Origin of the sequence: Flavobacterium soyangense (assembly GCF_015277675.1) — a bacterium.
Classification (GTDB): Bacteria; Bacteroidota; Bacteroidia; order Flavobacteriales; family Flavobacteriaceae; genus Flavobacterium; species Flavobacterium soyangense.
Genome location: NZ_JADHEC010000011.1, coordinates 1 through 57,671, shown reverse-complemented (window position 1 = coordinate 57,671; position 57,671 = coordinate 1). Strand labels below are relative to the sequence as shown.

61 protein-coding genes and 2 pseudogenes (1 of these 63 running past the window's edge) are annotated in these 57,671 nt (G+C 34.0%); 40 read left to right on the top strand and 23 right to left on the bottom strand.

Annotated features, from left to right (window positions below; all coding sequences use genetic code 11):
- The 3 genes in view from IR213_RS06930 to tgt are tightly spaced (at most 58 nt apart) and all read right to left on the bottom strand, a layout consistent with a single transcriptional unit that may run on beyond the window.
- Positions 1 to 503, bottom strand: the 5' portion of a protein-coding gene (locus tag IR213_RS06930; protein ID WP_194311579.1) for a DMT family transporter. 382 nt of this gene lie to the left of the window's left edge; only the first 503 of its 885 coding nucleotides appear in the window; it begins with the start codon at positions 501 to 503; its stop codon lies beyond the left edge, outside the window.
- On the bottom strand, positions 490 to 1,575 hold the full coding sequence (locus tag IR213_RS06925) for an LptF/LptG family permease (protein ID WP_194311578.1): 1,086 nt from the start codon (positions 1,573 to 1,575) through the stop codon (positions 490 to 492). Before IR213_RS06925 ends, IR213_RS06930 begins: the two co-directional genes overlap by 14 nt.
- A 58-nt stretch (positions 1,576 to 1,633) precedes the next feature.
- A complete protein-coding gene (tgt, locus tag IR213_RS06920) occupies positions 1,634 to 2,764 on the bottom strand; it encodes a tRNA guanosine(34) transglycosylase Tgt (protein ID WP_194311577.1) in 1,131 nt (376 codons plus the stop codon).
- A 276-nt stretch (positions 2,765 to 3,040) separates the two neighbouring features.
- Between tgt and IR213_RS06915 the strand changes: the two genes are divergently transcribed.
- Complete coding sequence (locus IR213_RS06915; protein WP_194311576.1) at positions 3,041 to 3,838, top strand: hypothetical protein; 798 nt, start codon at positions 3,041 to 3,043, stop codon at positions 3,836 to 3,838.
- 126 nt (positions 3,839 to 3,964) lie between these two features.
- On the opposite strand, the gene IR213_RS06910 is transcribed toward IR213_RS06915, so the two are convergent.
- Genes IR213_RS06910 through IR213_RS06900 form a run of 3 tightly spaced genes read right to left on the bottom strand, consistent with a single transcriptional unit; the run spans position 3,965 to position 6,062 of the window.
- The gene (locus IR213_RS06910) at positions 3,965 to 5,533 is read right to left on the bottom strand and encodes an NAD(P)/FAD-dependent oxidoreductase (RefSeq protein WP_194311575.1); all 1,569 of its coding nucleotides are present in this window, start codon (positions 5,531 to 5,533) and stop codon (positions 3,965 to 3,967) included.
- 14 nt (positions 5,534 to 5,547) lie between these two features.
- Positions 5,548 to 5,814 (bottom strand): type II toxin-antitoxin system RelE family toxin, encoded by a 267-nt coding sequence (locus IR213_RS06905; RefSeq protein ID WP_194311574.1) that lies wholly within the window; start codon positions 5,812 to 5,814, stop codon positions 5,548 to 5,550.
- Positions 5,811 to 6,062, bottom strand: coding sequence for a hypothetical protein (locus IR213_RS06900; RefSeq protein ID WP_194311573.1), 252 nt, complete (start codon positions 6,060 to 6,062; stop codon positions 5,811 to 5,813). The genes IR213_RS06905 and IR213_RS06900 overlap by 4 nt, the downstream gene beginning before the upstream one ends.
- A 91-nt stretch (positions 6,063 to 6,153) precedes the next feature.
- On the opposite strand from IR213_RS06900, the gene IR213_RS06895 reads away from it, so the two are divergent.
- On the top strand, positions 6,154 to 6,393 hold the full coding sequence (locus IR213_RS06895; RefSeq protein ID WP_194311572.1) for a hypothetical protein: 240 nt from the start codon (positions 6,154 to 6,156) through the stop codon (positions 6,391 to 6,393).
- A 63-nt stretch (positions 6,394 to 6,456) separates the two neighbouring features.
- On the opposite strand, the gene IR213_RS06890 is transcribed toward IR213_RS06895, so the two are convergent.
- Positions 6,457 to 8,652 carry a RecQ family ATP-dependent DNA helicase gene (locus tag IR213_RS06890; RefSeq protein ID WP_194311571.1) on the bottom strand — a complete coding sequence of 732 codons (2,196 nt, stop codon included), beginning with the start codon at positions 8,650 to 8,652 and terminating at the stop codon, positions 6,457 to 6,459.
- Between the two features lie 87 nt (positions 8,653 to 8,739).
- Here IR213_RS06890 and IR213_RS06885 point away from each other — a divergent pair, with 87 nt between their 5' ends.
- From IR213_RS06885 to IR213_RS06865, 5 genes are all read left to right on the top strand, one after another.
- Positions 8,740 to 9,705, top strand: coding sequence for a KpsF/GutQ family sugar-phosphate isomerase (locus IR213_RS06885; protein WP_194311570.1), 966 nt, complete (start codon positions 8,740 to 8,742; stop codon positions 9,703 to 9,705).
- Positions 9,705 to 10,526 (top strand): twin-arginine translocase subunit TatC, encoded by an 822-nt coding sequence (gene tatC / locus IR213_RS06880; protein ID WP_194311569.1) that lies wholly within the window; start codon positions 9,705 to 9,707, stop codon positions 10,524 to 10,526. The genes IR213_RS06885 and tatC overlap by 1 nt, the downstream gene beginning before the upstream one ends.
- The gene (locus IR213_RS06875) at positions 10,510 to 10,869 is read left to right on the top strand and encodes a carboxymuconolactone decarboxylase family protein (protein ID WP_194311568.1); all 360 of its coding nucleotides are present in this window, start codon (positions 10,510 to 10,512) and stop codon (positions 10,867 to 10,869) included. The genes tatC and IR213_RS06875 overlap by 17 nt, the downstream gene beginning before the upstream one ends.
- A 3-nt stretch (positions 10,870 to 10,872) precedes the next feature.
- Positions 10,873 to 11,613 (top strand): LPS export ABC transporter ATP-binding protein, encoded by a 741-nt coding sequence (gene lptB / locus IR213_RS06870; protein WP_194311567.1) that lies wholly within the window; start codon positions 10,873 to 10,875, stop codon positions 11,611 to 11,613.
- Between the two features lie 117 nt (positions 11,614 to 11,730).
- Entirely contained in the window at positions 11,731 to 11,862 is a 132-nt protein-coding gene (locus IR213_RS06865; RefSeq protein ID WP_262892063.1) for a hypothetical protein, read from the top strand.
- On the opposite strand, the gene IR213_RS06860 is transcribed toward IR213_RS06865, so the two are convergent.
- Positions 11,863 to 12,726 (bottom strand): glycoside hydrolase family 25 protein, encoded by an 864-nt coding sequence (locus tag IR213_RS06860; protein ID WP_194311566.1) that lies wholly within the window; start codon positions 12,724 to 12,726, stop codon positions 11,863 to 11,865.
- An 8-nt stretch (positions 12,727 to 12,734) separates the two neighbouring features.
- Positions 12,735 to 13,445, bottom strand: coding sequence for a CDP-alcohol phosphatidyltransferase family protein (locus tag IR213_RS06855; protein ID WP_194311565.1), 711 nt, complete (start codon positions 13,443 to 13,445; stop codon positions 12,735 to 12,737).
- A 190-nt stretch (positions 13,446 to 13,635) separates the two neighbouring features.
- Here IR213_RS06855 and IR213_RS06850 point away from each other — a divergent pair, with 190 nt between their 5' ends.
- Together IR213_RS06850 and IR213_RS06845 are read left to right on the top strand one after the other, a co-directional pair.
- Entirely contained in the window at positions 13,636 to 14,709 is a 1,074-nt protein-coding gene (locus IR213_RS06850) for a putative type IX sorting system protein PorV2 (protein WP_449404260.1), read from the top strand.
- Positions 14,710 to 14,732: 23 nt separating this feature from the next.
- Entirely contained in the window at positions 14,733 to 15,869 is a 1,137-nt protein-coding gene (locus IR213_RS06845; protein WP_194311564.1) for a lipoprotein N-acyltransferase Lnb domain-containing protein, read from the top strand.
- Here IR213_RS06845 and IR213_RS06840 read toward each other — a convergent pair whose 3' ends face one another.
- The 3 genes from IR213_RS06840 to IR213_RS06830 all read right to left on the bottom strand — a co-directional run bounded on the left by IR213_RS06840 (position 15,870) and on the right by IR213_RS06830 (position 19,579).
- Positions 15,870 to 17,264, bottom strand: a complete 1,395-nt coding sequence (locus IR213_RS06840) for an exopolysaccharide biosynthesis polyprenyl glycosylphosphotransferase (RefSeq protein ID WP_194311563.1) — start codon at positions 17,262 to 17,264, stop codon at positions 15,870 to 15,872.
- A 126-nt stretch (positions 17,265 to 17,390) separates the two neighbouring features.
- Entirely contained in the window at positions 17,391 to 18,464 is a 1,074-nt protein-coding gene (locus IR213_RS06835; protein ID WP_194311562.1) for a glycosyltransferase, read from the bottom strand.
- Positions 18,461 to 19,579 (bottom strand): glycosyltransferase, encoded by a 1,119-nt coding sequence (locus tag IR213_RS06830; RefSeq protein WP_194311561.1) that lies wholly within the window; start codon positions 19,577 to 19,579, stop codon positions 18,461 to 18,463. Before IR213_RS06830 ends, IR213_RS06835 begins: the two co-directional genes overlap by 4 nt.
- Before the next feature lie 247 nt (positions 19,580 to 19,826).
- Between IR213_RS06830 and IR213_RS06825 the strand changes: the two genes are divergently transcribed.
- The 6 genes from IR213_RS06825 to IR213_RS06800 all read left to right on the top strand — a co-directional run bounded on the left by IR213_RS06825 (position 19,827) and on the right by IR213_RS06800 (position 25,081).
- Complete coding sequence (locus IR213_RS06825) at positions 19,827 to 20,594, top strand: ParA family protein (protein WP_194311560.1); 768 nt, start codon at positions 19,827 to 19,829, stop codon at positions 20,592 to 20,594.
- 4 nt (positions 20,595 to 20,598) lie between these two features.
- Complete coding sequence (locus IR213_RS06820) at positions 20,599 to 21,498, top strand: ParB/RepB/Spo0J family partition protein (protein WP_194311559.1); 900 nt, start codon at positions 20,599 to 20,601, stop codon at positions 21,496 to 21,498.
- Complete coding sequence (locus IR213_RS06815; RefSeq protein ID WP_194311558.1) at positions 21,498 to 22,055, top strand: DUF5683 domain-containing protein; 558 nt, start codon at positions 21,498 to 21,500, stop codon at positions 22,053 to 22,055. Before IR213_RS06820 ends, IR213_RS06815 begins: the two co-directional genes overlap by 1 nt.
- 10 nt (positions 22,056 to 22,065) lie before the next feature.
- Entirely contained in the window at positions 22,066 to 22,767 is a 702-nt protein-coding gene (dapB, locus tag IR213_RS06810; RefSeq protein WP_194311557.1) for a 4-hydroxy-tetrahydrodipicolinate reductase, read from the top strand.
- 68 nt (positions 22,768 to 22,835) lie between these two features.
- Positions 22,836 to 24,374, top strand: a complete 1,539-nt coding sequence (gene lepB, locus IR213_RS06805; protein ID WP_194311556.1) for a signal peptidase I — start codon at positions 22,836 to 22,838, stop codon at positions 24,372 to 24,374.
- 80 nt (positions 24,375 to 24,454) lie between these two features.
- Complete coding sequence (locus tag IR213_RS06800; RefSeq protein WP_194311555.1) at positions 24,455 to 25,081, top strand: WbqC family protein; 627 nt, start codon at positions 24,455 to 24,457, stop codon at positions 25,079 to 25,081.
- A gap of 9 nt (positions 25,082 to 25,090) precedes the next feature.
- Here the strand turns inward: IR213_RS06800 and IR213_RS06795 are convergent, their stop codons facing one another.
- The 6 genes from IR213_RS06795 to IR213_RS06770 all read right to left on the bottom strand — a co-directional run bounded on the left by IR213_RS06795 (position 25,091) and on the right by IR213_RS06770 (position 31,345).
- Complete coding sequence (locus tag IR213_RS06795; protein WP_194311554.1) at positions 25,091 to 26,137, bottom strand: endonuclease/exonuclease/phosphatase family protein; 1,047 nt, start codon at positions 26,135 to 26,137, stop codon at positions 25,091 to 25,093.
- Between the two features lie 56 nt (positions 26,138 to 26,193).
- The gene (locus tag IR213_RS06790) at positions 26,194 to 27,057 is read right to left on the bottom strand and encodes a rhomboid family intramembrane serine protease (protein WP_194311553.1); all 864 of its coding nucleotides are present in this window, start codon (positions 27,055 to 27,057) and stop codon (positions 26,194 to 26,196) included.
- Between the two features lie 53 nt (positions 27,058 to 27,110).
- Positions 27,111 to 27,923, bottom strand: coding sequence for a rhomboid family intramembrane serine protease (locus IR213_RS06785; RefSeq protein ID WP_194311552.1), 813 nt, complete (start codon positions 27,921 to 27,923; stop codon positions 27,111 to 27,113).
- Positions 27,920 to 29,770: a DNA mismatch repair endonuclease MutL gene (gene mutL / locus IR213_RS06780; protein WP_194311551.1), complete on the bottom strand. Its 1,851-nt coding sequence runs from the start codon at positions 29,768 to 29,770 to the stop codon at positions 27,920 to 27,922. The genes IR213_RS06785 and mutL overlap by 4 nt, the downstream gene beginning before the upstream one ends.
- 162 nt (positions 29,771 to 29,932) lie before the next feature.
- Positions 29,933 to 30,502: a 6,7-dimethyl-8-ribityllumazine synthase gene (gene ribH / locus IR213_RS06775; protein ID WP_194311550.1), complete on the bottom strand. Its 570-nt coding sequence runs from the start codon at positions 30,500 to 30,502 to the stop codon at positions 29,933 to 29,935.
- A 69-nt stretch (positions 30,503 to 30,571) separates the two neighbouring features.
- Positions 30,572 to 31,345, bottom strand: coding sequence for a tetratricopeptide repeat protein (locus IR213_RS06770; RefSeq protein WP_194311549.1), 774 nt, complete (start codon positions 31,343 to 31,345; stop codon positions 30,572 to 30,574).
- A 145-nt stretch (positions 31,346 to 31,490) separates the two neighbouring features.
- Here IR213_RS06770 and recF point away from each other — a divergent pair, with 145 nt between their 5' ends.
- The 12 genes from recF (at position 31,491) to IR213_RS06710 (ending at position 43,853) form a co-directional block, all read left to right on the top strand.
- A complete protein-coding gene (gene recF, locus IR213_RS06765; RefSeq protein WP_194311548.1) occupies positions 31,491 to 32,570 on the top strand; it encodes a DNA replication/repair protein RecF in 1,080 nt (359 codons plus the stop codon).
- 44 nt (positions 32,571 to 32,614) lie between these two features.
- Entirely contained in the window at positions 32,615 to 33,679 is a 1,065-nt protein-coding gene (locus IR213_RS06760) for a DUF3089 domain-containing protein (RefSeq protein WP_194311547.1), read from the top strand.
- Between the two features lie 87 nt (positions 33,680 to 33,766).
- Complete coding sequence (locus IR213_RS06755) at positions 33,767 to 34,465, top strand: thioredoxin domain-containing protein (RefSeq protein ID WP_194311546.1); 699 nt, start codon at positions 33,767 to 33,769, stop codon at positions 34,463 to 34,465.
- A gap of 10 nt (positions 34,466 to 34,475) precedes the next feature.
- Positions 34,476 to 35,150, top strand: coding sequence for a DUF2461 domain-containing protein (locus tag IR213_RS06750; RefSeq protein ID WP_194311545.1), 675 nt, complete (start codon positions 34,476 to 34,478; stop codon positions 35,148 to 35,150).
- A gap of 8 nt (positions 35,151 to 35,158) precedes the next feature.
- Positions 35,159 to 36,226: a glycosyltransferase gene (locus IR213_RS06745; RefSeq protein WP_194311544.1), complete on the top strand. Its 1,068-nt coding sequence runs from the start codon at positions 35,159 to 35,161 to the stop codon at positions 36,224 to 36,226.
- Between the two features lie 2 nt (positions 36,227 to 36,228).
- Positions 36,229 to 38,076, top strand: coding sequence for an asparagine synthase (glutamine-hydrolyzing) (gene asnB, locus IR213_RS06740; RefSeq protein ID WP_194311543.1), 1,848 nt, complete (start codon positions 36,229 to 36,231; stop codon positions 38,074 to 38,076).
- Positions 38,077 to 38,114: 38 nt separating this feature from the next.
- A complete protein-coding gene (gene murB / locus IR213_RS06735; protein ID WP_194311542.1) occupies positions 38,115 to 39,128 on the top strand; it encodes a UDP-N-acetylmuramate dehydrogenase in 1,014 nt (337 codons plus the stop codon).
- Between the two features lie 52 nt (positions 39,129 to 39,180).
- A complete protein-coding gene (locus IR213_RS06730; RefSeq protein ID WP_194311541.1) occupies positions 39,181 to 39,795 on the top strand; it encodes an FMN-binding negative transcriptional regulator in 615 nt (204 codons plus the stop codon).
- Between the two features lie 73 nt (positions 39,796 to 39,868).
- Positions 39,869 to 40,975: a glycosyltransferase gene (locus IR213_RS06725; protein ID WP_194311540.1), complete on the top strand. Its 1,107-nt coding sequence runs from the start codon at positions 39,869 to 39,871 to the stop codon at positions 40,973 to 40,975.
- Positions 40,966 to 41,517 carry an RNA polymerase sigma factor gene (locus IR213_RS06720; protein ID WP_194311539.1) on the top strand — a complete coding sequence of 184 codons (552 nt, stop codon included), beginning with the start codon at positions 40,966 to 40,968 and terminating at the stop codon, positions 41,515 to 41,517. The genes IR213_RS06725 and IR213_RS06720 overlap by 10 nt, the downstream gene beginning before the upstream one ends.
- 350 nt (positions 41,518 to 41,867) lie before the next feature.
- Positions 41,868 to 43,358: a M43 family zinc metalloprotease gene (locus tag IR213_RS06715; protein ID WP_194311538.1), complete on the top strand. Its 1,491-nt coding sequence runs from the start codon at positions 41,868 to 41,870 to the stop codon at positions 43,356 to 43,358.
- Between the two features lie 90 nt (positions 43,359 to 43,448).
- Positions 43,449 to 43,853, top strand: a complete 405-nt coding sequence (locus IR213_RS06710) for a hypothetical protein (RefSeq protein WP_194311537.1) — start codon at positions 43,449 to 43,451, stop codon at positions 43,851 to 43,853.
- 218 nt (positions 43,854 to 44,071) lie between these two features.
- Here the strand turns inward: IR213_RS06710 and IR213_RS16715 are convergent.
- Positions 44,072 to 44,298, bottom strand: a pseudogene (locus IR213_RS16715) (IS91 family transposase); the annotation flags it as partial.
- 170 nt (positions 44,299 to 44,468) lie between these two features.
- Here IR213_RS16715 and IR213_RS06705 point away from each other — a divergent pair.
- The 6 genes from IR213_RS06705 to IR213_RS06680 all read left to right on the top strand — a co-directional run bounded on the left by IR213_RS06705 (position 44,469) and on the right by IR213_RS06680 (position 51,215).
- Positions 44,469 to 45,068: an REP-associated tyrosine transposase gene (locus IR213_RS06705; RefSeq protein WP_194311536.1), complete on the top strand. Its 600-nt coding sequence runs from the start codon at positions 44,469 to 44,471 to the stop codon at positions 45,066 to 45,068.
- A 403-nt stretch (positions 45,069 to 45,471) separates the two neighbouring features.
- Positions 45,472 to 46,269 carry an energy transducer TonB gene (locus IR213_RS06700; RefSeq protein ID WP_194311535.1) on the top strand — a complete coding sequence of 266 codons (798 nt, stop codon included), beginning with the start codon at positions 45,472 to 45,474 and terminating at the stop codon, positions 46,267 to 46,269.
- Positions 46,270 to 46,467: 198 nt separating this feature from the next.
- Positions 46,468 to 47,106 (top strand): TetR/AcrR family transcriptional regulator, encoded by a 639-nt coding sequence (locus IR213_RS06695; protein ID WP_194311534.1) that lies wholly within the window; start codon positions 46,468 to 46,470, stop codon positions 47,104 to 47,106.
- 72 nt (positions 47,107 to 47,178) lie between these two features.
- Complete coding sequence (locus tag IR213_RS06690) at positions 47,179 to 48,498, top strand: TolC family protein (RefSeq protein ID WP_194311533.1); 1,320 nt, start codon at positions 47,179 to 47,181, stop codon at positions 48,496 to 48,498.
- 12 nt (positions 48,499 to 48,510) lie between these two features.
- The gene (locus IR213_RS06685; RefSeq protein ID WP_194311532.1) at positions 48,511 to 49,590 is read left to right on the top strand and encodes an HlyD family secretion protein; all 1,080 of its coding nucleotides are present in this window, start codon (positions 48,511 to 48,513) and stop codon (positions 49,588 to 49,590) included.
- A gap of 53 nt (positions 49,591 to 49,643) precedes the next feature.
- The gene (locus tag IR213_RS06680) at positions 49,644 to 51,215 is read left to right on the top strand and encodes a DHA2 family efflux MFS transporter permease subunit (protein ID WP_194311531.1); all 1,572 of its coding nucleotides are present in this window, start codon (positions 49,644 to 49,646) and stop codon (positions 51,213 to 51,215) included.
- Between the two features lie 72 nt (positions 51,216 to 51,287).
- Here IR213_RS06680 and IR213_RS06675 read toward each other — a convergent pair whose 3' ends face one another.
- Together IR213_RS06675 and yaaA are read right to left on the bottom strand one after the other, a co-directional pair.
- Positions 51,288 to 52,151: a M48 family metalloprotease gene (locus IR213_RS06675; protein ID WP_194311530.1), complete on the bottom strand. Its 864-nt coding sequence runs from the start codon at positions 52,149 to 52,151 to the stop codon at positions 51,288 to 51,290.
- A 62-nt stretch (positions 52,152 to 52,213) separates the two neighbouring features.
- Complete coding sequence (gene yaaA, locus IR213_RS06670) at positions 52,214 to 52,972, bottom strand: peroxide stress protein YaaA (protein ID WP_194311529.1); 759 nt, start codon at positions 52,970 to 52,972, stop codon at positions 52,214 to 52,216.
- Between the two features lie 122 nt (positions 52,973 to 53,094).
- Here yaaA and IR213_RS06665 point away from each other — a divergent pair, with 122 nt between their 5' ends.
- From IR213_RS06665 to IR213_RS16270, 4 genes are all read left to right on the top strand, one after another.
- Positions 53,095 to 53,619, top strand: a complete 525-nt coding sequence (locus tag IR213_RS06665; protein WP_194311528.1) for a GNAT family N-acetyltransferase — start codon at positions 53,095 to 53,097, stop codon at positions 53,617 to 53,619.
- 41 nt (positions 53,620 to 53,660) lie between these two features.
- A complete protein-coding gene (locus IR213_RS16280) occupies positions 53,661 to 53,939 on the top strand; it encodes a hypothetical protein (RefSeq protein ID WP_228479113.1) in 279 nt (92 codons plus the stop codon).
- Positions 53,940 to 54,079: 140 nt separating this feature from the next.
- Positions 54,080 to 54,223 (top strand): hypothetical protein, encoded by a 144-nt coding sequence (locus tag IR213_RS16275; protein WP_228479112.1) that lies wholly within the window; start codon positions 54,080 to 54,082, stop codon positions 54,221 to 54,223.
- 51 nt (positions 54,224 to 54,274) lie between these two features.
- Complete coding sequence (locus IR213_RS16270) at positions 54,275 to 54,568, top strand: hypothetical protein (protein ID WP_228479111.1); 294 nt, start codon at positions 54,275 to 54,277, stop codon at positions 54,566 to 54,568.
- A 176-nt stretch (positions 54,569 to 54,744) separates the two neighbouring features.
- Here IR213_RS16270 and IR213_RS06655 read toward each other — a convergent pair whose 3' ends face one another.
- On the bottom strand, positions 54,745 to 55,842 hold the full coding sequence (locus tag IR213_RS06655) for a 6-phosphofructokinase (RefSeq protein ID WP_194311527.1): 1,098 nt from the start codon (positions 55,840 to 55,842) through the stop codon (positions 54,745 to 54,747).
- A gap of 238 nt (positions 55,843 to 56,080) precedes the next feature.
- Here IR213_RS06655 and IR213_RS06650 point away from each other — a divergent pair, with 238 nt between their 5' ends.
- The 3 genes from IR213_RS06650 (at position 56,081) to IR213_RS06640 (ending at position 57,510) form a co-directional block, all read left to right on the top strand.
- On the top strand, positions 56,081 to 56,284 hold the full coding sequence (locus IR213_RS06650) for a GNAT family N-acetyltransferase (RefSeq protein WP_194311526.1): 204 nt from the start codon (positions 56,081 to 56,083) through the stop codon (positions 56,282 to 56,284).
- Positions 56,285 to 56,365: 81 nt separating this feature from the next.
- Entirely contained in the window at positions 56,366 to 56,971 is a 606-nt protein-coding gene (locus IR213_RS06645; protein ID WP_194311525.1) for a hypothetical protein, read from the top strand.
- Positions 56,972 to 57,012: 41 nt separating this feature from the next.
- On the top strand, positions 57,013 to 57,510 hold the full coding sequence (locus tag IR213_RS06640) for a hypothetical protein (protein ID WP_194311524.1): 498 nt from the start codon (positions 57,013 to 57,015) through the stop codon (positions 57,508 to 57,510).
- Positions 57,511 to 57,571: 61 nt separating this feature from the next.
- Here the strand turns inward: IR213_RS06640 and IR213_RS06635 are convergent.
- Positions 57,572 to 57,671: pseudogene (locus IR213_RS06635) on the bottom strand (IS982 family transposase); the annotation flags it as partial.

Genomic DNA, 57,671 nt, shown 5'->3' with positions numbered 1-57,671 from the left:
ATTAATTTCCCGTTCATCAATGTGAATAATACTCCAATTATTATCGAAACTAAGGCATACATCATTCCTTCAAAATAATTTATTTCGACCTGCAAAATCATAGCAAGTCCAACAATAATTATAAGTCCAAAGAAAACTTCGTACCAAAGCACTTTTCTTCCATAGAAAATAGGTTCCAGTATGGAGGTGAAAAATGCTCCCAAAGAAAAAACTGATAATGTGATGGATACATTGGAAACATGAATGGCCTTGAAAAAAAATATCCAATGGACAGCAATCAATAATCCAACAAAAATCAATTTAAAAAATTCCTTTATCGGGATTCGAAATGATTGCTTTTTGAAAAGAATAAACAGGAATAGAAATACACCTGCAAAAAGCATTCGGTACCAAACCAAGGCATCCGCCTGAATCGAAATTAATGCTCCTAAAATTGCCGTGAATCCCCAAATAAAAACAATTAAATGAAGATTTAAATAACTTTTTAATTTACCGTTTCGCATTTCGTAATAAAAAAATTGCCAGAATTCCGAAAACAATATTAGGAAACCAAACGGCCAATAAAGGTGGGAAACTTGATTTTTCGGCTAATGTCCCAAATATTTTATCAAAAAACACAAATGAAAAAGCCACTGCTATCCCAATTGCTAAACTCAATCCCATACCACCTCTTCGTTTCATTGATGAAACCGCCACGGCAATAATAGTAAGAATAAATGCCGAAACAGGAATGCTGTATTTTTTGTATAAAACAACCATATACACATTGATATTTGAAGAACCTCGCTTTTTTTCCTTCTCAATAAATTGGTTTAATTTTCCCAGATTTAATGTTTCGGCGATGTAAACCACAGGTGTTAAATCTTCTAAATCAAAATTGAATTTCGCATCCTTTTTGTCCGCTTTTTCAATTTTGTCGTCTAATTCACCTACTGTTCTTTTGACATAATCATACATCGTATAGTTCTTGGTTTTAGGATTCCATTGTATCCTTGAAGCTGTAATTTTATACTCTAGTTTATCTTTTTTGAACTTCTCATAACTAAAATTATAAGCCGTTTTTGACACTACATCAAAACTATTGACATAAATATATTCGTCATTGCTTACTTGTCTGTAAACGTCAGTATTATCGCCCCTCATCGCTTGCTTTCCGTCACCTCTAAGATAAGTATACCTAAAATTATTAAATCCCTCGCTAGCTTTTGGAACAACAAAAAAACCCATTAACAAAATAAAAACGGAAATGATGGAAGCTCCTATAATAAAAGGTCTTAAAAATCTGGTGAAAGAAATTCCAGAACTTAAAATGGCAATGATTTCAGTATCATTGGCTAATTTAGAGGTAAACCAAATTACCGATAGAAACAAGAATATTGGAAATAATAAGTTGGTGAAATAGATGGTGAAATTAAAATAGTAAATCAAAATATCCACAAGTGGAATTTTGTTTTCAATCATTTTATTGATTTTTTCCGAAACATCAATTACAATTCCTATAGGCGCAAATAACATCAACATCACCGCAAAAGTGGTCAGATATTTTCTTAGAATGTATTTGTCAATTATTTTCATTTTTTTGGTGTTGAGTGTCGGGTGTTGGTAAAATTATTACCTAAAACCCTGAACCTAGTTATAATCTCTGGCTCATATTTCGAACCATCATTTCTTTCCAAGTTCTAAAATCTCCGGCTAAGATATGTTTTCTAGCCTCACGAACCAACCACATATAAAAACCAAGGTTGTGTATCGTTGCAATTTGTTTTCCGAGGTATTCGTTGGCTGCAAATAAGTGGCGTAAATAAGCTTTTGTATATTCTGTATCTACAAAGGTATGTCCCATTTCGTCTACTGGTGAAAAATCATCTTCCCATTTTTTATTTTTGATGTTTATGGTTCCGTTTGCAGTAAACAACATTCCATTTCTGGCGTTTCGAGTGGGCATCACACAATCAAACATATCAATTCCCAAAGCAATATTCTCTAAAATATTTATTGGAGTTCCAACACCCATTAAGTATCGAGGCTTGTCTTCTGGAAGAATTTCGCAAACAATTTCGGTCATTGCATACATTTCTTCGGCTGGTTCACCCACTGAAAGTCCTCCAATGGCGTTTCCTTGCTGACCTGAATTCGCAATATATTCGGCCGATTGCTGGCGCAAATCCTTATACGTGCTTCCCTGAACTATTGGAAAGAAAGTTTGGTCATATCCATATTTTGTTGGTACTTTTTCCAAATGACTGATACAGCGATCTAGCCAGCGATGCGTCATTTTCATCGATTTTTGGGCATATCGATAGTCGCAAGGATATGGCGTACATTCGTCGAAAGCCATAATGATGTCAGCGCCAATGGTTCGTTGAATTTCCATCACGTTTTCGGGCGTAAAAAAATGATAAGAACCGTCGATATGTGACTTGAATTTTACTCCTTCTTCTTTAATTTTTCGATTTGCCGAAAGCGAATACACTTGATAACCACCAGAATCTGTCAAAATATTCCTATCCCAATTCATAAATTTATGCAAACCTCCGGCTTTTTCAAGAATTTCGGTTTGAGGACGCAAGTATAAATGGTAGGTATTTCCGAGAATAATATCTGGATTAATATCGTCTTTCAGTTCCCGCTGATGTACTCCTTTTACGGATGCAACCGTGCCAACAGGCATAAAAATTGGGGTTTCAATCACGCCATGATCAGTGGTAATACTTCCTGCTCTGGCTTTGGTATGTGGATCTTTTTGTAATAAATCAAATTGCATATAACTTTTTTCAGTGTGCAAAGATAATTTATTTAAGATTTAGGAATTGGAATTTAGGATTTTATTTAACATTAGTCTTTTAATAGATAATTATCTTTTTGTTTTTATAAAAAAGATTGTTTTTAGTAAGGGAATTCATTAAGTTTGTAAAAGAGATAAAAACAGTTCATTTATGATTCATAGCAACCCGATTATGATGTATAATAGTAGTTTTTTTGTCAGACCAATCTATAAGTTGTGAACAATTTCCAATACCGAAGTCATCAATTAAAACATATGAAAAAGATTATTCAGATTATAGGATTTTGCCTTCTATTATTTAACTTAACTGTTTTTAGCCAATCAGTTAAAATGAAAAAGGATTCACTTTGGACAATAGATGAAATTTCTAATATGTCTGTTTATCTATATCAAAAAGTCACAGATACAACAGGAATAGGTGGTACTGGAACAATAATTAATCACAATAAACGGTATTTTCTTTTGACTGCAAATCATGTTGCAAAAGAAATGAAAGTAAATTCACAAATTGTTTTTCGAATAGCAGGTGATAAACCTGCAATTTTAAATCTTTCCTTATTTACTCTTAATCATAAAATTGATTGGATTAATCACAATGAAGCAGATTTATCTATTATTGAACTTTTACCTTTTAATAATGATATTCAAAAACGATTTGAAGAATCATCATTTTCATCAAAGTTTATATACAAAGGACAAGATACTCTACCGAGAGATAATGATGTGACATTTTTTGGTTATCCATTACTTGATTTGGATCTTAAACATTTTTCATCGCTAAGTTTTACTGCATATCTTGCGAGTGGCTTAATTACCAATAAAAGATATGATACTAAATCAAAATGCACTTTTTATTATTTAGATCAACCGAGTATGCAAGGAGCAAGTGGTGGTGGCGTATTTTGTTCAGTAAAAAAGGCAATGTATATGGGTTCTGGTAGAACTTTATTAATTGGGGTTGTACACGGAACAGCCGGAGATAATACTGGTGGAAAATTAGCTGCAATTACCCCATCATTTTACATTTGGGATTTATTAAATAAATTAAATTAAACTGCACACAACATTTAGAACGGATTTGGACAATATGCTTAATGGGAAAATGGTTTTGTATTTGGAAGTTTTGACAAATCCAAAAATAAAACTAAATTTATTTCCAAACCAGCTGCAGTGTGGACATTATAAATTTTTCTTCAAAACCTCTCCAATCTTCAATGCACATTTTTCGCCATCAATGGCTGCGGAAATAATTCCTCCGGCATAACCTGCACCTTCTCCACAAGGATACAACCCTTTTATTTGAAGGTGTTCCAATGTTGCTGAATCTCTAGGAATGCGCACTGGTGAGGATGTTCTTGATTCTGGAGCGTGAAGAACCGCTTCGTTAGTCAAAAAACCACGCATTGATTTTCCGAATTCTATGAAACCTTCTCTTAATATTTGGGTAAGAAATCCAGGGAAAACTTGCCCCATTTCTATCGAAGTCGTTCCGGGAACATAGGAAGTTTTTGGGATATTAGAAGATACTTTATTTTGGGTAAAATCGACCATTTTTTGGGCGGGAACTTTTTGGGTTTCCCCTGCCAAATGCCACGCTTTTTGTTCAATACTTTTTTGGAATTCCATTCCAGCCAAAGCACCGAATTTGGCAAACGGTTTAAAATCTTCGAGTTTCAATTCAACCACAATTCCGGAATTGGCAGTAGCCTGATCTCGCTTTGAAGGCGACCAACCATTAGTTACAACTTCACCCTGACTTGTCGCACAAGGCGCAATCACGCCACCGGGACACATACAAAAAGAATACATTCCCCTACCTCCTACTTGCTTCACGATGGAATAAGGCGATGGGGGCAAATGCTCCCCACGATAATCGCAACTGTACTGAATGCTGTCGATTAATGATTGTGGATGTTCTGCCCGAACGCCCAAAGCGAAAGCTTTGGCTTCGATAAAAATTTGTTTTCTATCCAATAACTCAAAAATATCTCGGGCTGAATGTCCAGTGGCCAAGATTATTTTGTTGGCAAGAATGGTGTCTCCATTTTTAGTAACGATTCCTTGCACTTCACTATTTTTGATAAGAATATCTGTTAATCGGGTTTCGAAAAGAACTTTACCTCCCATTTCGATGATTTTCTCCCGCATATCCTGAATAATTTGCGGTAATTTATTAGTTCCAATATGCGGATGGGCATCAACCAAAATATCATGAGATGCTCCGAAAGCGACCAATAATTCCAAGATTCTGTTGACATCACCACGCTTTTTTGAACGCGTGTATAATTTCCCATCTGAATATGTTCCTGCTCCACCTTCGCCAAAACAATAATTAGAATCTTTATCGACAATGTGATCTCTGTTGATGGCTTTTAAATCTCTTCTTCTACCTCGAACATCTTTTCCACGTTCGATGAGTATTGGTTTCAAACCCAATTCTATCAGTTGCAAAGCGGCAAATAATCCTGCAGGTCCAGCACCTACAACGATAACTTCTTGAGCGTTTTCGACATTTTTATATTCTGGCAGTTCAATTTTAGCTTCTTGAATAGGTTCGCCTTGCAAATAGATCGTGACTTTTAAATTGAATTTTACGGCTTTTTGACGTGCATCAATCGAACGTTTTAGAATAGAAATGTGTTGGATTTCTTTGGTATTAACCTGAATTAATTTGGAAACATGTTGTTTGAGCAACAATTCGTTTGTAACTATTTCTGGTGATACTTGAAAGAGTAATTCTTGTGGCATTTTTTTGTGAAATTTTATGGAAATAATTTATAAATATCTTCCCGTTTGGCAAATCTGGCAAGTTCTATAACTTCTCCATCAAAATAAAATCCTAATCTATATTTTCTAATTCTGATTCTACAAGCGTTTTGATATCCTTTTAGCTTTTTGATATTGGAAAGTACATTTAATGTTTCAGCCTTTTTTAGAGCAATAATTGTATTGAACAAATCATCTTTCAAACTTTCATCTTTGACTTTTAGCAAATCTTTTGAAAATTGTTTTAAGTATTCGACTGTCATCTACCTAAAATTTTGAAGATTTCTTCTTCACTAACCTTGTCATTCCTATCAGCTTCCTGCATCAACATCATTAAACCAACATCCTCTTTTTCTTCATCGGATAAATTATTGAATTGACTTGTTTGCCTATTTTTCACATAAGTTTGTACTGCATTTTCAATCAATCCTTTCACACTTGTTTTTTCAAATATTGAAATTACTTTCAATTTGGTTAAAGTGTTTTCGTCAATATCTATTAATTTTCTCATTGGAAATATTTTTACACAAATATATACAATATATACTGTATATACAACATCAAAATAAACTTCGTAAATTTACCCTCTAAAAACATCCAAAATGTCCAGACAAATTAAACTAATATGGGATTTTCGTGGTCCAGCCTCTGGAAAAACGGCCGAGCATCACGAAATTCATTTGAAAGAATATATAGTAGCTGAAAATTTATCGCCAAATATTACCGGTTTTGAAGTCCTTAACGAAATGTATGCGATTGCTTACATGGTCGTTACAGATGAAACGATGATTCAAGTACGAGATGCTTTGAAACCGCATCGTGGGGAAGTTTTTGAAAGTTAAATAAAAATTCCAAATTCTAAACATATTGAATGGAATTTGGAATTTTTGAAATTATAATCAGAATTAGTTCGCTACTTCACTTATAAATTTAATTCGCATTAAACGCAATTCATCAATATCATAATCGCCATCAAATTCTTTGAGCGCTTCTTCGATATTATCCGAATGGGATTCCATAAAATAATCGTGAATTTCTTCCTGCTGATCATCATCCAGCATTTCATCAATCCAATACTTAATATTTAGCTTGGTTCCAGAGTTTACAATTTGTTCCATTTCGGCAATCAAAGCATCCATTGTCAAGCCTTTGGCAGAAGCAATATCATTGAGCGGTAATTTCCTGTCGATGTTTTGTATGATGTATAATTTATTTATCGAATTTGCTCCGGTTGATTTTACAACCAAATCATCCGGTCGAACAATATCATTTTCTTCGACATAATGGCTGATCAATTCAATAAATTCTTTGCCATATTTCTTTGCTTTTCCTTCTCCAACACCGTGAGTATTTATTAACTCATCAATAGTCATTGGGTATTTTAGGGCCATATCTTCGAGCGACGGATCCTGAAAAACCACAAAAGGAGGAACGCTTAATCTTTTTGCTGTTTTTTTACGCAGGTCACGCAACATGCCCATCAAAACCTCATCGGCAACACCGGTTGATTTTGCAGCAGTTACAATTGCTTCGTCTTCGGTTTCGTTGTACTCATGATCTTCTGACATCATAAAGGAAACTGGTTTTTTGATAAAATCCAGTCCTTTTTTGGTAATTTTTACGACTCCATATGTTTCAATATCTTTGGATAATAATCCAGCAACCAATACTTGTCGCAACAAAGCCATCCAATATTTTTCATCATGATCTGAACCAGTACCAAAAAAAGTTTGACTATCCGTTCTATGTGCTTTAATAACTGCATTTACTCGCCCAATCAGAGTAAAAACAACTTCTTTGGATTTATAGATATGTTTTGTATCACGAACCACTTCAAGTAATTTAACGACCTGATCCCTTGCTTCAATCTTAACTTTTGGATTGCGAACATTATCATCCATATCGCCGCCTTCACCAGTTTCGTTATCGAATTCTTCACCAAAATAATGCAAAAGAAATTTTCTTCTTGACATCGAAGTTTCAGCATAAGCCACGACTTCCTGCAATAATGCAAAACCTATTTCCTGCTCTGCAACGGGTTTTCCGGATAAGAATTTCTCGAGTTTTTCTACATCTTTATAAGAATAATAGGCTAAACAATGTCCTTCGCCTCCATCACGACCGGCACGGCCTGTTTCTTGGTAATAACTTTCCAATGATTTTGGAATATCGTGGTGAATTACAAAACGCACATCGGGTTTGTCAATTCCCATCCCGAAAGCAATTGTTGCAACGACCACATCTACATCTTCCATAAGAAACATATCCTGGTGTTTGGCTCGGGTTTTCGCATCTAAACCTGCATGATAAGGAACGGCACTAATTCCGTTTACCTGTAAAACTTCAGCTATTGCTTCTACTTTTTTGCGACTTAAACAATAAATAATTCCTGATTTACCTTTATGTAGTTTGATAAAACGAATAATATCAGACTCGATATTTTTAGTTTTAGTACGAACTTCATAATATAAATTAGGTCTGTTGAACGAAGCTTTATAAGTTGTTGCGTCAACCATATCAAGGTTTTTTAGGATATCTTCCTGCACTTTTGGCGTAGCTGTAGCCGTAAGACCTATAACTGGAACATCTCCTAATTGCTTGATAATATGTTTAAGATTTCTATATTCAGGTCTAAAATCGTGTCCCCATTCTGAGATGCAATGGGCTTCATCAATAGCAACAAATGAAATAGGCACCGTTTGCAGAAAAGTCACATATTCTTCCTTAGTTAAGGATTCGGGAGCTACATATAAAAGTTTGGTTAAACCTGAAGAAATATCTTTTTTAACTTGAGCAATCTCCGTTTTGGTAAGGGATGAGTTCAAAACATGAGCGACTCCATTTTCAGAAGACAGGCTTCTAATGGCATCGACTTGATTTTTCATTAAGGCAATTAAAGGGGAGACAACTATGGCTGTTCCCCTCTGAACTAAAGCGGGCAATTGATAACATAGTGACTTGCCTCCGCCTGTAGGCATAATCACAAAGGTATTTTCTTTATTAAGAATACTTTTTATAACTTGTTCCTGTAAACCTTTGAATTGGCTGAAGCCAAAATACTTCTTTAATTCTTTGTGGATATCAATTTCGTTTGAATTCATTCTTTATTAATGGTATTTTATCTAAATTTGCGACACATAAAGATACTAATTTCTTTTACACATACAAATATTTATAATAATTCTATTTTGGACACAAAAGAAAATATATTGATTTTGGCAAAAAAGACCATTCTTTCCGAGAGTGAGTCTATAGCGAAACTAATTGATTTTATTGACATTAACTTCGCAGAAGCCACCCAAATCCTATTTAATTCCAATGGAAGATTAATTGTTACGGGAATAGGAAAAAGTGCGATTATTGCTCAAAAAATGGTTGCCACATTCAATTCTACAGGGACTCCATCACATTTTTTGCATGCTTCTGAGGCCATTCATGGCGATTTAGGCATGGTTCAACCCGATGATGTCGTGATTTGTATTTCAAAAAGCGGTAACAGTCCCGAAATAAAAATTCTCATTCCTATATTGAAACGTTTTGGCAATAAACTAATTGCCATAACCGGAAATATTACTTCTTTTTTGGCTAAAGAATCCGATTTTATTTTAAATACCACAGTTGATGCGGAATCTTGCCCGAATAATTTAGCACCAACAAATAGCACAACTGCACAACTTGTTATGGGCGATGCGCTTGCTGTATGTTTAATGCAAATGAGAAATTTCACTCCGGAAGATTTTGCAAAATACCATCCTGGAGGTGCTCTGGGTAAAAAATTATTGTTGCGCGTAAGCAATATGCTTGATGAAACCCATAAACCTAAAGTTAAACCAAATTCAAGTATTAAAGAAGTGATTTTTGAGATTTCGGCAAAGCGTCTTGGTGTTACAGCCGTAATTGAAAACGAAAAAGTGATAGGAATTATAACTGATGGAGATATTCGAAGAATGCTAAACGAAAATGATACTTTTACCCATTTGACTGCCAAAGATATTATGACAAAAAACCCAAAAATGATACAATCAACCACTATGGTTGCCGAAGCATTAAATATTCTTGAAGATTTCTCCATCACACAATTAGTGGTTGTGGATAATGGAGAATACAAAGGGGTAATCCATTTACATGACATTTTAAAAGAAGGAATTGTATAATGGAGAAAAAGCAACTTAAAGAAATGTCCTTTTTAGATCATCTAGAGGAATTAAGATGGTTATTAGTTCGAAGTTCTGCAGCAGTAATAATAATGGCTTTCCTTACTTATTTTATAAGTGATTATTTATTTGACACCATAATATTTGGCCCAACGAGAGCTACTTTTTTTACTTATCGGTTTTTTTGTGATTTATCCCACCAACTAGGTTTTGCCGATAGTATTTGCATTACCGAACTACCCTTTATTATCCAGAACACAGAAATGGAAGGTCAGGTAAATATGTTTGTCTGGATGTGTATTTTAGCAGGTTTTATTTTGGCTTTTCCTTATATTTTATGGCAGATTTGGAGCTTTATCAGTCCCGCTTTGTATGAAAAAGAAAAGAAAAATGCCAAAATATTTATCTTTATTTCTTCCATTCTTTTCTTTTTTGGAGTTCTCTTTGGGTATTATATAGTCATCCCAATGTCTGTTAATTTTGTGGCAACATTTACTGTTAGTGATGTTGTGAAAAACCAATTTACTTTAGACTCCTATATTGGAATGTTTAAAACATCTGTATTAGCGAGTGGAATATTTTTTGAATTACCCATAATCATATATTTCCTGACAAAACTAGGATTAGTAACTCCTGAATTTTTACGAAAATATCGAAGATATGCCATTGTAATTGTGCTAATAGTTGCAGCAATAGTTACACCACCTGATGTGGTGAGCCAAACAATTGTTGCCATACCGATGCTGATTATTTTTGAATTAAGTGTAATTATCTCTTCCATCGTTTATAAAATAAAAATAAAAAATGAGCAACTTAGTTAAAGAATTTAATGATTATCGTTCTAAAATGAACGAAAAATTATTGGCCGACAATAATAAAATTGTAAAAAGAATTTTCAATCTTGACACCAATGCATATGCTGAGGGAGTGCTCGATGTGAAAACTAAAGAACTATTGGGATTAGTGGCTTCTGCGGTTTTGCGTTGTGACGATTGTGTAAAATACCATTTGGAAAATTGCCATAAAGAAGGAATTTCAAAAGAGGAAATGATGGAAGCCATGGGAATCGCAACCCTAGTGGGCGGTACTATTGTCGTTCCTCATTTGCGCAGAGCATATGAATTTTGGGAAGAATTGGAAACATTGAATTTGAATAACAATTAAGAAATGAAGCTAAGAGCCGAACATTTAGTTAAAACATATAAAGGACGAAGCGTTGTTAAAGGCATTTCTGTAGAGGTAAACCAAGGTGAAATTGTGGGACTTTTGGGGCCAAACGGTGCCGGAAAAACAACCTCTTTTTATATGATTGTAGGATTGGTAAAACCCAATATGGGCAATATTTATCTTGATGATTTGGATATCACTCATTTTCCAATGTACAAAAGAGCCCAACAAGGAATTGGCTATTTGGCTCAAGAAGCCTCAGTTTTTAGAAAATTAAGTGTCGAAGAAAATATTTTAAGTGTTTTGCAATTGACAAAACTATCAAAGGAAGAACAGGAAGCCAAAATGGAAAGTCTTATTGACGAGTTTGGCTTGGGACACATTCGCACCAACCGTGGCGATTTGCTTTCGGGTGGAGAACGTCGTCGTACTGAAATTGCGCGTTGTCTTGCCACTGATCCAAAATTTATTCTTCTTGATGAACCTTTCGCTGGTGTTGACCCCGTTGCCGTGGAGGATATTCAGCGCATTGTGGCACAACTAAAAAATAAAAACATCGGAATCCTAATTACAGACCACAACGTTCAGGAAACCTTGGCGATAACTGACAAGACCTATCTTATGTTTGAAGGCGGTATTTTGAAAGAAGGAAAACCAGAAGAACTGGTAGTAGATGAAATGGTGCGTCGAGTATATTTAGGACAGAATTTTGAATTGAGAAAGAAAAAATTAGAATTTTAAAATTTTAAGAATGGAAAATCAAGAAGAACCAAGTCAAGAAACAAAAGAAAAATGGCTGAATGACCCAAACAACTGGATTTGGGGAATTTTTACTATAACAAAGAGGACAAACGCTTGATGCCAACAAAAAGAATCCCTTTTATGGGTTGGACCGTAAATTTTGCCAATAGCAATTCAGTTTTCCTATTTGTTTTTATAATGCTGCTTCTAATACTATTTGTTGAATTTATGATTGGATTAAAAAAATAATCACTCAATCGTAATAAAGCGCAACTGCTCCACATCGCCATTGTAAATATTGACATCTACATTGCCTTTTATTCCTAAAACAGAAGCTTTTTCGGTAAATTGCCAAAAAAGCCAATCGTCGCCAATTTTCTCCCGATAAAAATTATAATTGGCAATCCAAAAAAGATAATTGCTGAAATCTTCCTTCAAGAAATCATCATAATATTTCTCGCTGGTATAAATAATGGGTTTCACTTTATAATGTGCTTCAACCGCTTTCAGCCAACGCTTCAACCCTACTCTCAAACTATCTAAAGATTGCTCTTTGGGGAGTTTTTCGATATCTAAAACAGGAGGCAAATCGCCTTTTTGAAGATGCACTGTTTTGATAAAAAGCTGGGCTTGTTCCAATGAATTTTCGTTGGGACGATAATAATGATAAGCCCCGCGAATCAATTTATTTTTTTTGGCACCAAGCCAATTGGTTGCAAATTGTTCGTCTTCTCTATCATTTCCGGCGGTGGCCCGAATAAAAACGAACTCTAACGGATAGTCATTTTCTATGTTTTCGACCAAAGTCCAGTCAATTTTTCCTTGAAATTCGGAAACATCCAAACCAATAGCTTTTCCTTGATGATTTTCCAAAACCTGATAATTTCGAACATCCGAAATGCGTTTAGCTTCTGCTTGTTCATATTTTAATTTATAGGATTTGAAACCAAGATAATACAAGAATCCATTTCGATAATGATAGCCAATTCCAAAAAACAGCAAAATAAAAAAAATAATTATCGAAAAACGCAACAACTTTCCGGAGAAAAAAGAACCTTTCTTTCTAGGTTTTCGTTTGATTGCGGCTTTGATTCTGACCGATTTCCGTTTCATTGGGCAAATTACTTTTTCAGAAATTTGTTATTCACAACTGAAAGTAAAACATAAGTGATTATAATCAAAGGAATTCCCAAATATTGAAAGAAACCCAACAACAAAATCGACAAAGTCAAAAAGATAATTTGAAGGGTGTTTTTCTTGAATGTAAAATCTTTTATTTTTAAAGAAAATAAAGGGATTTCGGCATTCATAATGTAAGCACTGAATAAAGTAATGATTAACAAAACCCATTGATTAGACAAAATTTCGAAAACAACTAACGAATCAGAATATTTTAATACCAAAGGCAAACTCAATATAAATAAGGCGTTGGCAGGCGTTGGCAAACCGATAAAAGAATCCGTTTGACGAGTGTCAATATTAAAATTAGCCAGTCGATAACAGGATCCCAAAGCTATGATGAAACCCAAATAAGGAATAATTACATCAGTAGAAGCAGGATTTTGGGACATTTTCAACAATGAATACATCACATATCCCGGAACGACACCGCTGGTAACCATATCTGCCAAAGAATCCAACTGTAATCCTAACGGACTGGAAACCTTAAATAATCGCGCAAAAAAACCATCGAAAAAGTCTAAAAAAATACCCAAACACACAAAAAAGAAAGCCATTTCAAAATCATCTTCGCTTACAAAAATTATGGCAATGCAACCACAAAAAAGATTTAGCAGTGTAATTATATTCGGTATGTGTTTTTTTATGTTCATTATTATTCTAATTAGATTATCAAAGTTCACAAATTTAATATAATAAGTAACGGAGAAGTGCGTTTTTAATAGAGTTTTTTAAACAGCGAGTTCATCAGTAGTTTTATTTATCCATAAGTAAGGAATTAGCTCAGTAAAAAATTATATTTTTGGGAAAAATTAAACAGGTCTTATATCTGCAAAATAATCAATGTTTAAAAAAAAAATATTCTTCTTTCTCCTTTTGCTTTGTGCCAGTTCGTATGCGCAAACTGTCAGAAAGTATTCGAACGAGTTTATGAATATTGGTGTCGATGCTGCTGCATTTGGAATGGCAAACGCAGTGACAGCAAGTACTAATGACGTAAATTCTGGCTATTGGAATCCCGCAGGATTGGTTCATCTTGAAGATCAACAATTGTCATTGATGCACGCCAATTATTTTGCTAATATTGCCCAATACGACTATATCGCTTACGCAAATCCCATTGATGATGATAGTGCTTGGGGCATTTCTTTAATCCGTTTTGGGGTTGATGACATTTTGAATACAACCGAATTAATCGACAGCCAAGGTAATATTGACTACAATCGCATCAGTCTTTTTTCTACTGCAGATTATGGCGTTACCTTTTCTTATGCTCGAAAACTGCAAGTCCCCGGATTTCAATATGGTGTAAATGCCAAAGTAATTCGAAGAATTATAGGAAAGTTTGCCAGTTCTTGGGGTTTTGGATTTGATGCCGGACTGCAATTCGAGAAAAATGACTGGCAATTTGGCTTGATGATTCGAGACATTACCACTACCTATAATGTTTGGAACATTGACGAAGCCGAATATAAAAAAATTGCCAATGCCATTCCAGGACAAAATCAGGAATTACCGGAAAGCACCGAGATTACTGCCCCAAAAGCACAATTGGGATTGTCCAAAAAGTTTATTATTCGTTATGATTACAGCATTTTGGCTGCAGCCAATATCAATTTGCAATTTGCCAAAACCAACGATATTTTTTCAACGAATTTTGTCAGTATTGATCCTGCACTCGGATTTGAATTTGGTTATACCGATTTGGTTTTCTTGCGTGCCGGTGTGGGGAATTTTCAAAAAATACAACAAATTGATGATTCGGTAAAAGTAGGCTTTCAGCCTAATATTGGGTTGGGATTCAAATACAAAGGTATCCAAATTGATTATGCGCTAACCAATTTAGGGAATCAAAGTGCAGCTTTATATTCGAATATTTTTTCGTTAAAAGTAGATTTGGGTTTTTTTAGAAATTAATTTATTTTTTTATATATCCATAAATGAATTCATCTTTATTAAAAAAAATATTCTGTTTGACATTGATGATTGTTTCAATGAGCAACTTTGCACAGAACAGTATATTATCAAAAAACGCTCGTGTTAGCATAATCACTTGCGATACCGGAAACGAATCTTATTCTCTTTTTGGACACACCGCAATACGGATTACCGACATAGAAAATAATCTGGATCTTGTATATAATTATGGTGCTTTTGATTTTTCCACGCCTAATTTTGTCGCAAAATTTGCCAAAGGGGATTTACAATATTTTGCAGTTGTCAATGTCTTCTCTGATTTTATGAACCAATATACCTATGAACACAGGAGTGTTTATGAACAGGAATTGATTGTTCCTCTGGTTTATAAACAAAAATTATTAGACAATTTGAGTACTACATTAGCCTCAAGCGAAAGTTATTATACTTATAAGTTTATAGACAAAAACTGTACTTCGATGGTGGTGGAAATCTTGAACAAAACATTGGGTGCCAAAACCATTGTCAAAAAAACCGACACGGATAAAACATATAGAAGTATTTTATATCCCTATTTTGACAATTCATTTTATGAAAAACTGGGCACGAGCATTATATTTGGGAAGAAGGTTGATGAATATGGCACAAAAATCTTTTTGCCATTAGAACTTCATAAAAGTTTAAAATTAATATCATTCGAAAATCATCCTCTTTGCAAGGAAAGCAAAACCTTATTGGAATTCAAAAAAGCAGCACCCAATTGTTGGTGGGACACTATTTATACTTTTGTGATCTTTCTTGGACTTATTCTTATTTTGAACAAAAAAAGTATCGATTTGTTTTATATTTTAACGATGGGATTATTGGGGATTTTCTTTGGTTTTATGGGATTTTATTCTTTCCATGAAGAGTTGGCTTATAACTACAATATGATGTTGTTTAATCCTGCACTACTTGTATTATTCTATTTTATACTCAGAAAAAACAGAAAATGGATTATCAATTTATGCGTTTTTAATGTTATTTCGATGGGAGTTTATCTAATTTTAATGTTTAATAAAGCACACTTATTGATTATGCTGCCACTTATTATAACCAGTTTAGCAGTATTGATAAAAATAGCTGTCAAAAACAGCAAACGCATTCCAATCGTTTTTTAATTATTGTCCTCTATAAAAAAGGACAGTGCTTATTGTTTTAATTGCAATATTCAAATCCAGAAAAATGCTTCGGTGTTTGATATAATACAAATCATATTGCAATTTTATCAAGCTGTCATCCATAGATTCTCCATAGGGATAATTCACTTGTGCCCAGCCTGTAAGTCCCGGTTTTATCACGTGACGGGTTTCATAAAAAGGCATTATTTCAGCAATTTCCTTAACAAAGAAAGGTCGCTCAGGTCGCGGCCCAATAACTGCCATTTCCCCTTTTAAGACATTGATAAATTGAGGGATTTCATCGATTCTGGTTTTACGTAAGAATTTTCCAAAAGGAGTAATACGACTATCATTTGGCCCCGAGAATACTGCACCTTTTATTTCAGCATTTTTAATCATAGTCCTTAATTTGAGTATCTGAAATACTTTGCCATTTTTTCCTACTCGTTCCTGAGTGTAAAATAATTTTCCGCGATTTCCAACAACATTTCCTAATGCAATAAATGGAAATAATAGTATCCCGAATGACAAACCGAAAATGCAAATTAGTGCTTCCATTATTTTAACATTCAATAAATAAAGTTGATTATTATTGCTTCTATTAAAAGGAAAAAATTTATAAAAATCCCTTGTAATATATTGCACAGGAATTCGTTGGGTTTTATCTTCGTAAACTTGGGTATATTCTCGAATGGTTGTTCCGGATTCTAACAAATGAAGTAATTCTTGGTATAATTCCACAGTAATATCTTCCGTATTTTGAGAGGCAACAACAATTTCGAATAGGTTATTTTCATTTACAAAGGAAACTAAGTCATTAACACCAATATGTTGTACAAAATGGTATTCAAAAAGGTCATTATTAGTCCTGTCAGAGTTTACATAAGCAACAATTCTATAATGTGGGTCAGAGTTTTCCAATACCAGAATTAATTCCTCTACCTGCTCCCGTTCACAGACCAAGATAACGTTTTGTACAAATCGATTAGAGGCCAAAAACTTGACGTAAAAAGTTCTCCATAGAACTAAGGCCAAAAGTAATGTAAAATAAAAAATCAAAATTTGAAACCTATTATTGGGCAACTCTGCTGAGAAAATTGGTGTCAACAAATAAAATAAAACAGTGGTTGATGCAGTAAGAATAGAACTTTTTAACACCTTATATTGATTACTGGCAACCTGCAGATTATACATTTCAAATACAGTTCCAATAATATTGAGGTAAAGTACTAGAGCAATCGCATAATGAAAATTACTTGTTGAGGCTTCGAGATATACCAAACCAAGTGATTTACCAGTAAAATATAATGCCATCAAGACAAAAAAAACATCAAAAGTTCTAAGCAATATTTTTCGCTCAGAGACTTCAAAATGTATTTTGTTATTCTTATTCATTGTTACAATTGCGAATTCTATTATAGAAAACAAATCTACATAAACATCCCATCAAACCAATAAAAAATCGACAACCAACAGTTCTTATCGGTTAACTGATTTATTAAAGTGCTTTTCTTATTAATTTTAAAAGTTATCTAACCAATCTAAATATTGCTTAATAACGGTTACTTCAGAATAGTTATTATTAATGGTTTTTTGAAGAGCTTTTCCAAAATCTGACCGTAAAGTTTTATTATCCAATAACTTCACAAGTAATTCATAGAATAATTGTGATTCAGTTGCATTAACAATAAAACCATTAATTCCATCTTGAATTAACAAAGGAACTTCGCCTACATTAGTTACTACAACAGCTTTTTTTTGCAAGCCATATTCAAGTAATGCAACTGGCAAGCCTTCTGATTGTGAAGTCAGGATACCTATAGTTGACTGATTGAGAGTGTTTTTTATATCCTGTCTGGAGCCGTAAATGAAAACATTATTTTCTAAATTATAATCCAAAATTAAAGTCTTTATTTTTTTGGAATAATCATCCTCAAAATCTTTTCCCACCAAATGAAATGTCCATTCAGGATGAGATATTTTAACTTTTCTAGCCACTTCCAACAATAAAAAATGGTTCTTCTGAACCCTTAAATTTGCCAAAGACACAATTCTTTTCCCTTTAATTCCTTGCAAAATAGTTTGTTCCGAAATAGCATTTTCTTCAGATGGAAAATTAGGCAAATAAATCACATTCTTTAAATGTATTTTTTGTTCAGCCCAAATTTTAAGTTGTTGGTTTACTGCAATAATTCCATTAAAAAAAGGAATAACCATTCTTAAACTCAACAAAGGTCTTTTTGATAAAAACTCACTATCTCCATAATGATCGTGCCAAATTAACTTTATGGATGGATAAATCAATTTCAACAAAAAAGCCGTAAAAAAAGAAGTACTGTGAGCATGAACAACTTCTACCTTATTATCTATTACAAATTTTCTTAATTTATAAATGGATTTTAAATCAATGGTGTGCGTTTTATTCAAATAAAGATAAGAAATATCTTTGTTAACCTGATTCAAAAGTGCCCCTTCTTTTCGAGTTACAACTAAGCCCGAAAACTCAATTTCTTTTGCAAGCGCATTCGCATAGTTTACCGCCATTCGTTCAGCACCGCCAGCCTCAAGAGAATCTATGATTTGAAGAACTCTCATAATTGCAATAATTTTTTAATCTCCCCTTCAAAAACATCCAAAGTATATTGTCTTGACCACTCACTAGCCTTTTGGCTTTTGTCTAAATAATCAACTTCGTTTTTCAAAAGAACTACCATTTGGTGAACATCTTTTTCTAAATCCATTTCTAACAGAACACCTCTGTTTCCAAAATCTAGCATAAACGGCACACAAGAAACCTTTGTTGATATGGGAACGCAGCCCCAAAACATCCCTTCAGCAATTGCTTTTGGCCAACCTTCACTTTCGGATGGCAATAGCACAAAATGATTGGCTTCGTAAGCTTTTTTTACCGATTCCTGAGTTTGATTCCCTTTTAATGAAATGATGTTCCCTAAATTATTTTGGCTAATATATTCTTCCAATTTTTTCCTCTCCACTCCTTCTCCATATAAAGCTAATACAACTTCATATCCCTTTTTATATAATGTTTCCACCAACTGAATGGCATACAACGGATTTTTGCCGTGTACCAAGGCTCCCCCAAAAATAAAACTAATTTGGCCTTGCAATTCTTTAGGAACAATAGGCAATTTATCCGTTTCATTATAAGTCGCCGTAAAAAAAGGTTTGATATTTTTAGAAATTCCTTCCCATTCGCCATAAACTAAAACATTCATATTTCGAGTCAGAAAGGTATTACTCAAAATCCATTTTTGTAAAAGATAGGTCCATGGTTGCTTTGATTTTGGATCCCAATTACCAGCATATTTAGCCGTTTTAGCTTTATTTGGAAATAAAATTTGAACCAAACTTCCTAATAAGCCAATATTTCCGGGACATCGCAAATGAATATGGTCTGCTTTTTGCATAGCAGAATAAATCCTCCAACAAATTTTGGGTGTTTTGAGAACTGTTTTAGAAATTGCCTTTAAACTCAATACATCAAAGCTTTCAATAGCTATGAATTCTATTTTATCATGCTCATAGTTTATGTCAATTGGTGTTTTTCCAGATTTGGATTCAGGAGCAACTATAATCAACTTATCTACCTGTTTTACCCAGATATTCATTTCTCTAACATATGGTGAATAAGCAAAATATTGATTTTGCTCAAGGATATGAGGCACATGAGTAATGATGGCAAAAGTCATTTTAGATTATTCGGTTGCGAATTAAAATTTCTTGTGTAAATGTATTGCTAAATCTAATCAATATCAACACAAGAATTTAAATATTATGGTTTACACTATTTAAGAAAATCCTCCTGAAAATTATTGAATCCTCAAAAACAGTTTGCCAAAAATCATCTGCTAATCAAACCTTAACAAATGTTAACAAAATAGATTTTCAGAAACCATAATTAATTGTATTTTTACCGTTCAAAATTTAGAAAAATAAATGGGCAAAATCATTGCGATTGCTAATCAAAAAGGTGGTGTTGGAAAGACTACAACGTCAGTAAATCTAGCAGCATCACTAGGTGTTTTAGAAAAGAAAGTGTTATTAATAGATGCTGATCCACAGGCAAATGCGAGTTCAGGATTGGGCATTGATGTTAATACTGTTGAAATTGGAACTTATCAAATTATAGAACATAGCAATACACCAAAAGAGGCTGTAATGAAATGTTCCGCTCCAAACTTAGACGTGATTCCATCGCATATTGATCTTGTTGCCATCGAAATCGAGTTGGTTGATAAAGTAGATAGAGAATATATGCTCAAAAAAGCTTTGGAAAGCATCAAAGACGAATACGATTATATCATTATAGATTGTGCGCCATCATTGGGCTTACTTACACTGAACGCTTTGACAGCAGCAGATTCTGTTATTATTCCAATTCAATGCGAATATTTTGCACTCGAAGGTTTGGGAAAACTATTGAATACGATAAAAAGCATTCAAAAAATTCACAATCCAGACTTAGACATTGAAGGATTGCTTTTGACAATGTTTGATTCCAGATTGCGTTTGTCAAATCAAGTAGTCGAAGAAGTTCAGAAACATTTTAACGATATGGTTTTTGAAACTATTATTCAAAGAAACGTAAAATTGAGTGAAGCTCCAAGTTTTGGCGAAAGCATTATAAACTATGACGCAACAAGCAAAGGAGCTAATAATTACCTACAATTAGCTCATGAAATTATAAAGAAAAACAGCAAATAGTTTTATGGCAAAAGCAATAAAAAAACAAGCGTTAGGAAGAGGATTATCTGCTTTATTGAAAGATCCGGAGAACGACATAAAATCTGTAAGCGATAAAAATGCCGATAAAGTAGTCGGGAATATTATTGAGCTTGAAATTGATTCAATCGAAATAAATCCGTTTCAGCCCAGAAGTAATTTCAATGAAGATTCATTGAGAGAATTGGCTTCTTCTATTAAGGAATTAGGCGTTATTCAACCCATTACTGTTCGGAAATTAGACTTCAATAAATACCAATTAATTTCAGGAGAAAGACGTTTACGTGCCTCAACATTGGTAGGATTGACCACTGTTCCTGCTTATATTCGGATTGCAAATGACAATGAATCCTTGATTATGGCTTTGGTTGAAAATATTCAACGCCACGATTTAGATCCAATAGAAATTGCGCTTTCGTATCAAAGATTGATTGATGAAATTCAATTGACACAAGAACAAATGAGCGAACGTGTAGGTAAAAAACGTTCCACAATTGCCAATTATTTGAGGCTTTTAAAATTAGATCCAATTATCCAAACCGGCATTCGTGACGGATTCATCAGTATGGGGCACGGTCGAGCGATAATCAATATTGAAGACCAAGATGTACAAACTGATATTTATCAAAAAATAGTGAGTCAAAACCTATCGGTTCGTGATACTGAATCTTTGGTGAAAAATTATCAGGAAAGTTTAAAACCAAAACCTGCAACAAAAGCCAAATCTTCCTCATTTGAAATTGCTGAAACTCAGAAAAATACTTTTAATACTTATTTTGGAACAAAAGTAGATGTGAAAATCGCTGGAAACGGTAAAGGAAAAATTACAATTCCATTTCATTCAGAAGAAGACTTCAACAGAATTATCAAACTAATAAAAGACTAGTGTATAAAATCCGTTTCATAGTTCTGTTCCTCTTTATCATAGGAAATACAGCTGTTTTTTCGCAAAAGAAAACTGATGTCCCGACAGCAAAAGACACTTTGAAATCGAATGACATAGACCCATTGACACCTGCAAAAGCTGCTTTTTATTCGGCTATTTTACCAGGATTGGGACAGGCTTACAACAAAAAATACTGGAAAATCCCTCTAGTTTATGGAGCAATTGGAGTCAGTCTTTATTATTATATTGACAGCAATAAAAGTTATCATCAATATAGAGACGCCTATAAACGCAGGTTAGAAGGCTATACAGACGATAAATTTTCCTATTTAGATCAAAGCAGATTGATTACAGCACAGAAATTTTATCAAAGAAATAGAGATTTATCCGCATTATTTGTGGTTGGTTTTTATGTATTAAATATCATTGACGCTAATGTTGACGCCGCATTGATACAATTTAATGTAAATGAAAATTTATCCGTAAGACCAGATTTGTATTTGAATGGTGTAACATCTAAGACAAATGTGGGTCTAACATTTAATTATAATTTTTAGAAACTAACAAATGAAAATCGCACTTTTAGGATACGGAAAAATGGGACAGACAATCGAAAGAATTGCGCTGGAAAGAGGCCACGAAATTGTTTTGAAAAAAGACGAATCTAATACCTATGATGGGATTTCGAATGCAGATGTTGCCATAGATTTTAGCATACCGGCAGTTGCTGTAGAAAATATTTCCAGTGGCTTTTATGCCAATGTTCCAGTGGTTTCAGGAACAACGGGTTGGCTAGACCGCTATGACGAAATGGTAGCGCTTTGCCAAGAAAAAAACGGAGCATTTATTTCTAGTTCCAACTTCAGTTTAGGAGTAAATCTTTTCTTTGGACTCAATGAATATTTGGCAAAAATGATGTCCAAATTCGATTCTTATAAAGTTGAAATGGAAGAAATTCATCACACTCAAAAACTGGATGCGCCAAGTGGAACCGCAATTTCATTGGCAAAAGGAGTCATCGAAAACAGTGATTACAAGAGTTGGACATTGGATGAAGCAAAAGAAAACCAAATCCATATTGAAGCCATAAGAACTGAAAACGTTCCTGGAACGCACACCGTAACTTATAACTCAACAGTGGATACAATTGAAATAAAACATACGGCTCACAATCGTGATGGTTTTGCTCTTGGTGCTGTTATTGCAGCCGAATGGATTGTGGGGAAACATGGAGTTTTCACTATGAAAGATGTATTAAATTTAAAATAAACTTTTTTAGGTTTAAGGAGAAGTTTCAATTGGAATAACCTTAAATTCAAACTTAAAACAAAATAATTATGACACTATATCAATGGTTTGTGTTTTTCTTGATTGTACAGGTAATTCACTTTTTAGGAACTTGGAAATTATATGAAGCTGCTGGCAGAAAACGCTGGGAAGCTGCAATTCCAGTATATAATTCCATCGTTTTGATGAAAATAATCGGTCGCCCAACTTGGTGGACATTGTTGCTTTTCATTCCTATAATCAACCTGATTATGTTTCCAGTTATTTGGGTAGAAACTTTGAGAAGTTTTGGAAAACGTTCAAGTTTAGACACTTTTTTAGGTATAGCAACCTTTGGTTTATACATTTATTTTATTAATTATACACAGCAATTAAATTACGTAAGTGACAGGAGTTTGAGTCCAGATAACAAAACTGCTGACACTATAAGTTCTTTGCTATTTGCAGTTGTTGTTGCTACAATTGTGCACACTTATTTCCTTCAACCCTACACCATTCCAACTTCATCATTGGAAAAATCATTATTGGTGGGCGACTTTTTATTCGTGAGTAAAATGAATTATGGCGCCAGAGTTCCAATGACAACGGTAGCGTTGCCAATGGTTCATGACACAATTCCATTGCTAAAAAGAAAATCCTATCTGAATTGGCCTCAATTGCCTTATTTTAGATTACCCGCTTTCCAAAAAATTAAAAATTGTGACATCGTAGTTTTTAACTGGCCTGTAGATACCGTTTATTTTTTTAGAGATCCATCGGGAAGGCACGTTGATAAACCAATCGACAAGAAATCAAATTATGTAAAACGTTGCGTTGGAGTTCCTGGTGATAGTATGCAAATAAAAGATGGAATTGTATATATCAATGGTAGAATATTGGCTTTGCCTGAAAGAGCTAAACCGCAATATTCGTACAAAATAGCATTGGACGGAAAAACACCCATAGATTTTGAATATTTATTCAAAGATCTGGACGTAACTGATGGAGCAGGTTTCACGAGTGATAAAAAAGACACACTATACGTAACTGCTTTACCCGCAACTAGTGTTGAGAGATTGAAAAATGTTCCCGGAATCACATCTGTAACAAGAATAATTTCTAAAGGTGTTGAAGATGGAATTTTTCCACACATCCATAAATGGAATCGTGATAACTTTGGACCAATATACATTCCGCAAGTAGGAAAAACGGTTGCATTAAACTTTATGACTTTGCCTTTTTATAGCCGAATAATTACCGAATACGAAAAGAACAAGTTGGAAGTTAAGGGCAGCGATATTTATATCAACGGCAGTAAAACAAACACCTATACCTTCAAACAAGATTATTACTGGATGATGGGAGACAATCGCCATAACTCTGAGGATAGTCGCTATTGGGGATATGTCCCCGAAGATCATATCGTAGGAAAACCAGTTTTTATCTGGATGAGTTGGGATACAAACGGCAAAGGTTTGGGTAAAATCCGCTGGGAAAGATTGTTTACCACCGTAGGCGGAGATGGTCAACCACAATCTTATTTTAAATTATTCCTATTTGCTTTAGCTGCCTTTTTTGTGGGTGAGTATTTTTGGAAAAAAAGAAAATAGAGAAAAAATATTTAGTCAAAAGTGTTTAAAGTATAAGGTTATAGCAACAAACTTAAACTTTAAACCTTAGCAAATAAAAGATGAAAACTCTAATCCATCCGACCTATTTCCCTTCGATTAGTCATTGTATTGCAATGGCTCAGGCAGAAAATCTTGTGCTTGAAATGGAGGATAATTTCCAAAAGCAAACCAATCGCAATCGAACTTATATATACAGTCCAAATGGAATTCAGTTGCTGAATATCCCCGTAAAGCATTCGCAACAAATACATCAAAAAACGAAAGACATCAAAATAGAAACCGATTTTGACTGGCAAAAACAGCATTTTAAATCATTGGAAGCGGGGTACAGAAGTTCTCCTTTTTTTGAATATTTCGAAGATGACATTCGTCCAATTTTCGAAAAAAAATACAATTTCTTGATGGATTTGAACTTTGAAACGATGAATTTTGTGTCTAAATGTCTTCGAATGAAATTCGAATATGATACTACAACCGAATATTTTCACAAGGTGGATTCAAATTCAATTTTGGATTTTAGAATTTTGGCAGACGGAAAAAAAGACAATTCCAAGTTCGAAACTTACACTCAGGTTTTTGATGATAAACACGGATTTTTGAATAATTTGAGCGTTTTGGATTTGATATTCAATGAGGGAAAATATGCTTTTGATTATTTGAAAAAGCAGGACTTAATTATCATATAAGCCATCAACTTATTCCATTGATAATTTTGCCATAATCGGGTAATGATCGGAGTTTTCGAAATCAGAAAAACTCTCAAATTTTTTGACAGTCATTTTATCATCTGCAAAAATATAATCGATTCGGGCAGGATAATATCTGAACTTATAAGTCGCTCCAAACCCTTTTCCGGATTCTTCAAAAGTGTCTTTTAATTTTCCTTTTATATTTCGATAAACATATGAAAACGCGCTGTTATTCATGTCGCCACAAATAATAATGGGATAAGTGCAGTTTTTTTTATGTTCTTTTATAATCTCGGCTTGCTGCTGCTGTTGCTTAAACGCTTTGCTTATTCTATTAAAAAGTTGTTGTGATTTGCCTTGGTCAAGGGCATCAATATTTTCATTTATTTCAGTAACATCGGGTGAAATTTTTATGGATTGAAGGTGCATATTGTAGACCCTGATAATATCTTTTCCTTTTTTGATGTCAGCAAAAACTACATTATTATTAGAGTTTGGAAACACAATATTTCCCTGATTTATAATGGGAAATTTAGAAAAAATTGCTTGTCCGGTTTTAATCAGATTTCCTTTCATCAAAATATATCTATGTGGATACACTTTCAAATCAATTTTGGCAGAATTAGAATATTCCTGAATACACAATATATCGGGGTTTTTGTCATTGATAAAAGTCAGGATATTTTCGGGAACATCGTCTCTGTCTAACCATTTGAAGACATTCAACAAACGAACATTATAACTCATTACCGTAAAATCTTTTTCGTTTTCCAGATATTCTTTAGCCGAAAATTTATAGAATTTATTGATAAAAGTAATCCCCATTAAAAGTACCAAGCCAGACAAAATCATTCGCTTCTTGAACTGAATTCCCCAATACAGGAAAAACAATCCGTTCAAAATAAAAAACAAAGGCATAAATAATGTAAGAACGGATAAAAGTGGGAAAAGTTTAGGTGCCAGAAAAGGCAAAACATAAGCAACAAATGTCGATACAGTTAGCACTATATTCAAAAAAAACATCACTTTATTAAACCAAGAAAGGTTTTTCATTTTTATGTTTGTTTGTTGTTAATTGAAAAACTGCCAACTGCTACTGAACACTAATTCTATTTCCCAGCTTTAAACAAAAATTCTTTTTCTTCTTTTGTCAAACAATCATATCCAGAACGACTTATTTTATCCAGAATTTCATCTATTTGCTGTTGCGTTTTGTCTTTGGTTACAATTTTTGAAGTAGGATTCGCAACAGGTTTTTTATAATTTTTATGAACCTTTTTAAATGGTGTGGATGGGGATTTCCGAAACAAATTAACAAAAAAATCTATTATGGTAGAAACAATTTTACTTAAATCAGTTCCGTTTTGCAATAATTTAATAAAAATAAAGCCAAAAAAGGCGCCTGCGAGGTGAGCAATATGTCCGCCAGTATTTTCAATGCGAATTTGCATCAGGTCAATAACCAGAATCACAAGTGTAATGTGCCATAACTTCACGTTTCCAATAAGCAACAACCTTACATTCATCAAGGGACTATAAGTGGTTGTAGCGACTAAAACCGCCATAATTGCTGCCGAAGCCCCAACAATTGAAGCACTAAAATTCAAGAAATAATAGCCTGAAACAAAGGCAATTCCGGCAAATATTGAGCTCAAGATATACAATCCCAACAATTGTTTTTGGGAGAAAAAAGTAAGGAATAAAGTGCTGGAAAAATTCAAGACAATCATATTGAAAAATATATGACTGAATCCATCATGAAAAAAAGCATAGGTAAGCAATGTCCAAGGTTTTGTCATAAAAACCGAAGGTTCAGAGGACAAAGCTATCCAATTGGGAAAATTAAAAGTTCCTACACTAAAATCATAAAAAAATAATGAACCCAGAAAGCAAGCCACATTCCAGTAGATAAGCCTTTGGGCTATTCCACCAAATTTATAATGCATTTTTAAGTCATCTATAATACTAGCCATTTTTATTTACAATTTAAACACAAAAACAAAACACTGATATCTGCAAACTGATATTAATTCCAACGATTCCTGTTAAACTGGTTTTTCTTCCAAAACCACATCATTATAAAACCGGTCAATGCGCCACCAATATGCGCAAAATGAGCAATTCCTGTACTTCCGGCACCAAAAATAGATTGCCCATTGAATCCTAAAAACAAATCAATTGCCAAAATTCCCGGAACAAAATACTTCGCTTTTATTGGAATAGGAATAAAAAGTAAGGCCAATTCTGCATTTGGAAACATAAAAGCAAAAGCAGCCAATAATCCATAAATAGCTCCCGAAGCCCCAATAACAGTGCCTTTTGAAATCATAGATGCTTCTCCAATGGCGTTAAATTGTTGCTGTGTACAATGAACCCTTTCTAAAAGAGTATTGATTTCACCAGCCATCATTTTACCTTTTTCATCAAAAAGTGAACTATAATCGGCATTTAATAATTGATGTAATTCTGAAGTTGATAAATTCAAATTTGCCACTTGTGATAACAAAGAATGAATCTCTATATAATTGACTACAGTATGCAATAAAGCAGCCCCTAATCCACAAGAAATATAGAAAAACAAGAATTTTTTTCCACCCCAAAAATGCTCTAACGCACTTCCAAAGGAATACAGCGCAAACATATTGAACAATATATGCGAAATATTAGGAAAAGGGGCGTGCATAAACATATGAGTAATGAGTTGCCAAATCTTGAAATCATCGTTTTCAGGATAATAAAGAGCGAATAAATCATAAGATACCGGCACAAAATAGGAACCAATAAAAAAGAGAATGTTAATTATTAAAAGTTGCTTTACAACTGGTGTGATATTCATCATAGTGCAAATTTTTTGTCTAAATCTTCCACACGCATCGTGATGAAAGTAGGTTTTTGAAATGGGGAAACATTGGGGTCTTTACAGGCAAAAAGTCCGTTTACCAAGTTTTCCTGTTCTTTTTCGGTTAAATAAGTTCCTGTTTTTACCGCCAAACTTCGTGCCATAGATTTGGCAATCGTGTCATTCTGACTGAAACTGCTTTCCGGAATTCCATCTTGTAAATCACTCAAAAGTTGTTCCAAAACCAGCGAAGCTTCGCTTTCGGAGACATTTATCGGCAATCCAGAAATAACGACACTGTCCTCATTTGTCTCCTCGAAAACAAAACCAGTGTTAGTCAATGAAGGCTTTAATTCTTTTATTAATTGCATTTCTCCATTCGAAAAATACAAATGCAACGGAAACAACAATTGCTGGCTTGATGCTAAATTGACCGTGATATTAGTCAGGAATTGTTCGTACAAAATGCGTTGATGTGCTCTTTGCTGATCCACTATTATCATTCCAGATTTTATTGGATTAACAATGTATTTTTTATGGATTTGGTGTGTCTTATGAATCGCTTGCTCCACTTCTTCACTATTAAATAAAGATGAAGTCACTGCCTCATTTTCAAAAGTCATTGTTTCAACTTCATCAAAATCCTGTTTTAAACCCACATACAAACTTTCCCAATTTGTTGTAGATTCTGGCTTTCTATAATTAGTATTTGCAAAATGTCTATTGGGTTTGTCTTCTTCAGAAAATGGATTGAAACTGCCATCAACTTGAATCGTTGGTGTAGTTCCTTCCAAATCTTTGTAATGATATGGAGTGTCCAAATTAGCATCGCGTTCAAAATCCAAAACTGGCGCAACATTAAATTGTCCCAAACTGTGTTTTATTGAAGCCCGTAAAATAGCATACAAAGCAGATTCATCATCAAACTTAATTTCGGTTTTCGTGGGATGAATATTGATATCGATGGTGTTTGGCGGAACCGCTAAATATAAAAAATAACTTGGCTGTGCTCCATCTTTCAAAAGCCCATCGTAAGCTGCCATAACTGCGTGGTGTAAATAACCACTTTTTATGAATCTGTCATTGACAAAGAAAAATTGTTCACCACGATTTTTCTTGGCAAACTCAGGTTTACAAACAAAACCTTGGATGCTTACAATTTCTGTTTCTTCGTTAACAGGAACCAATTTTTCATTGGTTTTACCGGAAAAAATATTCACGATTCGTTGTCTCAAACTCGAAGGATGCAAATTAAACATTTCGCTTCCGTTGTGGTAAAAAGTAAAAAATATTTTCGGATGTGCCAAAGCCACTCGATGAAATTCATCAATGATATGGCGGTATTCAACAGTATCCGATTTCAAAAAATTGCGTCGAGCAGGAATATTAAAAAATAAATTCTTGACTCCAAAAGAAGTTCCTTTTGGCAAAACTGCCATATCTTGTGACACAAACTTGCTGCCTTCAACTACGATATGGGTCCCCAATTCTTCTTGATCTTGCTTGGTTTTCATTTCAACGTGAGCAATCGCGGCAATCGATGCCAAAGCTTCACCTCGAAACCCTTTGGTGTGCAAAGAAAACAAATCTTCGGCTTGACGAATTTTAGAAGTGGCGTGACGTTCAAAACACAAACGTGCATCGGTGATACTCATTCCTTGTCCATTATCAATCACTTGAACCAATGACTTTCCTGCATCTTTAAGGATTAATTTAATATCATTTGCTCCAGCATCAACGGCGTTTTCAAGCAATTCCTTTACAACCGAAGCAGGTCGCTGAACGACTTCTCCAGCGGCAATTTGATTAGCAACGTGATCAGGAAGCAATTGAATGATACTCGACATTAAAAAAATAGTTTAAAGTTTAAGGTTTGAAATTTTCGAAAACCAATGGTGAGCAAATTTAAGTAATTTCTGTTTGGATTGCTACCTAAATTTATCATAAAAAAACAAAAAACCTATACCATCAATAGAACAGTATAGGTTTTAGATTTGTGATTTTTGACTTTATTCTTCTATCATTGTCAAACCTTCGATTTGCAATGGACCGGTTGATAATAATTGGTGATTTTTAAATTGGTGACTAAACGAAGCCTGATGTCTTAAATAGGCCATTTTTATAGCCGCAACAGCAGCTTCGGTTCCTTTATTTCCGTGTTTTCCTCCGCTTCTGTCTATGGATTGCTGCATAGTATTATCCGTCAAAACACAAAAAATAACAGGAATATCGGTTTCTACATTCAGGTCTTTTATGCCTTGCGAAACTGCTTCGCAAACAAAATCAAAATGTTTGGTTTGCCCTTGAATTACACAACCAATAGCTATTACTGCATCAACATTTTGGGTTTGCAACATTTTTTTTGCTCCATAAATGAGTTCAAAACTTCCCGGCACATTCCAACGAATGATGTTTTCTGATGGCACTTCATTTTCTAAAAGTCCTGTAACTGCCCCAAAACAAAGCCCTTCGGTTATGGTGTCATTCCACTCTGAAACAACAATCCCAAACCGAAAATTTTTCGCGTCTGGGATTGAATTTTTATCGTATTCGGATAAGTTTTTATTTATAGTTGCCATTTTATTTTAGAAATAAAGATTTAGAATTAAAAGTATAAAGTTACCAAATCTAAATGTATAATCCTAAAATTACTGTGCTAATCCTATCAATACATCAATTGAAGCAGCTTCTGGAGACGCATCAAAATTTTCTTTGATATCAGTAAAATATTTTAATGCATCCGCTTTATTTCCTAAAGCCAACGCTGTTTTTCCTGCTTTTAACAAGAAACGTGGCGTAGTAAAATCATTTTTATTGGCTTCAGCCGCTTTTATATAATTATCCAAAGCTTCTTTTGGTTGATTATTTTGTGAATAAGCGTCTCCAATTGCTCCTTTTGCCAAAGCGCTCAAAACGATATCATCTGATTTAAATTTACTTAAATAATCAATCGCTTCAGTATATTTTCCAGTATTCAAATAAGCAATACCCGCATAATAATTAGCTAGATTTCCAGCATCAGTTCCTGAATATTCATCGGCAATTTTTATAAAGCCAAATTTTCCTTCAGAACCATTCAACGAAAGTTTATATAAAGAATCGCTTGCAACTCCGTCTGTAGCTTTTTGAAAGTTTTGTTGTGCAACAAACATTTCGGTAGCGGCTTCATCTTGTTTAGGCGCAGCAACAAATTTTTGATAGGTCAAATATCCAACAGTCAATAATGCAATTGCACCAACTACTCCAATAATAATTCTTTGATTTTTAGCTACAAAATCCTCAGTTTTTGATGCAGTGGCGTCCAATGTTGAAAAAACTTCTGCAGTTTTGCTGTTTTTCTCAAGAACTTTTATGTCTTCGGTAACTTCTTTTTCTTCTTTTTCTTTTGCTGGTTTATATCCTCTTTTATTATAAGTTGCCATTTAAATATTTAATTTAGTGAGTGGCAAAAATATAATATTTATTCAAATCTAAAACCTCTTTTATCGATATTTTTCAATAATTTGCACCCACTTTAAAAAATTTATCCAAAATCAGGAAGATTATCAATACCTGCAAGCTTTACCAATGTATTTAAAAAAGATTTCATTATTCAATTACAAGAACTTTTCAGAAGCAAATTTCGAATTTGTGGGCAAAATAAATTGTTTTGTGGGTAAAAACGGAATTGGGAAGACTAATGTGCTGGATGCAATCTACCATTTATCCTACGGAAAAAGTTATTTCAATCCATTGGCAGTGCAAAACATCAAACACGGCGAAGAGTTTTTCGTCATCGACGGCGAGTTTGAAATCAACAAAAGAAACGAACAAATCATTTGTAGTTTAAAAAAGGGTCAGAAAAAAATATTGAAACGCAACGGAAAAATCTATGATAAATTTTCGGAGCACGTTGGATTCATTCCTTTAGTTATTATCTCACCTGCTGACACGGATTTGATTGTTGAAGGCAGTGAAACCCGCAGGAAGTTTATGGATAGCGTCATTTCGCAATTGGATTCCCAATATTTGAAACAACTCATTCAATATCAAAAAGTGATCAGTCAACGCAATGCTTTGTTGAAATATTTTGCGGTCAATTATGTTTTTGAAACCGACACGCTTTCTATTTATAATGAGCAACTCGACGCTTTTGGGAAATACATTTTCGAAAAACGGAAAGAATTTATCGAGCAATTTATTCCTATTTTCAATACGCATCATCAAGCTATAACAGGCTCACAGGAAACGGTTCAATTAGTTTACGAAAGTCATTTATTCGAAAATGATTTGCGGAAACTTTTAGAGGAAAACATCAATAAAGATAGGGCTTTGCATTACACCAGCGTTGGAATTCATAAAGATGACTTGTCTTTTGAAATTGATAATTATCCAATAAAAAAATTTGGATCGCAGGGCCAACAAAAATCGTTTTTGATTGCCTTGAAACTGGCGCAATTCGAATTTTTAAAAACTCAAAGCGGTTTTAAACCTATTTTGCTTTTTGATGACATCTTCGATAAATTGGACGAAAGTCGGGTAGCCAAAATAATCGAAATGGTCAACAGCGATACTTTTGGACAGCTTTTCATTTCAGACACACATCCAGAAAGAACTGAAACCATTGTCAAATCAACTCATCAAACTTATAAAATTTTCAATCTGTAATTTCTCATTTATTCGTATATTTGCCTGATAATAAACCTCTTAAAATGAAACACCAAATCCTTTCGCTGCTATTTGTTGGTTTTCTTTTTTTTGGTTGTAGTGTACAAAACACTAAAAATCACCCAACAACTTCTATAAATAAAAGTAAAATAGGTCTAAATATTCTTTTGGATTCTATTGATTATTCATCCGACAAAAATTGGGCAGTTTTACCCGGAAATTACCCTGATAATTTAAAGGAATATACCGTGCAGAATCCGCAAGATTCGATTGATGTATTTTATATTTATCCAACATTACTTGTTTCAAAAAAAGATAAAAGATGGAATGTTCCCATTGATGATAGCATTCAAAGAAATAAAGTTCTGAATGTTGCCGTACGTTTTCAGGCTTCGGCTTGGGCTAGTTCCGGCAATTTGTATGTTCCATATTATCAACAGGCGCATATTCGTTCCTATACTAATCTTGATAATGGCGGCACAAAAGCATTATTATTTGCCTATTCAGACGTGAAAGCGGCATTTGAATATTATTTAAAACACTATAATCACGGTCACGGAATTATTATGGCAGGTCACAGTCAAGGAAGTACACATGTTTCCTATTTATTACGCGATTTTTTTGACGGCAAACCATTGCAAAAACAACTAGTTGCGGCATATATTCCCGGTGTAGGTTTAGATAGAAATCAATACAAAACTATTTCATTTATGGAGCATCCAGACCAAATAGGAGGTTTTGTAACCTGGAATACTTTCAAAAAAAAATTTGACAAAAGTAAATATAGATGGTTCAAAGGAAAAGTAGTGATTAACCCGATAACTTGGGACACCACTTCCATTGCAAAGCGGGAACTTCACAAAGGTTTTTTGTATTCCAATGGTAAAATGTATAAAAACAGTTTTGACACCCATATTGCAGATGGAGTGATTTGGATATCAACACCACATTTTCCTTATCGCTATATTGCATTTTTGATGCGAAATTATCATTCAGGCGATGTGAATTTATTTTGGGAAGACATTAGCGAAAACTCCCTTTTAAGAATCAAAAGCTATCGCACGAACCAGAAAAGTTTTTATTATGTAAAAGAAGGAAATACAAATTAAAAAATTTAGTTTTCTTTAACTCATGTTTACTGAATAGCAAACAGAAAATACTTATTTTAGCATCTTTAAAATTAAATTCATCCTATCATGAAATTTTGTTCCGTCTTTATCCTTTTAATATCTTTTTCAATATTATCCTGCAACGGGCAACCCACGATAAATATCCAAACTATTGCTCCGGAGGCTTTCGCCAAAAAAATTGCGGAAACACCAAAAGCACAAATTCTGGATGTAAGAACCCCCGAAGAATTCGCATCGGAACATATCGACAATGCCGTAAATATAAATTGGCTTGGAGATAATTTTGTGTCAGATGCTGAAAAATTAGACAAATCAAAACCGGTTTTTGTTTATTGCAAAAGCGGTGCCAGAAGCGCAAAAGCTTCGGTAAAATTAGTTGAACTAGGATTCAAAAATATCTATACCCTAGACGGCGGTATGATCAAATGGAATGCTGCCGGATTATCAAAACCAAGTGACAAAATCATCGGAATGTGCAGCCAGGAATATGCCGAATTATTGAACACCGATAAAAAAGTATTAATAGATTTTAATGCCAAATGGTGTGCGCCTTGCAAAAAAATGGCTCCATATCTTGATAAAATGCAAAAAGAAATGACTGACAAAGTGGTAATCATTAGATTAGATGCCGACGAAAATAAAACCTTAATAAGTGAAATGAAAATCGATGAACTTCCAACTCTTATATTATATGAAAATAAGGAAATAAAATGGAAACATTCCGGTTATATTAGCGAAGAAGATTTGAAAAAACAACTGCAATAATCAATAAAACATGATTTCAAAAGACACTTTACAATTTCTGGATGAATTAAAAATTAACAACAATCGCGATTGGTTCCTGGACAATAAAAAACGCTACGAGGCTGTCAAAAAAGATTATCATCAGTTTGTTGGTGATTTGCTTGACGCAATGAAACCTCTCGATCCATCTTTAGAAATGCTTGAGGTTAAAAACTGTGTTTTTAGAGTCAACCGTGACATTCGATTTTCAAAAGACAAATCACCCTACAAAGCCCATTTGGGAATTTGGATTTCGAGCGGGGTAAAAGGCTGGGGTCGCTCCGGCTATTATGCTCATATCGAAAAAGGGACCAGTTTCATTGCCGGAGGATTCTATTGTCCCGAGGCCGGCGAGCTGAAAAAAATACGCAAGGAAATCGCCTATTTTCACGAGGATTTGGAAGAAATCATGAATGACAAAAACTTCAAAAAGGAATTTGGAGATTTTGACAGGAATGAAAAAAACATACTAAAAAACCCGCCAAGAGGCTACGAAAAGGATCATCCTGCCATTGAGTTTTTAAAATTAAAAAGCTTCGAAACTTCACAGAAATTTGACATTGACGAAGTGACAAAAGAAGATTTCGTTACTAAAATGAGCAAGAAGTTTATCGTTTTGAAACCCTTGAACGATTTCATCAATCGGGCGCTAACTTCCGAAGAATAATTCAATAAATGGCAAAAAAAAAGATACTATTTCTAGGAGAAACTTACAGAGCGGACGCCATAACCTGGATGAATGGACTCAAAGAATTTGGCGACTTTGAATTTGTCACTTGGGAATTAAAAACACCAAATCATACTTTTTTCAGCCGTTTTCTAAGACTATTAGAATTTTGTACGGGACTCTTTCAAGTCAGAAATATTATTAAAATCCACCAACCTGATATGGTAATTGCAGAGAGAACCACAAGTTATGGTTTTCTTGCAGCAGTATCAGGAGTAAAACCAATAGCAATTGCACAACAAGGCAGAACCGATTTATGGCCTGAAAAATCGCTTTTACTGCCATTAAAAAAAATAATTCAGGATTATGCTTTTAAAAAAGCGGATTTGATTCACGCTTGGGGACCCGTTATGACAATTTCGATGAAAGCTATCAATGTCGAAATGAACAAAGTTTTGGTTTTGCCAAAAGGAATCGATTTAGTGAAATTCAACAATCAAAACACTGCAGATTCTTCAAAAATCAATGCCATAGTCACTCGATCACTAACATCCGATTATCGCCACGATATTATTTTAAAAGCCTTTTCAATCATTAACCAAAAAGGAATTGATTTTGAACTTACCATTGTTGGCGATGGAAAAGAACTACCAAAGCTGAAGGAATTAGCAAAGAAATCAAGCATCGAAAAAAAGGTCAATTTCACAGGAAGAATTCCAAATACAAAATTACCGGAGTTATTACAAAAATCTAATATCTATATCAGTATGCCAATAACAGAAGGGGTTTCGGCCTCTTTGTTTGAAGCGATGGCTTCTAATTGTTATCCAATTGTAACTGATATTCCGGGAAATCAAAGTTGGATTAAACACCGTGAAAATGGACAATTAATACCCATTGACAATTTCAGAATACTGGCCGAAGAAATACTTTGGGCTTTCGAAAATAACGAAATAAGAAAGACTGCAGTTTTAAAAAACAGACAATTTGTCGAAAAAAATGCAGATTATAAAACCAACATGAAAATCATTGCCGACAAATATCACGAATTAATTAACACATCTAAACCCAACTAGCTATGTGTGGAATTAATGGAATTTTACATTTACAATCACAGAAAAAAGTGGATGAACGCATTCTGACAAGGATGCGCGATTCGCTGGAGCATCGCGGTCCTGACGACAAAGGTTTGTTTATTGAAACCAACATTGGTTTGGGACATCGAAGACTTTCAATCCTAGATGTTTCCTCGGCAGGACACCAACCATTTCTTTCGGACGACGGACGTTATGTAATGGTTTATAATGGCGAAATTTACAATTTCAAGGACTTTTATCCAGAGCTAAAAAGCAATGGATTCGATATAAAAACAAGTTCCGACACAGAGGTTTTATTGAAATTATTTGAATTGTACGGTCTGAAAATGCTCAACCGACTCAACGGAATGTTTGCTTTTGTGATTTGGGACAAGAAAGAGCGAAAACTGACTGCCGTTCGAGACAGAATGGGCGTTAAACCTTTATATTATTCATTTTACAACGAGACTTTCTATTTTGCTTCTGAACAAAAAGCGCTTTTCACAGCAGGAGTTCCTTTGAAAATGGCTAAAGACGGAATGGAAGAATACATTTTTAACCGATTTGTGGCCGGCGAAAATACCTTGTACGAAAACGTAAAAAAAGTATTGCCGGGACACATTTTGACCATTCTTGAAAGTGGAAAAACTACCAATGAAAAATGGTGGGATTTGAAAGCAGAAATTCAAAACCAACCCAAAATTAAAAATCCAGTCGAATGGTTTCGGGAAACTTTTGATGATTCCGTAAAATTGCGAATGGTCAGTGATGTTCCTGCAGGTGTTTTATTGAGCGGCGGACTTGATTCCTCCTCGATTTTGGCATCGCTAAACCACCAAAATCACAAAGACATCCAAACTTTCAATATTGGTTTTAAAGAAAAAGAACACAACGAATCCCATTTGGCCAAAATAATGGCCGAGAAATTCGATTATGGTTTTCACACAATGCAATTAGAGGACAACGCTCTTTTTGACAAACTGGTCAATTCAACTTATTTTCAGGATGAACCCATTATGCATTTGAGCGAACCGCATATTTTAGCACTCGCACAATTGGCAAAACCATCGGTAAAAGTGTTGCTTTCTGGTGAAGGTGCTGACGAATTGATGGGCGGTTACGTAAGGTACAAAGCGCTAAAATATCCGTCTTTATTGAATTCGATTGCGACAATTGGCCATATGGACTATTTTACGACAAAACCGCGTTATGAAAAATTAGCCCGGTATTCCCAAATAAAAGACAATGACGATTTAGTGATTTACAATGGTTCCAATATTTATCCGAATGACATTGTAAAGACTTTTGGAATCACAGCTCCACCAAAAAATGAATACAGAAAACAAATTCTGCAAGACGCAAAATCTTTGTATCCAAATAATTTAAGAAGACAAGCACTTTATTTTGACCAACACACGTATTTGTGTTCACTACTCGACCGCAATGACCGTTGTACAATGGGTGCTTCCATAGAATGCAGGGAGCCTTTTTTGGATCAAAGGCTAATTATTGGATTGGGCTCTTTAGATGACAAATGGCTTTTTACGGGCAAAAAATGGAAATTCATCCTGAAATCAGCAATGGCAACACGATTACCGGAAGAAATTTTAAAATTTAAAAAAGTGGGACTAAGCGTTCCTTGGGGCGATTATTTAATAAAAAGCCCCGGATTTATTGCCGAATTAGAGGCTTTTTCGAAAAGTGATTTGTTCAGGATACCTTATTTTGAACATATCAACGCCCATAAACTTGTCGAGAATTTGCGAAAAGGCGACACTAAAATGATTCCTTACATTATGCCGCTATTTATGATGCATATTTGGCTTAAAAACTACGCAAATAAATTTTAATACTTACTTTTGGTTTAAGTTTAAACGCACTCCCATTTATGGAAATACAAAATAATTTTTCTCTGAAAAACTACAATTCTTTTGGCATTGAAGCCAAAGCAAAACAATTTGTTGCCGTTCACAATCTAGCTGAATTAAAAGCAGTTTTGGAACAAAATAAATCCCAAAAAAAGTTTATCCTTGGCGGCGGAAGCAATATGCTTTTGACCAAAGATATCGAAGCCTTAGTTATTCACATCGATTTGAAAGGCAGAAAAATCATCAAGGAAAATGAAGATTTCGTTTGGGTCGAAAGTCAGGCTGGCGAAAACTGGCACGAATTTGTGATTTGGACTATCTACAAAAACTTTGGCGGATTAGAAAATATGTCACTTATTCCGGGAAACGTAGGCACAACTCCAGTACAAAACATTGGTGCTTATGGAACCGAAATCAAAGACACTTTCGATTCCTGTGAAGCAATGACAATCGAAAACCAGAAAATGAAAACCTTTACTAAAGCCGAATGTCATTTTGGTTACCGGGAAAGCGTTTTCAAAAACGAGGCAAAAGACCAATACATCATCACATCCGTAGTTTTTAAGTTGACCAAACGCAATCATAAAATCAATACATCATACGGTGACATTGCTGCAGAATTAGCAAAAAACAACATCACAAATCCTAGTTTAAAGGATGTGAGCAATGCCGTGATCGCCATTCGTCAAAGCAAATTACCAGACCCAAAAGAATTGGGAAACAGCGGGAGTTTTTTTAAAAACCCCATCCTTTTAAAAACCGATTTCGAGAAAATTCACCAGAAATTCCCAGAAATGAAATACTATGAAGTCTCTGAAACCGAAGTAAAAGTTCCTGCAGGTTGGCTCATTGAACAAGCCGGATTCAAAGGAAAACGCTTTGGCAATGCAGGAATCCATAAAAACCAAGCTTTAGTTTTAGTCAATTATGGCAACGCAACCGGACAGGAAATTCTAGATGTTTCGAAGGAAATTCAAGAAACGATTTTCAAGACTTTTGGAATTCACATTGAAGCCGAAGTAAACGTAATTTAATTAATGAATTTTAGATAAAACCTAAAACCTTTCGCCTAAAACCCAATCAAAAATGTTCATTCCAGATATTTATAAAAACGAAAATAAAGAAGAAATTATTGATTTCCTACAGAAAAACAGCTTCGGGATTTTAGTAAATCAAACCAATGGAAAATTGTGGGCAACTCATATTCCTTTAGAATTAGACACCAATAAAAGCGGAAAACAAGTTTTGCAAGGTCACATTTCGAAAGAAAACCCACAATGGGAAGGATTCTTGGATAACGATAAAATTTTGGCTATTTTTTCTGGAGCTCACAGCTACATTTCCCCATCTTGGTACGATCACGAAAACGTACCAACATGGAATTATATAGCAGTTCACATTTATGGAACCATTAAAATTATTGAAGGTAAAGCAGTTATTGAAAGTTTAAAAAAACTAGTCGATAAATACGAACAAAACTCTGAAAACCCAGTCAAAATAGAAGATTTTTCTAAGAAAACAATGATGCAAACCCGCGGAATTGTTGCTTTTGAAATTGAAATTGAGGAAATACAAGCCAAACGTAAATTATCTCAAAACCGTGATGAAAAGAATTATGAAAACATCATTTCTGAATTAAATAAGACGGAAAATCCCCAAGCCACTGCAATTGCAAATGAAATGTCGAAATGTAGAAAGTAATTGCCGTTTATCGATGGATAATTGACAATTGATAATTACCTTTGTACCCATTTTAAAAAGAAGACGAGCCTATATGTTGACCATTACATTATACTTTTTTATTATTATAGTTGCGATACAATTTTCGTATTATCTATTTGTTTTTGGGAAATTTGCTTTCGCCAAAACACAAAAGTCTACTCCAAAAAGAATCCCAATTTCGGTAATCGTTTGTGCCAAAAATGAAGCCGAGAATGTGGCTAGATTCATCCCACTATTAGCGCAACAAGATTATCCTGATTATGAAATCATATTGATTGACGATGCTTCAAGCGACAATACTTTGGAAATTTTCGAAGAATTCGAGAAACAATATTCCAATATTCGGTTGGTAAAAGTGCAAAATAACGAAGCCTTTTGGGGAAACAAAAAATACGCTCTGACTCTTGGAATAAAAGCAGCCAAAAAGGACTATTTATTATTTATGGATGCTGATTGTTATCCAGCCACAAAAGATTGGATAACTACTATGAGCGCACAATTCACGATGCACAAAACCATCGTTTTGGGTTATGGAGCTTATGAAAAAAAAGCCAACTCATTCTTGAATAAAATTATCCGTTTTGAAACGATGTTAACTGCAGTTCAGTATTTTTCCTGGGCCAAAACAGGACATCCTTATATGGGAATTGGTCGAAATTTAGCTTATAAAAAAGAAGAATTCTATAACGTGAAAGGTTTTATCAGCCATATGAAAATTCGCTCTGGCGACGATGATTTATTCATTAATCAAGTGGCCAAAAGCAAGAATACAGCGATTTGCTTTTCGCCGGAAAGTTTCACTTATTCACAACCAAAAACAACATTCAAAGGTTGGTTTACCCAAAAACGCAGACACGTTTCCACAGCCAATTTTTACAAATCATTTGACAAAGTTCAACTGGCACTTTTTTATGTTTCACAATTGCTGTTTATAATTTTGCCTATAATTTTACTGGCATTTCAATACCAATGGATTCTGGTTTTAAGCTTAATTGGATTTCGTTATTTGTTTAGCTGGATCATTTTAGGTTTCTCGGCCGGAAAATTAAAAGAAAAAGATGTGATGTATTGGTTTCCAATTATTGAAATTGTGCTTATCTTCACCCAATTGAATATCTTTATCACCAATATTTTTTCAAAACCGGTACATTGGAAATAAACAAACAGATAGAAAAAGCGAAAAAAGGTGATCAAGCAGCCTTCACTTTTTTATTGGATTTTTATTGGAACGAGGTTTATGGTTTTATGCTGAAACGCACTGAAAACGAAACCAATGCCGAAGATATTACCATCGAAACCTTCTCGAAAGCCTTTGATAAAATCGCCAGTTACAACCCTGAATTTCAGTTCAACACTTGGCTGATTGCCATTGCCAAAAATGTTCACATCGATTTATTGCGAAAAAAGAAATCTTCTCTTTTTATCGAAATCACTGACGATGAAGACAAACAAGCTTACAATATAGCCGACACTACACCATCTGCGGAAGATGAATTGATTACAGAGCAAAACCTTTCACAATTGTTGCAATTCATCAAGGAACTCAAACCGCATTATCAGGAAGTGATCCAGTTGCGTTATTTTCAGGAAATGAGCTATCAGGAAATTGCCAACAAAATTGACGAACCGCTGAGTAACGTCAAAATAAAACTGCTTCGCGCTAAGAAATTACTGGCCGAAATTATTCAGGACCACCGTTAATTTAGGTTTACAAAACAGCCTAAATTTACACCCACGTAAGTAACAAAAATTTGCGAAATATTAAATTTCCGATTGTTGATTTGTAATATTTTTTTTATAAATTTACCAAATAAATACTAGAACTTTTTATGGCACAAAGCCAATCCATTTTTGATAGATTGGAGCCATTTTATGGTCGCTATAAGATAGTTATGCGACAGATTTAGCAAAACGTAATGGAAATGAAAAACAAAATTACTAAACCAAAGGAACTCTTTGAGTATTACAGTCTGTACTCTTTCAAAACATTGAATACGAATGACTTAAAGTCAATAGTAAAAAAGTAGATTTAACAAATTAAAAAACATAAAATGAAAAAAATTGTTTTAATATTAGTTGCATTGTTAGCCTTTAATACACACGCCCAAGAATGTGGTACTCCAATTTCGTTAACAAATCAAGTTTTTAATATTCCTGCAAATTATGATGCCCAATTTTGCGTCAGTATTAAATTTCACATCGTTCGAGAAACAGATGGAACAGGTGGATTTGACGCTACACAAATACCGAATGCGATTAATTATATAAATCAATTCTATAATTCGCACTTGATAAATGTTTCAAGTATTGGCTTTGATTATATCAACAATTCAAATTTAAATGCGTTTGATGATGCTGAATTTAGTCAACTTACAGCAATAAATAATGAACCAAATGCTATAAATTTTTATATAGTAAATTCAGCTCCATATTATGGCAGAGCTGGTGCAATTATTAGCAATAATCTTGTAATCAGAATTGACAGAGTATTAGCTCCAACAGCACCACACGAATTAGGGCATTGTTTTAATTTATTACACACTTTTCAAGGAACTGCCTCTGAAACTGGTGGTTGTGCGGAACTTACAAATGGTTCAAATTGTAGTTCTTGTGGAGATAATGTTTGTGATACTCCTGCGGATGCTAATATAGGAGCGACAGGTGGATATAGTCCTGATTTGACAAATACAATGTCTTATTATACAACAAGAGACCATTTTACAACTCAACAAGGTGCAAGAATGCGAAATGCAATAGGTGGTTCTTCTATATTGCAAGCAACGTTAAGTAATCAATGTGCAAGTATAATAGGTTCAAGTAATATTTGTGGAATATCAAATTACCAATACACATTTAGTAATCCACAAAATACAACTGTTATTTGGTCGATAACTTCAAACCTTCAAATAATAACGTCTTCTAATACTGGAATTACAGTTAAAGCAATAAACGCAACAATAAGTGGTTTAGCAACAATTACAGCAAATTTAAATGGACAAATATATACCAAAATCATATGGATAGGAGAACCAACATTTAATATTTCAAGAGCTAGCACTCAAGAAGAAAGCTGTGATATAAAATTTCACTATGTGAAATATGTAATTGGAAACCGAAAATTATCTGATTCCTATTCAATACAAGTTTTTACAGCAGGCGTTACGGCTACTTTTGCTGCCAACGATAGAATTATATTTAATGTTCCAAAGAATTACACAGGCTTGTTAGAATTTACAGTTAAAGCTACTAATAGCTGTGGATTCACTAGTTTTTTTACAGAAGATATGATTAATATGTGTGGAGCAACTGCTAGGGTAGATAATTCTACTCCATCAGCAATTACATTCAAAGTCTATCCAAATCCGACAGAAGAGCTTGTCAATATCGATTTAAGAGACCAAAACAATCAACCCGAAAAAGGAGCAATAATTTCAGGAGAACTTTTCGATTTAATAGGTCAATCAAAGTTGAAAGTTGAAATAACAAACAACAAAGCGGTTTTTTCTGTTAGTGGATTAAAAAAGGGAATATATATATATTAAAAATCTATACAAATAATCAAATAGAAAACCATCAAATTATAGTAGAGTAAAAAAACTACTTTATTAATTAACAATTAAAATATGAATATTATGAAAACATTAATTTATTTACCTATACTGTTATTTTTAACAATGAGTTGCTCAAAAAGCAACAACGACGATTCGTCAAAACCAAGCATTATTGGAAAATGGAAACTAATAGAATTATACAATAGTGACGGAGGAACTAGCCCAACTTGGCATACTGTTACTAATGGCTATGTATTAGAGTTTTTTAGTAACGGAACTTTTACTTCAACAAAACATATTGAGTGTACAACTGGAAGTTATATAATTTCCCCGACAAATGAAGTAAATATGACCTATAATTGTGTTGGTTTCACAAATAGCTATTTAGAAAAAGTGGAAACAAATACAAGTTTACAATTAATTTTAAAACCGACCTATATGAATTGTGATGAAGGTTGTAGCGTTAAATTCGAAAAAGTAAATTAATCCGTCGCATAACAGCTAGGGTTTCGTTGCGTGCGCAGCACGAACAATGAAACTCCTGTTGAACGGAACCGATTACATGCCGTTAACACTATGGACTTATCGTAAAGTTTTAAGAGAGAATTACAAGAGGCAAGCGAGCCTATATTTTTGGAGTAGTTTAAATGTTGGTTTTCTTGTGTTTTCCTTCACGTTAGAACATAAAATCCCTTACTCGTAATTTAACTTTTATAGAAACGGGATCTTTGGGCTCCGCCAAGATACCAAACAGGTAAACCACGCTGATCGAAAACCGCAATCCGATGCAAATTACCTGTTTCGCAATACGGATATTTGGGCAAAAAGAGCTTTTTTAGCTTTTTCCATCACTTTTTCTTCGAGTTTCTCCAGTAAAAAATTTATTCTTCGATGTTTACAAGTACTTCTCAAAAAAACTATAATGACGAATCGTACCCCGCTATCCGAAGACTTCCATAAAATAAAACGTTCTTGAAATCTTGGAGCGCTGTGCGAAGTCTCCCGACTTCGTACACGTTCCAATAGGCAACTTACAAGGGCAACAAACATACGTCAAGTATTTATTTGTAGTAAAAACTATATATTTGAATAAAAAAGAGTATGTCAGACGGATATAAAATAAGAGATCAAACTTTACCACATTTTGTAACGGCTACTGTTGTAGATTGGGTTGATGTTTTTACAAGAAAAAGTTACAGAGACCTAGTTATAGAATGTTTGGTTTTTTGTATTAGAGAAAAGGCTTTGGTCTTGTATGGTTATGTGATTATGAGTAATCATTTGCATATGGTAGTTCAATCTGGCAATGGAGAATTATCGGATTTGATGCGAGATTTTAAAAAATTTACAGCTGCAAAAATTATAGAAAAAATAAAATCAGACCCAGAGAGCAGAAGAGAATGGATGTTGGAGCGTTTTAAATTAGCAACCGAAAGTCATTCCAGAAACAAAAAATATCAGTTTTGGCAGTATGGTAATCATCCTGAAGAAATTTACAGCAACAAATTTATGTGGTCAAAGTTGGATTATATTCATCTAAATCCTGTTCGTGCAGGAATTGTTGAGAAAGCATCAGAATATATTTATTCCAGTGCCAGCAATTATGTATGCGATACTGGCTTATTAAAAATAGAAAAAGCAGACATTCCAATTGTTGATGTTTTGAATTTGAATAATTTTACCCGATATAATGAATATTGATTTTGATAAAGTTGGAATGGCTTATAGGTATGGGTACGAAGTCGGGAGACTTCGCACAGCATTCTGCTTCTTAACAAAGTTTTCGTATTCAAGAATACTTTTGGGAGCGGATATTGATTGTGATAAAGTTGGAATGGCATATAGGAATGGGTACGAAGTCGGGAGACTTCGCACAGCATTCTGCTTCTTAACAAACTTTTCGTATTCAAGAATACTTTTGGGAGCGGGTAATTTGATTATTCCCAAAACGGTTTTTTTACTTAAATTATACACTTTTTTTCTTCTTGTTAAAATAATTATAAAATAAACAACATTTTATATATTATATTACATATAATTTGCGTTGTATGTTAAAATAGCTGCATATGACTCGATAGATACTTAACCCTTAAAACCATTTATTATGTCTAGATTAAGTATTTACGAAACCGGCTGGATTAACCTTGTTTTTGAAAACAGGAACAAAGAATATGGTGCCTACCAGTTGCGCCGTGACAGTTCAAAAACTACCGTGATGGCGTTTTTCTCAGGGATTTTATTGACTGCTGCTTTTGGAGCAATATTCACATTATCGAATTTAATTGGAAAACCAATAGTGTTTGAGATTCCAACAACTATTGATAAAACTATTCACATTACCCCTTATCTTATAGAGCCGATACAACCCAAAACACAAGTAAATACAGGTCAAACAAAAACACCTCAAGAACCTACTGCTTTGTCACCATTAGTTGTTTCTGCAACTCCAGATGTATTGGCTGAAATTCCGACAAATGCCATAATAGAAAATCATCCTTTAAATCCTGAAACTGAAGGCGGAACCGGAACAGCCAATACAACCGGAACCATCGAAAATCCAACATTGCCAATAGTAGATCCCAATATTGTAGTTACTGCGTCAGCGCTGGACAAACTCCCTGAATTTCCGGGTGGAATGCAAAAATTCTATAATTATGTTGGCAATAATTATGAAAAACCAGACATCGAAGGTATGAGTACAATGAAACTTTATGTACCCTTCGTAATAGAAAAAGACGGAAGTATGACCAGTATTCACGTAAAAAGAGACCCTGGATATGGCTTGGGCAAAGAAGCTATTCGGGTTTTGAAATCCCTGAGAACCAGATGGAGTCCAGGAATGATTAATTCAAAACCTGTGCGAACAGCGTATGATTTACCAATTACTGTGGAAATGAATTAATCCAAACAAAACTAATTAATTAAGCAGCTGCGAGAGAACAATTCTTGCAGCTGCTTTTTTTTGGCCAAAAGCCAATATAGTCAGAATCACAACCCAAAAATTACCACTAAACGAACGTTAAAAAAAAGTTAAAACAAAATTAAACAACTGTTTAAATTAAACGCTAGTTTAATTTTGTGCTTTAAAAAACAAAAAGCTTTGAAAACAGATTTAAACGATAAACAAATTCAAATCCTCGAAGTAGCCGAAACGCTATTTGCCGAGAAAGGATTTGACGGAACTTCAATTCGGGATATTTCAAAAGTAGCAAAGATTAATATTGCTATGGTTTCTTATTATTTTGGATCGAAAGATTTATTATTAGAATCACTTATTAAACACAAAACAGGGGGACTTAAGGAACAATTAGCGAATTTATTAGAGGAAAATCTTGAACCAATAGAAAAAATAAATAAGTTAATTGAACTGTATATTAATAGAATTAACTGTAATAGAGGGATTTATCGTATCATGCATTTTGAGATAACGACTAAGAAAAATGAAAATATTCACCACTATTTTACAGAATTAAAAAAATCTAATTTAAAGTCATTAGAGATTATAATTAAGGAAGGTCAAGCTAAAGGAATATTTAGAAAAGACATCAATATCCCGCTAATAACTCCAACCATTATTGGAACATTCTTTCATTTTCAAATGAACAAAGACTTCTATGAAGAAATATTAGGTTTAAAAACAGACACGCTATACAACAACTATATAAAAACCGATTTAACAAAGCACATTCAGCAAACCATAAAAGCCCTTTTGATATATGAAATCGCCACTAAAGACTAGTTTGCGCAAGCAAACACAAATAAATAAAAAGGCGATACCATATATGACCACTAAAAAACAAAATCTACATATATGAAACTTAGTCAATTATTACTTTTGGGGATTTACTTTATTGGAATTTTATCCATAGATGCACAAGAAAAAACTAGCTTAACGCTTGACGAAGCCATTCATATGGCCTGGTCGAAAAGTAGTGAAGTCAGCTTGGCAAATTCCAAAGTAAATTCATCAAAATACGAATTACAATCGAAAAAAAACACTCAATATCCTGACCTCAAGCTTTGGGGTCAATATCAAAATTTTATTAGGCCAACGGTCGACATAAAATTCAAACAAAGTGGAACTCCATTTCCCTCCGGAAATCAATTGCTGATTGGACAAATTAATGCTAACCTTCCTGTTTTTGCAGGTTTCAAAACGCAGAATAACATCAAGATTTCAGAAAATTTGTACCAAGCAGAAACAGCAACTGCAGCGCAAACTAAAGAAGAAATTGCGATGCGGGTCGTAAATTATTATGCCAGTCTATACAAGACACAAAAAACTTTGGAACTGTTAAAAGACAATCAAAAACAAGCAGAACAGCGCGTGGTTGATTTTATAGAATTGGAAAAAAATGGAATTATTCCAAGAAACGACTTATTGAAATCGCAATTACAGGTTTCAAAAATACAATTGTCCATTGACGAAATGAACAACAATTTGAATGTCGTAAACTATTATTTAGTTTCACTTTTGAAACTGTCACCAGAAACAAAATTAACAGTTAAGGAAAGTGATTTTATTAATTTCCAAATGAACAATATTCCAACGGATGAAAAACCTGCATTAGAAAACCGCAAGGACTTAGAAGCTGTTCGATTTCAAGAAAAAGCGCAGGAAGCAGGCGTGAAAATGGCGCGAAGTTCCTATTATCCAACCGTTTCACTTCTGGGAGGTTATGCTTCTTTGGGATTGGAGAATGTGATTACGATTCAAAATGCAATAAACTTTGGAGTAGGAGTTTCATATGATTTGAGTGGGATTCTAAAAAACGGCACAAATGTAAAAATTGCTGAAAGCAAATCGCTTGAAACTCAGAATTACAAAGAAATCCTTACTGATAACATCAAGGCTCAGGTAAAACAAGCCATTGAAGACTATGATTTGGCCTTAAAACAAAATGAGGTTTATCTGGAAGCGGCAGCGCAATCATCGGAAAATTACAGAATCGTAAAAGACAAATACGACAATGGACTTTCGAACACGAATGATTTACTCGAAGCTGATGTGGAACAACTAAGTTCAAAAATCAATAATGCTTTGGCTAGAGCCAACATCATTCAAAAATATTATGAGTTGCTTTCAGTGACTGGACAATTATCTCAAACTTTCAATCTTTCAAAAATATAATCGACATCTCTTATGGAAAAGAAAAAATCAAATAAAAAATTCATCATCATATTTGCTACATTCATACTTGTAGGCGGAACATATGGCGCTTTCAAATACATTCATTCCTTGTCACACGAAGGTACTGATGATGCTCAAATCGAGAAAAATATGAATCCAATAATTCCTAAAGTTTCTGGATACGTGAGCAAAGTTTACATCAAAGACAATGATTTTGTCAAAAAAGGCGATACTTTATTTACCATTGACACTCGTGATTATCAATTAAAAGTAGAAGATGCAAACGCAGCATTGGCGGCAGCCGAAGGAAGTTTTGAAGTTGCAAAAGCAGATATTGGAAGTGCAATGGCGAGTATTTCTGTTTCTGATGCGAATGTACAATCGGCTAGTGGAAATATTGAATCGGCAAAAATTAGATTGAATCAGGTGACCAATGATTATAACAGATATAGTAATTTATATAAAAATCACACCATAACAAAACAACAATACGAACAAGCTTTGACTGCAAAACAAGAAGCCGAAAATCAGGTTCGCATTTTGCAACAACAACAAAAAGCAAGCTCTTATCAAAAATCAGCGATTGTGGCCAAATCAAACGTTTCGAACAAACAAACCGAAGTGGCTGCAGCCAATATTAAAAGAGCCAAAGCGCAACTTGATGCTGCAAAACTAAACTTAACGTATACTGTAATTACGGCTGCAATTGATGGACAAGTTTCGAAAATTGATATTCAACCAGGACAATTAGTGCAACCGGGACAATCTTTATTCTACATTATTAACAATACAACGGCCTGGGTAATTGCTAATTTCAAGGAAACACAATTGGACAAAATGGTCATTGGACAAAAGGTAACACTAAAAGTAGATGCATATCCTAATTACGATTTTGAAGGAACGATTACTTCATTTTCGCCAGCAACTGGTTCTAAATTTTCCTTGTTGCCTCCGGATAACGCAACCGGAAACTTTGTAAAAACCATACAAAGATTACCGGTAAAAATAAGTTTAAATACGTCAAACGATACCGAAAAAATAAAATTATTGCGTCCGGGAATGAATGTCGAAGTTGATGTTCATTTGGATTAATACTCCCATTTGTAGAAAGAGACAAAATAATTAATTTAAAACAGCAAAAAACGGTGGAAGACGAATTAGTAGAATATGGTTTCAGGAGGATAATTATTACGATAACTGCCGTTCTATGTGCCTTGCTTGAAATCGTGGATACCACTATTGTAAACGTGGCTTTGAACAATATGCGAGGTAGCCTTGGCGCCACACTAACGGATATTGCTTGGGTAATTACTGCTTATGCCATTGCAAACGTAATCGTGATTCCAATGACGAGTTGGCTTTCACAGCAATTTGGAAGACGTAATTATTTTGCTGCCTCCATCATTATTTTTACGGTAGCTTCTTTTTTATGTGGAAATGCCGACAATATTTGGGAACTCGTCGCCTTTCGATTTATACAGGGGCTTGGCGGTGGAGCTTTGCTAGTAACAGCGCAAACCATTATTACCGAAAGTTATCCAGTTGCCAAAAGAGGAATGGCACAAGCCATTTATGGTATGGGCGTAATTGTGGGACCTACATTGGGCCCGCCTTTGGGAGGTTATATTGTAGACCATTTTTCTTGGCCTTATATTTTTTATATCAACATTCCAATTGGGATTATTGCCACAATACTTACGCTAATGTTTGTTAAAAGTCCAAAATATGGCGACAAACTCAAAGCCAACCAAGTCGATTGGTGGGGAATATTTTATCTGGCGTCTTTTATCGGTTCCTTGCAATTTGTGTTGGAACACGGCCAACAAGACGATTGGTTTAATGACAACTTGATTCTTAGCTTAAGTGTTGTTTCACTATTTGGATTAATCCTCTTTATAAAAAGAGAACTTACCTATAAACACCCTATTGTTAACTTAAAAGTGTTAAAAAATACAAATTTAAGGGTTGGAACTATTATGAGTTTTATTATGGGATTTGGATTATATGGTTCAACTTTTATTGTACCCATTTATACGCAATCGGTTTTAGGATGGAGTGCGACTGATGCAGGTTTATTATTGATTCCGAGTTCTATCACTACTGGAATTATGATGCCTTTTATTGGCAAAATGATTCAACGTGGAGTACCTCAGGCTTATATGGTAGCCGTAGGATTTATGGTGTTTTTCTTTTTTACGTTTTGGATGCACAATGTCATTACCCCTGATACCAGTGCCGGAGAAATGTTTTGGCCATTAATATTAAGAGGTGTTGGATTAGGATTATTGTTTGTACCCATTACGACACTTTCATTATCTACACTCAAAGGAAAAAATATTGGCGAAGGTGCTGCTTTTACTGGAATGATGAGACAATTGGGAGGTTCATTTGGAATTGCCATTATCACAACTTTCATTGCAATATTCAATCAGCAACATAGGGTAAATTTGATTTCACACCTTGACCAAACCTCTTTCCAAGTGCAACAAACTGTGCAGAGGTTGCAACAAGGATTTATTGCAAAAGGATTTACTTTCAATGAAGCTTTATCGAAAGCCTATAAAGCCATTGAGTTCAAAGTTATGATTCAAAGTTCCGTATTGACGTATATGGATATTTTTATGTATTTAGGAATCCTATTTTTACTTTGTATTCCTTTTATTCTGATGATCAAAAAAGGAAAAAATAAAATTAACCCAGCTGATGCAATGCATTAGAAAAAAAATCATAAAAAAAGTATCCCGAAAATTTCGGGATGCTTTTTTTATAACCGTATTGAAACAGAAACATTATTTCTTTTTAGTTGTAGTTTTTTTTGTTGTGGTTTTTACCGAAGTTTTTACTGGAGTTACAACTGCTGCCTGATGCACATATGGCTTGTACAATCCATCCATTTGTGCTCTTTTCATTGCGGTTTCAGCTCTTTCTTTTGAATCCGGATGTGAACTCATCATTCGTGTTATAAAATCAGACTGAGTTCCTTCGCTCATTTTTGCCAAAATTGAAAAAGCAGATTCTGCTGCATTAACATCGTAACCATTTTTTTTCATAAAATTATAGGCAAACAAATCAGCTTCTGATTCCTGCCTTCTACTGTGTTTACTATCAATCATTGCGCTACCTATTTTCCCCAACTCACTACCAGTAAGAGTCGCCACAGTTTTTGATTGTGAAGCCACTCCTTCAATCATAGCTTCTTTTTGATAAGCCGCCTTTATGGCATCTCTTGAATCGTGATTGACAACGTGTCCCATTTCGTGCCCAATTACTACCAGCAATTCATTATCATCCATGATATCCATTAATCCGGAAAAAACACGAACACTTCCGTCAGCGGTTGCAAACGCATTTACATCTTTTATGATATAAACTTTATAGTTGAAAGTGTAACCGTAACCGGTGGTATATTTTCCAAAAATTTTATTTAGCCGAATCATATATGGATCTGTAGCCCCCGCAATTATGTGTTCTGAGTCTATTTTATCGACTGACACTTTTGAAAGTTTTGCGGCATCAGCATCAGTAAAAGTAAATCCTGCCAGCCCTTTTTGGACTGCTCCTATCATTTTGTCGTCAAATTTAATTTGTGCATTGGTTTTTGAAAAACCAAAAAAGACAATTAACACAACTAAAAGTATCGATTTTCTTTTCATATTTTTAAATTATTGATTTATGAATGGCAAATATAATATAAGTTTCGATTTGTAGAAAAACATTATCGTGTAAAAACCAGATGGTTTCCTTTTGATAAATTGGCGTCAAACTGATAGCCTTCATAGTTGAAACCTTTCAAATCTTCGACAGTTTTAGCATTTGTATCAATGATGTAACGCACCATCAACCCTCTGGCTTTCTTGGCAAAAAAACTAATTATTTTAAGTTTTCCGTTTTTGTAATCCTTGAATTCTGGTGTAATTACAGGAACTTTCAATTGCTTCACATCAATAGCCGAAAAATATTCATTACTCGCCAAATTGATAAAAAGTTCTTCCTCATGAAGTTCTTTGTTTAAAGCTTTTGTAACTATTGGTTTCCAAAATTCGTAAAGATTTTTGCTTTCGCCAATAGGCAGTTTTGTTCCCATTTCTAAGCGATACGCCTGCATTAAATCCAATGGTTTCAAGAGTCCATACAAACCCGATAAAATCCGCAAACTGTTCTGTAAATTGTCTAGTTTTTCTGTTGGAATCGAATAAGCATCCAATCCAGTATAAACATCTCCATCGAAAGCAAAAATTGCCGGACGTGCATTTTTATTAGTGAAAGGTGTTTTCCAATCTTGGTTTCGTTGCCAATTCAAATCGGCCAGTTTATCCGAAATATCCATTAATTCCGAAAGTGCTGCGGGTGATTTTTGCTTCAAAACTTTGTGAACCTGACGTGCTTCTTTTAGAAATAATCCTTCAGAATGTTTTGTGGTTGGCAATATTTTTTCAAAATTCAACGATTTGGCTGGTGATATGACAATTTTCATAGTTATAAGTTCTCTTTATTGAAAGTTTCAAAAGTACAAATTGAAAAACCGAAAATGAAAATTGTCTCTCCTTTTATTTATGTATTTTTGAATGAAATACAAATAGAACTTCCAATATTTTTATGAATCCAATTATAATTAGAAAAGCAACAATTTCCGATCTTGGAATCATCCAAGAAATCAGCAAGAAAACTTTCGTCGAAACTTTTGCAGATGTAAACACACCCGAAAATATGGGAAATTATGTCCGGAAAAATTTCAATTCAACACAAGTGGCTTCAGAAATTAACAATCAGGAATCGGCATTTTATCTTGCCACTTTGGACAGCGAAACCATTGGATACTTAAAAATAAATTTTGGCAATGCACAAACTGAAATCAATAGTCAACAAGCAATAGAAATCCAACGGATATATATTTTGAAAGCATTTCTTGGAAAAAAGATAGGAAAGTTATTGCTTGGCGAAGCAATAAAAATCGGACACCAAAGTGGAGTAGATTACCTCTGGTTAGGTGTTTGGGAAGAAAATTATAGAGCTTTGCAATTTTACAACAAAAATGGTTTTGTCGAATTTGACAAACATACTTTTATCTTGGGCGACGAACGACAAACTGACTTGTTGATGAAACTCGAAATAAACAATTAAGCAAATTGCAACCAGTGAATCTAAATTCGTCTTTTTGAAGTATGATCACGACACCCGATTTAGAAGCCAAAGGATACAACAATTACAGAGCGCACTTGCCCAAAAAACACAACGGACTGCGTGTCTATAAAGTAATTGTTGATGGTGGCTTTTCTTGTCCAAACAGGGATGGAAGTAAAGGCTTCGGTGGTTGTACCTATTGCAATGTCGATTCAAACACTCCTGAAATTTCCAGAAATTCAGCTACAATTCAAACACAGTTAAAGGACGGAATGGTGCGTGCCAAAAACTTCTACAAAGCCGATAAATATATTGTTTAATTTCAGCCAAATACCAATAGGCATGCGCCAGTACATTTATTAAAAACAATGTACGACGAAGCTTTGTCCATTAACACCGAAGTTGTTGTAGGATTTTCTGTTGCACACGACCAGATTGTATTGATGCCGAAAAAGTCGCATTGTTAGAAAGCTATTGCGATCGATTTGATGTGGATTTAGAAATGGGAATGGAATCGATTTATGATGAAACTTTAGATCAAATCAACCGTGGTTGCAGCCACGCCGAATTTGTTACCGCAGTGGAATTGTTAAAAGACAGCTAACTCGATTTGTGTGTGCATACGATTTTTGGACTCCCATGGGAAACCCGGGAAATGACGCTAGGTTATATACACGAAATCAACCGTTTTCCGCAAATTAAATTCGTAAAATTCCATCATTTGCATATTGTTGAAGGCTCAATTATGGGAGTTAAATACAAGAAAAACACTTTTAAACTCTTCACTTTGGAAGAATATACTGATTTGCTTTGTGAAATACTTCCGCTATTGCGACCTGATATCGTCATCCAACGCTTGTTTGGAATATCAGATTGGGATTTACTTATTGCGCCCAATTGGGGCTTGAATAAATCAAATATTCAAAACCTATATGGAGAAAGAAATTGAACGCAGTGAAATTGTGCAGAGTTCACATTATCGTGCCAAATAATCTGAGTTAGATTATAAAAATTTAAAAGAATAAACCGCAAATTCGCAAATTAATCAAAGATTATAAATTTTTAAATTTGCGGTCTTATTTTTAGACTAATTAAAGTCATAATCTCTTTTAGAACTTATAAAAATTAGTCTCCAAAACCTATTCCAACACCTTTTGCGGTTTTTACTAAATCACAAGTTGGATCCACTAATTTTGGATTATCGATGGCGTCTTTGAAAGGAACAGAAATAATATCCGGATGACGATACGCCGCCATTTGACCAAATTTGCCCTCCAACACCATTTCGAAAGCTTTCACTCCAAATTGCGTAGCCAAAATTCTATCATAAGCAATTGGACTACCACCTCTCTGTAAATGTCCTAGCACTGTTTCACGCATATCAGGCTCAAAACCCATAGCTTTTAAATCATTTACTAATTTATGGGCTACACCACCTAAACGCAGATTTTCATAACCAATTTCATCGCTTTTTTCAGACAATAAAGTTCCTCCTTTAGGCATTGCACCTTCCGCGATTACAACGATAGCATTCCCTTTCCCTTTACTGTTGTACCTACTTTGTAATTTTTTGGCAACAACCTCAATATCATAAGGAATTTCAGGAATCAAACATACTTCAGCCCCTCCAGCAATTGCTGCATTTAAAGCAATCCAACCGGCATTTCTTCCCATTACTTCAAGAACTAAAACACGATTGTGACTGGCAGCTGTTGTAACTAATTTATCTACTGCTTCAGTGGCAGTTTGAACCGCCGTTTGAAATCCGAAAGTAAAATCGGTAGCAGATAGATCATTGTCAATGGTTTTTGGAACTCCAATAATATTCAATCCTTTTTCGAAAAGTTGTTGGGAAATTCTTTGAGAACCATCTCCTCCAATACTAATAACGGCATCAACTCCCAGATACTGTAATTTACGAATCATTTCATCAGATCGATCCACAGCACCCCAGGTTCCGTCATGGTTCTTTATTGGCCAGGCAAATGGACCGCCTTTGTTGGTTGTTCCAATTATGGTTCCACCGTCAACGTGAATACCAGCAACTGTTTTTTCGTCCAATATCATTATCTCTGTTGGTTCACGCAGTATGCCATCAAATGACTGAATGCTTCCTATGACTTCCCAATCTTTTTCTTGTGATGCTCTTTTTACTATTGCTCTAATAACGGCATTTAACCCAGGGCAATCTCCGCCTCCTGTGGCAACTAATACTCTTTTCATTATATGTTTTTAAATTAATTTTAATGTTTAACGCTAATGCGACAGTAAAAGTAATAAAAAATAAAGTGCTTAAAAATGATTTATATCAGGTCAAATGCATTAAAATTTTTAAATTCTATTTTTTTTGAATTTGACATAGAAATCAAAACAAATAAATTACAGTAAACAGCGAAAAGCCGATGAAATTCTTGGCATTTTTCTAACACAATCCCAACATTTATACCTCTTCCTCGCTAGTATGCGTTTTCGAATTGCCTACACAATCTTGAAAGCATTAGAAACTTGGTGCAAAGAACTGGACATCAAAAAATGCGTTTTAGAAACAGGCAAAAACCAACCCGAAGCCATCGCCCTTTATAAAAAGAATCATTACAACATTATTCCAAATTTTGGCAAGTATGAAGGCGTGGAAAATAGTGTGTGCTTTGAGAAGGAATTGTAAGTTTTGTTTTGTTTATTTTGGTATATTTGGGAGGAATAAAAAGTTATAAACTATTTTAAGTAATATAAACTCTTAAAAATAATGGAAGAATATTCATATATAAATGAAATTTCAAAATCACAAAATTTAAGATTATATATCTTGGAACATACTTTATTAATAGAAGAACTAGTTTCAAAATCTCTAGGTACTATTCTAAATATTGATTGGAAAAAGTCTAAATCTTTTGGTTACAGTTCAGGTTCATTATCTTTTAACCAAAAGGTAAAAATAATTCAAGATTTAAAGGGATTGAATAAAATAGATTCTAATAAATTAGAAGATTTAATGATGATTCGTAATAAATTTGCTCATATTAAATCCATAGAAACATTTCAAGATTTTTTTGAGTTAAGTAGTAGTGGAAAAGTTGTTAAAAAAAATCTTGACAAATATTATCTAACAAAATTTTCATTATTCAAACCCGAAAGTGAGGAATTCAGATACAAATTCTACTTTTTTCATTTGTCCTTTGATATTTTATCAATGCTTATGTCAAAAATGATAAAACATTCTTTTGAAGAAGGAGAGAAAGTTGGAAAAATAGATTTCCTAAATGCTTTAAATGATGAAGTTCTTAAGTTATCGAACAGAAGTGAAATTATATCAAAAGCGGTAGAAAAAGTAAAACAAGAACTTAAAAAATAATATTATTTCAACACTAAAGTAATAATATCTAATTCTCACAAATGAAAGAGATTATTCGCGAATTATATTGGAAAATCACAGGTAGAGATGCTTCCTTTTTTTTGAGATCAACTAAAGACAAAACGTCTGGCTACACAATATCAGCAGTCCATAAACAAATTGATAAAATTAACGATCGAAGAATCTCTACATATCCCAGATTTACAATTTTTGATGTTGACAAATCTGTAAATGTTGACAAAGTAATATTTGATTCAAGTGATTTTTATGAAATCAATAATTCATTTGGAAATTACGATAGTAATTTTGGTATTTCAATTATAAAAGATAGGAAAATCTGGATTGATGATTTTGAATATATTGTTTCCAATGTAAAAATTGATTTCTTAACTATATTTGATGACTATTCAATTTATGGTCCATTAGGCAGTAAGGTTCATACAAATGTTTATAAAGGTCGAGATGTGCCATATAATGTTCAAATATTTATTGACGTAAGTAAAACTGGAAATTATAAAAAACCTTTTTTAGCAATTTAAATTGCTAATAATAATAATAATAATAATAATAATAATAATAATAATAACCCGTTGGGTGTAATTAAACTATTTGTGTTTTAATATTGTTTATTGGTCTTTCAAAAATAAATCTATTGATGAATTGAACCAAAGTTAAAGCTGTTATTTTAGCTAAAATTCTT

Bases quoted from the DNA above. Each gene is read 5' to 3' on its own strand.
- IR213_RS06925 (WP_194311578.1), bottom strand. From the start codon at position 1,575: ATGAAAATAATTGACAAATACATTCTAAGAAAATATCTGACCACTTTT.
- tgt (WP_194311577.1), bottom strand. From the start codon at position 2,764: ATGCAATTTGATTTATTACAAAAAGATCCACATACCAAAGCCAGAGCA.
- IR213_RS06915 (WP_194311576.1), top strand. From the start codon at position 3,041: ATGAAAAAGATTATTCAGATTATAGGATTTTGCCTTCTATTATTTAAC.
- IR213_RS06910 (WP_194311575.1), bottom strand. From the start codon at position 5,533: ATGCCACAAGAATTACTCTTTCAAGTATCACCAGAAATAGTTACAAAC.
- IR213_RS06905 (WP_194311574.1), bottom strand. From the start codon at position 5,814: ATGACAGTCGAATACTTAAAACAATTTTCAAAAGATTTGCTAAAAGTC.
- IR213_RS06900 (WP_194311573.1), bottom strand. From the start codon at position 6,062: ATGAGAAAATTAATAGATATTGACGAAAACACTTTAACCAAATTGAAA.
- IR213_RS06895 (WP_194311572.1), top strand. From the start codon at position 6,154: ATGTCCAGACAAATTAAACTAATATGGGATTTTCGTGGTCCAGCCTCT.
- IR213_RS06890 (WP_194311571.1), bottom strand. From the start codon at position 8,652: ATGAATTCAAACGAAATTGATATCCACAAAGAATTAAAGAAGTATTTT.
- tatC (WP_194311569.1), top strand. From the start codon at position 9,705: ATGGAGAAAAAGCAACTTAAAGAAATGTCCTTTTTAGATCATCTAGAG.
- IR213_RS06875 (WP_194311568.1), top strand. From the start codon at position 10,510: ATGAGCAACTTAGTTAAAGAATTTAATGATTATCGTTCTAAAATGAAC.
- lptB (WP_194311567.1), top strand. From the start codon at position 10,873: ATGAAGCTAAGAGCCGAACATTTAGTTAAAACATATAAAGGACGAAGC.
- IR213_RS06865 (WP_262892063.1), top strand. From the start codon at position 11,731: ATGCCAACAAAAAGAATCCCTTTTATGGGTTGGACCGTAAATTTTGCC.
- IR213_RS06860 (WP_194311566.1), bottom strand. From the start codon at position 12,726: ATGAAACGGAAATCGGTCAGAATCAAAGCCGCAATCAAACGAAAACCT.
- IR213_RS06855 (WP_194311565.1), bottom strand. From the start codon at position 13,445: ATGAACATAAAAAAACACATACCGAATATAATTACACTGCTAAATCTT.
- IR213_RS06850 (WP_449404260.1), top strand. From the start codon at position 13,636: ATGTTTAAAAAAAAAATATTCTTCTTTCTCCTTTTGCTTTGTGCCAGT.
- IR213_RS06845 (WP_194311564.1), top strand. From the start codon at position 14,733: ATGAATTCATCTTTATTAAAAAAAATATTCTGTTTGACATTGATGATT.
- IR213_RS06840 (WP_194311563.1), bottom strand. From the start codon at position 17,264: ATGAATAAGAATAACAAAATACATTTTGAAGTCTCTGAGCGAAAAATA.
- IR213_RS06835 (WP_194311562.1), bottom strand. From the start codon at position 18,464: ATGAGAGTTCTTCAAATCATAGATTCTCTTGAGGCTGGCGGTGCTGAA.
- IR213_RS06830 (WP_194311561.1), bottom strand. From the start codon at position 19,579: ATGACTTTTGCCATCATTACTCATGTGCCTCATATCCTTGAGCAAAAT.
- IR213_RS06825 (WP_194311560.1), top strand. From the start codon at position 19,827: ATGGGCAAAATCATTGCGATTGCTAATCAAAAAGGTGGTGTTGGAAAG.
- IR213_RS06820 (WP_194311559.1), top strand. From the start codon at position 20,599: ATGGCAAAAGCAATAAAAAAACAAGCGTTAGGAAGAGGATTATCTGCT.
- dapB (WP_194311557.1), top strand. From the start codon at position 22,066: ATGAAAATCGCACTTTTAGGATACGGAAAAATGGGACAGACAATCGAA.
- lepB (WP_194311556.1), top strand. From the start codon at position 22,836: ATGACACTATATCAATGGTTTGTGTTTTTCTTGATTGTACAGGTAATT.
- IR213_RS06800 (WP_194311555.1), top strand. From the start codon at position 24,455: ATGAAAACTCTAATCCATCCGACCTATTTCCCTTCGATTAGTCATTGT.
- IR213_RS06795 (WP_194311554.1), bottom strand. From the start codon at position 26,137: ATGAAAAACCTTTCTTGGTTTAATAAAGTGATGTTTTTTTTGAATATA.
- IR213_RS06790 (WP_194311553.1), bottom strand. From the start codon at position 27,057: ATGGCTAGTATTATAGATGACTTAAAAATGCATTATAAATTTGGTGGA.
- IR213_RS06785 (WP_194311552.1), bottom strand. From the start codon at position 27,923: ATGATGAATATCACACCAGTTGTAAAGCAACTTTTAATAATTAACATT.
- mutL (WP_194311551.1), bottom strand. From the start codon at position 29,770: ATGTCGAGTATCATTCAATTGCTTCCTGATCACGTTGCTAATCAAATT.
- ribH (WP_194311550.1), bottom strand. From the start codon at position 30,502: ATGGCAACTATAAATAAAAACTTATCCGAATACGATAAAAATTCAATC.
- IR213_RS06770 (WP_194311549.1), bottom strand. From the start codon at position 31,345: ATGGCAACTTATAATAAAAGAGGATATAAACCAGCAAAAGAAAAAGAA.
- recF (WP_194311548.1), top strand. From the start codon at position 31,491: ATGTATTTAAAAAAGATTTCATTATTCAATTACAAGAACTTTTCAGAA.
- IR213_RS06760 (WP_194311547.1), top strand. From the start codon at position 32,615: ATGAAACACCAAATCCTTTCGCTGCTATTTGTTGGTTTTCTTTTTTTT.
- IR213_RS06755 (WP_194311546.1), top strand. From the start codon at position 33,767: ATGAAATTTTGTTCCGTCTTTATCCTTTTAATATCTTTTTCAATATTA.
- IR213_RS06750 (WP_194311545.1), top strand. From the start codon at position 34,476: ATGATTTCAAAAGACACTTTACAATTTCTGGATGAATTAAAAATTAAC.
- IR213_RS06745 (WP_194311544.1), top strand. From the start codon at position 35,159: ATGGCAAAAAAAAAGATACTATTTCTAGGAGAAACTTACAGAGCGGAC.
- asnB (WP_194311543.1), top strand. From the start codon at position 36,229: ATGTGTGGAATTAATGGAATTTTACATTTACAATCACAGAAAAAAGTG.
- murB (WP_194311542.1), top strand. From the start codon at position 38,115: ATGGAAATACAAAATAATTTTTCTCTGAAAAACTACAATTCTTTTGGC.
- IR213_RS06730 (WP_194311541.1), top strand. From the start codon at position 39,181: ATGTTCATTCCAGATATTTATAAAAACGAAAATAAAGAAGAAATTATT.
- IR213_RS06725 (WP_194311540.1), top strand. From the start codon at position 39,869: ATGTTGACCATTACATTATACTTTTTTATTATTATAGTTGCGATACAA.
- IR213_RS06715 (WP_194311538.1), top strand. From the start codon at position 41,868: ATGAAAAAAATTGTTTTAATATTAGTTGCATTGTTAGCCTTTAATACA.
- IR213_RS06710 (WP_194311537.1), top strand. From the start codon at position 43,449: ATGAAAACATTAATTTATTTACCTATACTGTTATTTTTAACAATGAGT.
- IR213_RS06705 (WP_194311536.1), top strand. From the start codon at position 44,469: ATGTCAGACGGATATAAAATAAGAGATCAAACTTTACCACATTTTGTA.
- IR213_RS06700 (WP_194311535.1), top strand. From the start codon at position 45,472: ATGTCTAGATTAAGTATTTACGAAACCGGCTGGATTAACCTTGTTTTT.
- IR213_RS06690 (WP_194311533.1), top strand. From the start codon at position 47,179: ATGAAACTTAGTCAATTATTACTTTTGGGGATTTACTTTATTGGAATT.
- IR213_RS06685 (WP_194311532.1), top strand. From the start codon at position 48,511: ATGGAAAAGAAAAAATCAAATAAAAAATTCATCATCATATTTGCTACA.
- IR213_RS06675 (WP_194311530.1), bottom strand. From the start codon at position 52,151: ATGAAAAGAAAATCGATACTTTTAGTTGTGTTAATTGTCTTTTTTGGT.
- yaaA (WP_194311529.1), bottom strand. From the start codon at position 52,972: ATGAAAATTGTCATATCACCAGCCAAATCGTTGAATTTTGAAAAAATA.
- IR213_RS06665 (WP_194311528.1), top strand. From the start codon at position 53,095: ATGAATCCAATTATAATTAGAAAAGCAACAATTTCCGATCTTGGAATC.
- IR213_RS16280 (WP_228479113.1), top strand. From the start codon at position 53,661: ATGATCACGACACCCGATTTAGAAGCCAAAGGATACAACAATTACAGA.
- IR213_RS16270 (WP_228479111.1), top strand. From the start codon at position 54,275: ATGACGCTAGGTTATATACACGAAATCAACCGTTTTCCGCAAATTAAA.
- IR213_RS06655 (WP_194311527.1), bottom strand. From the start codon at position 55,842: ATGAAAAGAGTATTAGTTGCCACAGGAGGCGGAGATTGCCCTGGGTTA.
- IR213_RS06650 (WP_194311526.1), top strand. From the start codon at position 56,081: ATGCGTTTTCGAATTGCCTACACAATCTTGAAAGCATTAGAAACTTGG.
- IR213_RS06645 (WP_194311525.1), top strand. From the start codon at position 56,366: ATGGAAGAATATTCATATATAAATGAAATTTCAAAATCACAAAATTTA.
- IR213_RS06640 (WP_194311524.1), top strand. From the start codon at position 57,013: ATGAAAGAGATTATTCGCGAATTATATTGGAAAATCACAGGTAGAGAT.